Genomic DNA, 55895 nt, shown 5'->3' with positions numbered 1-55895 from the left:
CCTCGCCCTGTGGCTCGGCGCGCTCGCGATCTTCGTCGCGTTCCCGCCCGTGCCCGCGAAGCTGCTCGGGTCGACCCGGACCGCGGGGCGGCTCGCGCTCGCCGCGCTCGCGCTGCCGGCGGGGATCGCCGCCGCGACGGGCCTCGTGGTCGGCGGCGTCCTCGCCGCGGTCGAGGGAGCGAGCGTGGGCGGCTGGGTCGGCCTGCTCGCGGTCGGCGCGCTCGCGTCGGTGGTCTTCGTCGCGCTCAACCAGGCGCTCGCCGCCCTGCTCGGGAACGTGGGGCGGGCGATCAGCCTGCTCGTCGCGGTCCTGCTCGTCGCGACCGGCATCGTCGCGACCGTCCCTGCCGCGCTCACCGGGCTGCGCGACCTGCTGCCCGTGGGCTCGGCGCTCCGCCTGCTCACGTCGATCGTCGACCCGGGCGCGGCCGGGGGAGCGGGTGACGCCGTCGCGCTGGTGCTCTGGGGCCTCGCGTCCGTCGCGGTGACGACGCTCGTCGTCGCCCGCCGCCGGTCGGTCCGCGTCGAGCAGCTGCTCCGGGCCTGAGCCGGGTCTGGTGCCGAGCGCCGTGGGCGCGAGAGGATGCCTCGCATGACGCACGGGGGCACGGCAGCAGGACGACGGCGGACCGAGCGCGCGGGGCGCCTCGCGAGGGCGCTGGGGGTCGTCGCAGCGGTCGTCGGTACGGCTCTGCTCGTCGCGTGGGCGAACCGGTGGTACGTCGCGGAGATGTTCGCGCGCTCCGCGGGCGCGCCGGACGGCGCCGACTGGTGGTACGTCTACGACCGCCTGCGCCAGGCGCACGTGACCCTCGTCGCGGCGGTCGTCGCGCTCGGCGTCGCCGGGCTCCTGTGGGCCGTCGGCCGCCGGGCGAGGAGCCCGCGGCCGGGACCGGCCGTCGAGGCGCCGGGAGCCTGATCCCGCCGCGTCGCCGTCTGCGTCGGCGTGGCGCGGTGCGGGTGTGGGCGGCGGCCGTCAGACTCGCTCGGCAGGACGCGGACGGCGGGAGCCGTCCGTCGGGCGAGGGGACGGTGCACCGATGGACCAGCAGAAGGCACGGGAGATCAAGTCGCAGCTCGCGGACTACGCGCGTGAGCTCGCGGAGCGGTCGGGGCTGCCGGGCCGGTCGGGCACGGCGATCGAGGCGCGCGACGTGCCCGACGCTGCGGACGTCGTGCGCGCGCCCACTCTCGCGATCGGCCTCGCCCCGCACGACGACGGCGGGTACGCCATCGCGGTCCGGTACCGGCTGGGCGTGCCCACCGCGCGCAGCATCGCGCGCAAGGTCGCCTCGGAGGCGGGGGACACGGTCGACGTGCGACGTACGGGGCGGATCCGGCCCCTCGCCGCGGCGCCGGGTTCGGGGCGTGCGGGCGCCGACGGACCGGGCCTGCGCCCGCCGGTCGTCACGGCCTACGCGACCGGCGAGACCGGCCGGGTCCGGCCGCTGCGTCCCGGGGTCTCGATCGCCCACGTGGACGTCACCGCGGGGACGCTCGGCGCGTTCGTGCGCGTCGCCGAGCCGCCCGTGGTGGGCGCGGACGCCGCGTCGGTCTACGCGCTCTCGAACTGGCACGTGCTCGCGGGGTCGCCGTCCGCCCGGGTCGGGGACGTCGTCGTGCAGCCCGGCCCCGCCGACGGCGGCAGCGCGCCGGACGACCGCGTCGGGGCCCTCGCCGCGCTCGTCCCGCTGGAGGCGGGCGTCACGCAGACCGTCGACGCCGCCGTCGCGCTCCTCGACGACCCGACCGTGGACCCGGAGTACCCAGTCGGCCGGATCACGGAGACCGCGGTCGCGCTCGGCGGTGAGGCGGTCGGGAAGTCCGGCCGGACCACCGGCGTCACGACGGGGCGCGTCACGGCCATCGAGCTCGACGACGTCGTGGTGGGCTACGGCGACGGCCTCGGCGCGCTGCGGTTCGACGACCAGATCGAGGTCGAGTCGACGGGCGACGGGCCGTTCTCGCGCGGCGGCGACTCCGGGTCGCTCGTGTACCGCGAGGACGGGGTCGCGCTGGGGCTGTTGTTCGCGGGGTCGGAGACGGGCGGCGCGAACGGCACGGGGCTCACGTACTGCAACCCGATCGGGACCGTCCTCGAGCGGCTGGGCGCGACGCTGCTCGCGTGACGCCGCCCGGCACGGACTCCCGGCCCTGCCGCGAACGCCCCGACGGGCGCACAATGAGGTCGGGAGGTGGTTCGCCGTGGCGACCCTCGAACGAGCCCGCGAGGCCAAGGCCGCGCTCCGCGACGAGCTCGCGGGCCTCGACGGAGTGACCGGCGTCGGGATCGCCCGTGCCGACGCGTCGGGCGCGCCCGGGCGCGGCCCGCGGGCGACGGACGTCGTCGACGACTGGCTGCTGCGCGTGAACGTGACCTCGGACGACGTCGACGTCCCCGAGACCGTCGACGGCGTGGAGGTCGAGGTCCGCGTCGTCGGGGACGTCACGGCGTCGCGCGTCTGAACCCCGCGACGCCCGCGCGAGAGGGCCGGGGAGGTCGCCACCCACACCGCGGCCCGGCGTCGCCCCGTGGGCGGCACCGGGCCGGGTCGCCGGGTCACCGGTCGACGTGCTCACCGGGTCGACGTGCTCACCGGGTCACGACGCGCGGGCGTAGCGGGTGGGGTCGGCGTCGAAGAGGGGGCCGCACGACGAGCAGCACAGCCAGTAGCGGACGCCCTCGTGGTCACGGACGAGCCCGGCCGCCTCGGCGTGCGCCTTGACGGTCGTGCTGCCGGGCATGACGGGGCACTCGGCGAGGTCGTCGTCCGGCACGGAGCCGACCGAGGGTGCGGCGTGCGCGTGACAGGCGCCGGCCGGCTCGGGGCGGGCGTCGTCGTGCGGCGGGGCGTCGTCGTGGTGGTGGCACATGCGGGTCCTCCTGAGGGTCGGTACGGTCAGACGCCGGCGAGCTGCGCGGCCGGCGCGGTCGGGGTGGTGGCCGTCGGGTCCGGGCTCGTGGCCCGGCTCCGGAACGACCGCAGGCGCAGGCTGTTGCCCACGACGAAGACGCTGGAGAACGCCATCGCGGCGCCGGCGAGCATGGGGTTGAGCAGGCCGAGCGCGGCCAGCGGGATCGCGGCGACGTTGTAGGCGAACGCCCAGAAGAGGTTCACCTTGATCGTGCCGAGGGTCCGGCGTGACAGGCGGATCGCGTCGGCCGCGGAGCGCAGGTCGCCCCGCACGAGCGTGATGTCGGCGGCCTCGATCGCGACGTCCGTCCCGGTCCCCATGGCGAGGCCCAGGTCCGCCTGGGCCAGAGCGGCGGCGTCGTTCACGCCGTCGCCGACCATCGCGACGACCTTGCCCTCGCCCTGGAGGCGGCTGACGACGTCGACCTTGTCGCGCGGCATGACCTCCGCGATCACCTCGTCGATGCCCACCTCGGCCGCGATCCGGCGTGCGACGGTCGCGTTGTCCCCGGTGAGGAGCACCGGGGTGAGGCCGAGTGCGCGGAGCTGGCGGATCGCCTCGGCGCTCGTGGGCTTGACCGCGTCGGCCACCACGAGGACGCCGCGGGCGCGCCCGTCCCAGCCGACGACGACGGCGGTGCCGCCCTGCTCCTCGGCGCGGGCCTTGGCGTCGGCGAGGTCGCGCGGGAGGTGCTGCGCCCACTCGGCGAGGAGCGACTCGCGGCCGACGAGCACGGCGTGCCCGTCCACGACGCCCTGCACGCCCTTGCCCTCGACGTTGGTGAACTCCGCGGGCACGGGGAGCGGGCCCACCTCCTGGGCGGCGCCCCGGGCGATCGCCCGGGCGACCGGGTGTTCTGAGGCGTCCTCGAGCGCCCCGGCGAGGCGCAGGAGCTCGGCGCGGTCGACACCGGTGCCCGTGACGACGTCGGTCAGCGTCATGACGCCCGTCGTCACGGTCCCTGTCTTGTCGAGCACGACGGTGTCCACGGTCCGGGTGGACTCCAGCACCTCGGGTCCCTTGATGAGGACGCCCATCTGGGCTCCGCGGCCCGTCCCGACGAGCAGCGCCGTCGGGGTGGCGAGACCGAGCGCGCACGGGCACGCGATGATGAGCACCGCGACGGCGGCGGTGAACGCGGCCGAGGCCGGCGCGCCGGCGCCGAGCCACGCGCCGAGGGTGCCGACGGCGATCGCGATGGCGACGGGGACGAAGACGGCCGAGACGCGGTCGGCCAGCCGCTGGACCTGGGCCTTGCCGGACTGCGCGTCCTCGACGAGGCGGGCCATCTGCGCGAGCTGGGTGTCGCCGCCGACGCGCGTCGCGCGCACGACGAGCCGCCCGCCCGCGTTGACGGTCGCACCGGTGACGGCGTCGCCCTCGCCCACCTCGACGGGCACGGACTCGCCCGTGAGCATCGAGGCGTCGACGGCGGACGTGCCGGCCACGACCGTGCCGTCCGTCGCGATCTTCTCGCCGGGGCGCACGACGAACTCGTCGCCCACGGCGAGCTCCGAGATCGGGACGCGGGTCTCGGCGCCGTCGCGCAGCACCGCCACGTCCTTGGCCCCGAGCTCGAGCAGGGCGCGCAGCGCGGCGCCCGCCTGCCGCTTGGACCGCTTCTCGAAGTAGCGGCCCGCGAGGATGAAGGTCGTGACGCCGGCCGCGACCTCCAGGTAGATGTTCCCGGCGCCGTCGGTGGGCGCCACGGACAGCGTGAACGGGTGGGTCATGCCCGGCTCGCCCGCCGTGCCGAGGAACAGCGCGTAGAGGGACCAGAGGAACGCGGCGCTGGTCCCCACGGAGATGAGGGTGTCCATCGTCGCCGCACCGTGGCGCAGGTTGGTCCACGCGGCGCGGTGGAACGGCCAGGCCGCCCACACCACGACGGGCGCGGCGAGCACGAGGCTGGCCCACTGCCAGTACGTGAACTGGAGCGCGGGGACCATCGCCATCGCGATGACCGGGACCGAGAGCACGACGGCCCCGACGAGGCGCTGCCGCAGCGCGGTGAGCTCGGGGTCGGCGTCGTCCGCCTCGCCCGGCGTCGGGACCTCGGGGTCCTCGACGCGCGGGAGCTGGGCGGTGTACCCCGTCTTCTCGACCTCGGCGATGAGCGTGGCCGCGTCGACGCCCTCCGGGACGGTGACCTTCGCCTTCTCCGTCGCGTAGTTCACGGTCGCGGTGACGCCCTCGAGCCGGTTGAGCTTCTTCTCGATCCGCATGGCGCACGAGGCACAGGTCATCCCGCCGATCTCGAGCTCGACGAACGTCCCCGGCGGCGGGGCGGCCGATGTCGTCATGAGGTTCTCCTTCCGGCCGGGCGGCGTGCCGCCCGGTGCAGGGTCGTCAGTGGTCGTGCGGGGTGGTGTCGTGGTCGGCCGCGGGGGCGTCGCCCGTCGCGTCGGCGGCGGGAGCGGCCTCGACCGTGAAGGCGGCGGTGCGTACCTGACCCTCGACCTGGAAGTCGAGGTAGAGGAGGTACCGGCCCGCGGTGGGCGCCTCGACGCCGAACGTCACGGTCGGGCCCGACACCTCGCCCGGCACTGCCTCGGCGCCCTCGGGGTGGGCGTGCAGGTAGGCGAGGTCGCCGTCACGGAGCGCGACGAGGTGACCGAAGGCACCGAGGTACGGCTCGAGCGTCGTGACCGGCTCGCCGTCCCGCGTGACCTGGAGCGTCAGCCGCGAGACGGCCCCGGCCTCGAGGTTCCCCTCGAGCGTGACGTCGTACCCGTCGACCGATGCGGTGGTCGTCGGGGCGTCCGCCCGGACGGGCACGACGTCGCCCGCGACCTCGACGGTGCGGCTCAGGGTGAGCGGGTCGCCGCCGGTGGGGACGGCGTCGGCGTACACGCGGTAGGTGCCCGCGGCGTTCCACGTCCAGGGCACCGACCAGCGGCCTGCCTCGTCCAGCTCGGGGTGGGCGTGGCGGTAGTGCGCCCCGTCGGAGCGCACGACGACCAGGTGCAGGCGCTGCTCGTGCGCGACGGCGAAGTCGGTCACCGGAGCGCCCGCGGGGTCGGTCAGGGTGAAGGCGAGCTCGCCGGGCGTGCCCGGCGTCCGTGGCGCCTCGATCTCGCCGAGCGTGTAGCCGCCCTGCTCCAGGGACAGTCCGCCGACCATGTCCGCTCCTCTCGTGGTCTCCTGCGGGGGGTCGTCGCTCGTCGCGACGTGCTGCTCCGGCGCGTGCGCGGCGGGCGGCTCCGGCAGCGCGCCCTCGGGGACGACGGCGCCCGCGACCGCGGCCGAGGCCACGAACACGACCCCGAGCCCGGCGACGTAGAGCCCGATCCGGGCGGGGGCTCTCATCGCACCCGCTTCGCGCTGTAGCCGGCCTCGTCGACGGCGGCGAGGACCGCGACGTCGTCGAGGGGCTGGTCGGCCGTGACGACGAGCCGACCGGTGGTCGCGCTGACGTCGATCGCGGTGACGCCGGGCACCTGCCCGACCTCCTCGCGCACCGACATCTCGCAGTGGCCGCACGTCATGCCGGTCACCTGGTACTCGATCTCGACGATGCTCACGACGTTCCTCCTCGGTGCTGATACCCCCATGGGGTATGACTAGGATGGCGAATATACCCAGAGGGGGTATCGAGGTCAAGGAGGAGAGATGCGCGACGTGGACAGGCCGGCGGACGTGGTGGTGGTCGGTGGCGGAGCCGCCGGCCACGCCGCCGTGACGACGCTGCGCGGCGAGGGGTTCGACGGTCGCGTCGTTCTCGTGCACGGCGAGGAGGAGGCGCCCTACCTGCGCACCCTCGTCGACAAGGCGATCCTCCAGGGCCTGCTCACCGCGGAGCAGGCCGCCCTGCCCGTGCCGCCCGACGTCGAGCTCGTGCGGGCGCGCGCGACCGGGCTGGACCCCGCGCGGCGGGCCGTCGTCCTCGCGGACGGGCGCGAGCTCACCGCCGCCGCCGTGGTCCTCGCGACCGGCGCGGTCCCTCGACCCGGCCCGGCCGTGGACCGCATGCCGGCGCTCGCGGGCGCCGACGCCGGGGAGCCCCGCGTGGTGCACCTGCACACCGCGCGGGACGCCGTGCGGTTGCGTGCCCTGCTCGGCCCCGATCCCGCGCGGCGCACGGTCACCGTGCTCGGCGCCGGATTCGTCGGATCCGAGACCGCCGCCTGGCTCGCCGAGGCCGGCGCGACCGTCCACCTCGTCGCCCGTTCCCGGCTCCCCCTCGCCGGGGCGCTCGGGGCCGCGGTCGCGCGCGCCGTCGCCCTGCTCCACGAGGAGCACCTCGACGCCCACCTCGGCCGCCGGGTGGAGGCGGTGACGGAGCATCCGGGCGGCGTCACCGTGCGCCTCGCGGGCGGGGCGACCCTGGAGTCCGACCTCGCCGTCGTCGCGCACGGCACCGCGCCCGCCGCGCCCGGCACCGGCGGCGGCGTCGACGTCGACGACCGCCTCGCTGTTCCCGGCGCGCCCGGCCTGCTCGCCGCCGGGGCGGTCGCCGTCCACCGGGGCCGGCGCGGACGACGGTTCCGGACCGACCACTGGGACGCCGCCGCCGCGCAAGGCACCCACGCGGCGCGCGCCGTCCTGCGCCGTCTCGTCGGCGGCCCGGACCCCGGCCCGTACGTGCCCGACGCCGGGTTCACTCTCGTGCTGCACGGCACCCAGGTCGCCGGGTTCGGCGTCGCCGTGCCCGGCGCGACCCCGGAGCACCGCACGCTCGACGGCGGCGGGCTGCTCACCGAGCTCCGCGTCGGGGGCGACCTCGTCGCGGCGGTCGGTCTCGGTGCGACGCGTGAGCTCCACGCGCTGCGCTCCGAGCTGCGCCGGCCCTGAGGTGGTGGCTCCGGGGTGTCTGCCTCGGGCGTGCTCGGGCGCGAGAATGGTCGCGTGACCACCGAGCGACTTCCCCGTGTCCGCGCGTCCGAGCTCGTCGGGCGCGGCTGGCTCAACACCGGCGGCCGCGACCTGACCCTCGCCGACCTGCGCGGCAAGATCGTGCTGGTCGACTTCTGGACCTTCTGCTGCGTCAACTGCCTGCACGTCCTCGACGAGCTGCGCGAGCTCGAGGAGCGGCACCGCGACGTGCTGGTCGTCGTCGGCGTGCACTCGCCGAAGTTCGAGCACGAGGCGGACCCGGCGGCGCTCGCGGCCGCGGTCGAGCGGTACGAGGTCCACCATCCCGTGCTCGACGACCCCGAGCTCGTCACGTGGTCCGCGTACGCGGCGCGCGCCTGGCCGACGCTCGTGGTCGTCGACCCCGAGGGCTACGTCGTCGCGCAGATGGCGGGGGAGGGGCACGCGTCCGCGATCGCCGCCCTCGTCGAGGAGCTCGTCGCGGAGCACGACGCGAAGGGCACGCTGCACCGGGGCGACGGCCCGTACGTGGCGCCTGCGCCGTCGTCCGGCACGCTGCGCTTCCCCGCGAAGGCGATCGAGCTGCCCGGCGGCAACCTCCTCGTCGCGGACGCGGGGCACCACGCGCTCGCCGAGCTCCTGCCCGACGGCGAGACCCTCGTCCGGCGCATCGGGTCCGGCGAGCGCGGGCTCGCCGACGGCGGCCCCGACGACGCGCGGTTCGCCGAGCCGAACGGGCTGTGCCTCGTCCCCGAGCGGGAGCGTGCGACGTACGGGTTCGACGTCCTCGTGGCGGACACCGCGAACCATGCGCTCCGCGGGGTGCGGCTCGCCGACGGGCACGTGACGACGGCCGCGGGCACCGGCGACCAGTTCATGGTGGGCGGGGTCGAGAACGTCGTCGTCCGTGACGACGAGGGCACGCCCCGGCTCGGACCGTTCGATCCGGGCTCCACCTACGCCCCGCGCGACGTGCGGCTCTCCTCGCCGTGGGACGTCGCCTGGTCGGACGAGCTGGCCGGCTTCGTCGTGGCGATGGCGGGCCACCACACGTTGTGGGCCTTCGACGGGTGGAAGCTCGGGCTGCTGGCCGGGACGATGAACGAGGGTCTGGAGGACGGGTCGGGAGGATCAGCCTGGTTCGCGCAGCCGTCCGGGCTGGCCGTCGCATCCGACGGCGCCGTCTGGGTCGCCGACGCCGAGACCTCGGCGCTGCGCCGCGTGTCCGGGCTGGGCGGTGGCGTCGCCGTGGTGCCCGAGGGCGTCGAGGTGCGGACCGCCGTCGGGCAGGGCCTGTTCGACTTCGGCCACCGGGACGGCCCGGCCGAGCAGGCGCTGATGCAGCACCCGCTCGGGGTCGCGACGCTGCCGGACGGGAGCGTCGTCGTCGCCGACACCTACGACGGCGCGCTGCGCCGGTTCGCGCCCGCGGCCGGGGAGGCCGGGAGCGTCGGGGACGACACCTCCGGGACTCGTCTCGCCGGCGAGGTCACGACCCTGGCGACGGGCCTCGTGGAGCCGAGCGGCGTCGTCGTGCAGGTGGGCGAGGGGCCGGACGGCGAGCCGCAGGTCCACCTGCTCGTCGTGGAGTCCGCGGCGCACCGCCTGACGCGCGTCGCGCTCCCGGCGTCGCTCGCGGGCGAGGTGCTCGACGGCGGCGCGCACCGCACGCAGCGCCCCGTGACCGACATCGGGGCCGGGCCGCTGTGGCTCGACGTCCCGTTCGTCCCGGCGCCGGGGCAGAAGCTCGACGACCGGTTCGGCCCGTCGACGGAGCTGAGCGTGAGCGCGACGCCGCCCGAGCTGCTGCTGTCCGGGGACGGGACGGGCGTCGAGCTCGGGCGCGACCTCGTCATCAACCCGGAGGTCCGCGAGGGCGTGCTGCACGTGACCGCGCGGGCGGCGTCGTGCGACGTCGTCCCGCTCGGCCCGGACGGCGAGCCCGACCCGGACGTGTTCCCCGCGTGCCATCTCGCGCAGCAGGACTGGGGCGTGCCGGTCCGTGTCGTCGACCGCGGTGAGCCGGGCGACGTCCCGACCCTCACGCTGCCTCTGAGGGGGTAGGCCGGCGTCGCGGGGCCCAGCCCGGGCTGGTGCCGGACATGCCCAGGGCCAGGCTTCGAGGAAGCCTGGCCCTGGGTGCGGGTGTCGTCAGCAGACGGTCCAGGAGTGGCCGAGGATGTGGCCCGCGGTGCTGAAGACCTTGGACTGGCCGGCCAGGAGCCGGTAGGAGGCGGTGGCCTTCGCCCCTCCGCCGTTGGCGTAGGACACCACGAGGACCCTGCAGCTCCCGAACGTGTTGGTGTACGTCCGGGTCTCGGCCGCGTTCGCGACGGTGGGCGCAGCGACGGCCAGCGCCGCAGCGGTGGCGACGACGGCGACGAGCCTCTTGAACTTCATCGTTCCCCCTCCATTGGGTGGTGATGCCCGGGGCATCGTGGCACCAGGCTCGCCCCCTGTGGGCGTGGTGCCGGAGGAAGCCTTGCATATGGAAGGGGTCCGCACAATAGGTCGGTCGCGGTCTCCGATCCCGCGGAAGGATGGTCAGCCCCAGGTGAGGAGCTCCTCGCCGCGGGCGGCCCAGGCGCCCACCTCCGCGAGGGAGGTCACGTCGTCCGGGGCGGCCTCGAGCGCGACGACCGGGCACACGGCGGACCGGCCGCCGGCACGGACGGCCTTCGGGTCCCACGAGACGAGGACGGTGCCGCGCTCGACGTGGTCGCCCTGCGCGACGTGCGTGGTGAAGCCCTCGCCGCCGAGCTGGACGGTGTTGATGCCGAGGTGGACGAGGACCGCACGGCCGTCGTCGTGCTGGACGACGAACGCGTGCGGGTGCAGCTTGACGACCGTGCCCGTGATGGGCGCGACGGCCTCGCCGCCCTGCGCGTCGTCGGGCTCGACGGCGAGCCCCGGGCCGACGAGCCCGGCGGAGAAGACGGGGTCGTCGACGTCGCCGACGTCCACGACCGTGCCCGTGACGGGGACGAGCACCGTGAGCGGCGCCGCCATCAGCGCAGGTCCTCGATGTCGGAGGCGATGTTGTCGGCGTCGGGCCCGACGATGACCTGGATCGCCGCGCCCGAGCGCACGACGGCGATCGCCCCGGCGGCGGTCAGCGTGGCGTCGTCGACGAGCGCCGGGTCCTCGACCTCGACGCGCAGGCGCGTGATGCACGCCTCCAGGTCGAGGACGTTCGCGTCGCCGCCGAGGCCTCGGAGAATCTGCTCTGCCTTGCTCACGGGTGCTCCTCGTGGTCGTGTTCCGGCTGGGGCCGGGTCAGGTGTCCCGGCCGGCAGCCGTGCCGGTCGGGGTGCGCGGGGCGCGCGGGGTCGGGGCGCCGTCGCCGGGGTGGTGCGACGGCGGTGGTGCTGCGGTGGTGCCGGTCCTCACATGAGGTCGGCGAGGTCGGACGCGATCGTGTCGACCTGCGGGCCGACGACGACCTGGACGACCCGGCCGTTGACCATGACGCCGAACGCCCCGGCGCGCCGCAGGAGCGCGGCGTCGACGAGCGCGGGGTCCTTGACGAGCGATCTGAGCCGCGTGGTGCACGGGTCGATCTCGTCGATGTTGGCCACCCCGCCGAGGCCGGCGAGGATCGTCGCGGCGCGCTCTGCGTCGGACTGTGTCATCGGTCGTTCCCTTCGGTCGCCCGGGCCGGCACTGGCACGGGGTCGAGGTGGTCGGTGGTCGTCGTGCCGGGGGTGCTCGTCGGGTCGGTCGCGCCGCTGCGCGGCACGAGCGTCGGTCGCGCCTCGCGCAGCGGGACGAACACGCTGTACCGGTCGCCGCGGTAGCTCGACCGGGAGTACATGAGCGGCGCGTCGCCTGCGAACGTGCGGCGCACCGTGCGCATGACGGCTCGCGAGGCACGCAGCCCGAGGAGCTTCTGCTCCTGCACCGTGGCGTCGGACGCGGTGATGGTGTCCTCGCCCCAGGTGGGGGCCAGGCCGCGCTCGCGCAGGGCGCCGTAGAGGCTCTCGGGGACGCCGTCGTCGAGCAGGTCGGGCGCGAGGTCGACGGGGATCCACGCCTCCTCGACGCTCATGGGGGAGCCGTCGGCGGAGCGCAGGCGCACCACGTGGTGCATGGGGTCGCCCGTCGCGCGCCCGAGCGACTCGGCGACCGACGCCGGCGCGGGCGCCGTGCCGACCTCGAGCACCTCGCTGCCCGGCTCCATGCCGCGGCGTCGCGCCTCCTCGCCGAACGTCGTGAGGCGCATCTCGAAGTCCGCGCGGGGCGGGGCGACGAACGTCCCGCGACCCTGCGCGCGCTCGAGCACGCCCTCGGTGACGAGCGCGTCGATCGCCTGGCGCACGGTCATGCGCGAGACGCCGAACTTCTCGGTCAGGCTGCGCTCGGAGGGCACCGCGTCGCCGACGGAGAGCTCGCTCGCCACGAGGTCGGCGAGGTAGGCGCGCACCGTGAGGTACTTGTGCTCGCTCGCCTGCGATCGTGACCTGCTCATCGTCGTGCCGCGTCCTCGTCGTCGTCCTGGTCCTTCGTCCGCGTCCGTGCCCTGGCCGGACGGACGACCCTGCGTCGGTGCCTCGATCTCCACGGGTGCATTGTCCGTCGTGCGACCTGCGGCGACGCGGGTCCTGGACCTGTCCGTGTGTCCCGGGTCACCTCCGGGGGTTGACACATCATGAGGTCTAGACCACTCTTCCTGCAAGTGGTCCAGACAACCTGGACCGGATGTCCGGCACGACGAGCCAGGAACGACCCCAGTCGTCCTCGGCGTGCCCGGAGACCGGCAACGACGCCTGTACGACGTCGCGCCACCGCTGCCGCACGACGCACCTCGGCCTGCGCCCCAGGCCCACCCAGGAGGAGAACGACACATGACCACCGTCGCCGAACCGACGAGGACGAAGAAGGGGGTGCCCGGCTTCGCGCAGCTCCAGCGCGTCGGGCGCTCCCTCATGCTGCCCATCGCGTCCCTGCCCGCCGCCGCGCTGCTGCTGCGGCTCGGACAGGCCGACTTCCTCGGGGCGGACGGGGCTGCGGGGACGTTGCCGTGGATGCAGTACGTCGCCGACGTCTTCGCCTCGGCCGGTAACGCCCTGTTCGCGAACCTCCCGCTGCTGTTCGCCGTCGGTGTCGCCGTCGGCTACGCGAAGAAGGCGGACGGCTCGACGGGCCTCGCCGCCGTGATCGGGTACCTGGTCTTCAAGGGCGTGAGCGACGCGCTCTCGCCGGCGGTGCTCGGCGTCGCGCCGGAGGGCGAGGACCAGGAGCTCATCAACTACGGCGTACTCGGCGGGATCGTCATCGGCCTGACCGCGGCGCTGCTCTTCCAGAAGTACTACCGCATCAAGCTGCCCCCCTACCTCGCGTTCTTCGGGGGCCGCCGCTTCGTCCCCATCGTCACCGCCGGTGTCGCGGTGCTCATCGCCGTCGTCGGCGCGCTCATCTACCCGGCGTTCGACACCGGCTTCACCGCCGTGGGCGACTGGGTCACCGGCTCGACGATCCTCGGTGCCTTCGTCTACGGGACGGTGAACCGCCTCCTCCTGCCGGTCGGGCTGCACCACCTGCTCAACTCCCTCCCGTGGTTCCAGTTCGGCGAGTACACCGACGCGAACGGCGAGGTGTGGAACGGCGACATCGCCCGCTTCCTGCACGGCGACCCGACGGCCGGGACCTTCATGACCGGGTTCTTCCCGATCTTCATGTTCGCGCTGCCCGCCGCGGCGCTCGCGATCGTCCACACCGCCAAGTCGAAGAACCGCAAGGTCGTCGCGGGCATCATGGGCTCGGCCGCGCTCGTCGCGTTCGTCACCGGCGTCACCGAGCCGCTCGAGTTCGCCTTCGTCTACGTCGCCTACCCGCTCTACGCGATCCACGCCGTGCTCACGGGCACGTCGCTGGCGCTCGTCAACGCGATCGGCATCCGTGACGGCTTCGGCTTCTCCGCGGGCGCGATCGACTACCTGCTGAACTTCCGGATCGCCGAGATGCCGCTCCTGCTCATCCTCATCGGTCTCGGGTACGCGGTGATCTACTACTTCCTCTTCCGCTTCGTCATCACGCGGTGGAATCTCAGGACGCCGGGTCGCGAGGACGACGACGCCGACGGTGCGATCGCCGACACCGGCGCGGCGCAGGACGCGGACGCCCCTGCCGGTGCGTCCGAGAGGTCCGCGACCGCGGACGAGGCGAGCACGGCCGGGCGCGGAGCGTCCGCGCGCTCCGACGAGGCGCGAGGCGGGAGCTCGGCGTGACCGTCGCCGACGACGCGACGCGCGCACCCGCGCGGGTCTCCGACCCGGGGCTGACCGGCGTGCCGGTCAGCCCCGGGCGGGGGGCGGGGACGGTCGTGCGCATGCCCGACCCGGTCCCCGAGCCCGACCCGGCCCCGCTCGCCGCGGACAGCACGGACGCCGACGTGGACCTCGCGGTGACGCAGGTCCTCGCGGCGGTCACCACCGTCCAGGAGGACCTCACGGCCCGCGCCGCGCGGGCCGAGGGCACCGCGGCGGAGGTGCTCGGCGTGACCGCCGCGATGGCGGCGGACCCCGCCCTGGCGCGCGACGCCGTCGGGCGGGTGCGCGAGCAGCGCTCCACCCCGGCGCGTGCGGTGTGGGACGCGGCGGGCGTCGTCGTCGGGCAGCTCGAGGCCCTGGGCGGGCTCATGGCCGAGCGGGCGCGCGACGTGCGCGACGTGCGCGACCGGATCGTCGCGACGCTGCTCGGCCTGCCTGCCCCGGGCGTGCCCGACCCGGGGTTCGCGTTCGTGCTCGTCGCGGACGACCTCGCGCCCGCGGACACCGCGCAGCTCGACCCCGAGCGCGTGCTCGCGGTCGTGACGCGCGGCGGCGGGCCGACGTCGCACACGGCGATCCTCGCGCGCTCCCTCGGCATCCCGGCCGTCGTGGCGGTCGAGGACGCGCTGACGCTGCACGACGGCGAGACGGTGCTCGTGGACGGCGGGCTCGGCACGGTCGAGCGCGAGCCGTCCGCCGAGGACGTGGCCGCCGTCGTCGCCGCGCGGGGCGCCCGGGGCGAGCGCCGCCGGTTCGACGGCGAGGGCCGGACGGCGGACGGTCGTCGCGTCGAGCTCCTCGCCAACGTCGCGAACGGGGAGGACGCGCGGGCCGCCGCGGAGGCGGGCGCGGAGGGCGTGGGGCTCTTCCGCACCGAGGTGTGCTTCCTGGGCCGCACGGTCGAGCCGACGATCGACGAGCAGGTCGTGGCCTACCGCGAGGTGCTCGCGGCTTTCGGCGGGCGCAAGGTCGTCGTGCGCACGCTCGACGCGGGCGCGGACAAGCCGCTCCCGTTCGTCACGCCCGAGGCCGAGCCCAACCCGGCGCTCGGCGTGCGCGGGCTGCGTACCGCCCGCCGGCACCCCGAGGTGCTCGACCGCCAGCTCACGGCGATCGCGCGCGCCGCGGCGGCGGAGTCAGCCGACGTGTGGGTCATGGCGCCGATGATCGCGACGCCCGACGAGGCGGAGTCGTTCGTCGCGCTGTGCGCGGAGCACGGCCTCGGCATCGCGGGCGTGATGATCGAGGTACCGGCCGCGGCCCTCGGTGCGCGCTGGGTGCTCGCCAAGGCGTCGTTCGCGAGCATCGGCACGAACGACCTCACGCAGTACACGATGGCCGCGGACCGCGAGGTCTCCGACCTGGCGCGCCTGTCGACGGCCTGGCAGCCGACGGTCCTCGCGCTCGTCGGGGCCACGGGATCGGGGGCGGCGCTCAACGGTCGCCCGCTCGGCGTCTGCGGCGAGGCGGCCGCCGACCCGGTGCTCGCGCCGGTGCTGGTGGGGCTCGGCGTGACGTCGCTGTCCATGACGCCCCGTGCGCTCGCGGACGTCGCCGTGGTGCTGGCCGCGACGACGTCGGAGCAGTGCGAGGAGCTCGCGTTCCTCGCGCTCCAGCAGCCCACGCCCGACGCCGCCCGCGCGGCCGTGCGCGCCCACCTCCCGATCCTCGCGGAGCTGGGCCTCTAGCCCGCGCCCGGCCTCGCTGCCGAACCCGGGGTTGTTCCTCACCGACTCGTCACGGTGGGGAGCAACCCCGGGTTCGGCGCACCCGGGGGTGTTCGTGCACCGCTGCAGCACCAGGTGGGCGTCGTTTCTCCTGAGCCTCGAGGCGCTCGCGGAGACGGGCCCGACCGGCTCAGGCGACCTCGGTCTGCTCCAGGAAGGACGCGAGCGCGTCGATCGACGCGCTCGCGTCGTCGCCGTCGGCGTCGGTCGACAGCACGACCTCGTCCCCGGCGGTCACGCCGAGCGTCATGACGCTGAGGATGCTCGCGGCCTCCACGGGGTCGCCGCCCTGCTTGGCGATGCGCACGGGGGCGGGCTGGGCGGCCGCGGCCTTGACGAACAGGGCGGCGGGTCGGGCGTGAAGGCCTTCGGTGATCGCGACGACGACGGCACGGTCCATGGGTGCTCCTCCGGCAGACAAGTGGTCTGGACCAGTGCATCCTAGGGGATCGCACGCCGAAAAGGGAGGGGCTGACGTCCTTCCGTGCCCGCGAGCCTCACACGTCCCGGGCGGCCCCCGCTCCGTCGCGCCGGTCGAGCGTCGAGCGCGCGGCCGCGAGCCGCGCGATCGGGACGCGGTACGGCGAGCACGACACGTAGTCGAGCCCGATCTCGTCGAACAGCGCGACGGACGCCGGGTCGCCGCCGTGCTCGCCGCACACCCCGGCGTGCAGCCCCGGCCGGGCGCGGCGCCCGCGCTCCAGCCCGACGTGCACGAGCTCGCCGACCCCGTCCCGGTCGATCGTCGCGAACGGGTTCGTGCCCACGACCCCCGACTCCAGGTACGCGGTGAGGAACGACCCCTCCGCGTCGTCGCGCGAGATGCCGAGCGTCGTCTGCGTGAGGTCGTTCGTGCCGAACGAGAAGAACTCCGCGTGCTCGGCGACGCGGTCCGCGACGAGCGCCGCGCGGGGCAGCTCGATCATCGTCCCGACGGCGTACGGCAGCGGGGCGTCCGCGCCCGCGAGCTCCTCCGCCATCGTCGCGTCGACGACCTCGCGCATGCGCCGCAGCTCCTCCGCGAACCCGACGAGCGGCACCATGATCTCCACGCGCGGGTCGTGCCCGGCCGCGCGGACGGCGAGGGCGGCGCGCGCGATCGCCCGCACCTGCATCGCGGCGATCTGCGGGTGCAGCAGCGCGAGCCGCACGCCCCGCGTGCCGAGCATGGGATTCGTCTCGCTCAGCCTGCGCACCTGCGCGAGGAGGCGACGCGCCCGGGCGAGCCGCGCCGTCGTCTCCCCGCCGCCCGCCGCGGCGGCCCAGCCCTCGGCGACGGCGTCCGTCCCGTGCAGGGGCGCGCCGGGGTCCCCGACCTCGTCCTCGAGCCGCTGCACGACGAGGGACTGCTCGACGAGGTCGGGCAGGAACTCGTGCAGGGGCGGGTCGAGGAGCCGGATCGTCACGGGCAGCCCGGACATCGCGGCGAAGATCTCCTCGAAGTCGGCCTGCTGCATGGGCAGCAGGCGGTCGAGGGCCGCGGCGCGCGCGGCGTCGGTCTCGGCGAGGATCATCTCGCGCACCACGGGCAGCCGGTCGGGCGCCATGAACATGTGCTCGGTGCGGCACAGCCCGATGCCCTCGGCCCCGAGCTCGCGGGCCTTCGCCGCGTCCTCGCCGGTGTCGGCGTTCGCGCGCACGCCGAGGCGCCGCACGTCGTCCGCCCACCCGAGCACGGTCCGGAAGTCGTCGGTGACCTGGGGCGGCACGAGCGGCAGCGCGCCCGCGTAGACGTCGCCGGTCGTGCCGTCGAGCGTGATCGTGTCGTCCTCGGTGAGCACGTGGTCCCCGACGTGGACGCGCCGCCCCTCGACGTCGATCCGCAGCGCGCCGGCGCCCGCGACGCACGGCTTGCCCATGCCGCGTGCGACGACCGCGGCGTGCGACGTCATGCCGCCGTGCGCCGTGAGCACACCCTGGGCGGCGATGACGCCCGCGATGTCGTCCGGGTTCGTCTCCCACCGCACGAGCACGACGGCCTCGCCGGCCTTGCCCCGCTCGGCCGCGGTCTCGGCGTCGAGCACCACGCGCCCGACGGCGGCCCCCGGCGACGCGTTGAGCCCGCGCGTGAGCGGGGTCGCGCCGTGGCCGGGGTCGAGCGCCGGGTGCAGCAGCTGGTCGAGCTGCGCCGGGTCCAGGCGCCGCAGGGCGGTGTCCCGGTCGATCACGCCCTCCTCGACGAGCTCGCGTGCGACGCGCAGGGCGGCCTGCGCGGTGCGCTTCCCGGTGCGGGTCTGGAGGAGGTAGAGCGCGCCGTCGTCCACCGTGAACTCGATGTCCTGCAGGTCGCCGTAGTGCTGCTCGAGCCGGTCCATGGTCGCGCGCAGCTCGCGGAACGCGTCGGGCAGCACGGTCTCCATCTCCGCGAGGGGCCGGGGCGTGCGGATGCCGGCGACGACGTCCTCGCCCTGCGCGTCCACGAGGAACTCGCCGTAGAGCTCCTTGGCGCCCGTGGCGGGGTTGCGCGTGAAGCACACACCGGTCGCCGACGTCGCGCCCTTGTTGCCGAACACCATCTGCATGACGTTCACGGCCGTGCCGAGGTCGTCGGGGATGCCGTTCGCCTTCCGGTAGACGGCCGCGCGCGGGTTGCCCCACGACGCGAAGACCGCGTCGACCGACCGCCGGAGCTGCTCGTGCGGGTCCGTCGGCAGGTCCTCGCCCGTGTGCTGCCGCGCGACGGCGCGGAACGTCGCGACGAGCCCGCGCAGGTCGTCCGCGTCCAGGTCGGTGTCCTGCGCGACGCCGCGGCGCGCCTTGAGCGCGTCGAGCTCGTCCTCGAACGCGTGGGCGGGCACGCCCTCGACCACCTCGCCGTACATCTGCACGAACCGCCGGAAGGAGTCCCACGCGAAGCGCGCATTGCCGGACTCGGCCGCGAGCCCCTCGACCGAGTCGTCCGAGATTCCCAGGTTGAGGATCGTGTCCATCATCCCGGGCATCGAGAACACGGCTCCCGAGCGCACCGACACGAGCAGCGGGCGCTCGCGCGCGCCGAGGCGTCGCCCCGTGCGCTCCTCGAGCGCGTCGAGGTGCGCGACGACCTCGTCCCACAGGCCGTCCGGCCACGACCCGCCGCGCGCCATGGCCGCGACGCACGCCGCCGTCGTCACGGTGAAGCCGTCCGGCACGGGCACGCCGATGCGCCGCATCTCCGCGACGCCCGCGCCCTTGCCGCCCAGCAGAGCCCGCATGTCTGCGCGGCCCTCCGCGAGGTCGTAGACGTACCGGTCGCTCATGGCTGCTCCTCGTGGTCGGCGGCGGTGGCCGCGCTGTCTCCTGCCCGACGGCGGTCCGCCGGCCGGGCCTGGGGGGTCGCCCGGGCGAGGTCGTCGCCCGGGGGCCGTGCCGCGTCGTCGGGCGCGAGGGCACGACGGCGCGCGGCGACGAGCTCGACGACGCGCCCCGCCGCCTCCTCGAGCGCGAGCGTCGTCGTGTCGAGCACGGGGCAGCCGAGGCGCCGCTGCAGCCGGGCGACCTCGTCGAGCTCGTCGTGGATGCGCGCGAGGTCGGCGTACCCGCCGAGGGCTGTGCCGCCCGGGCCACCGCGGCCCGCGACGCCCATGGCGTGCACGCGGCGCTGCCGGATCTCGAGCAGGCGCCCGGGGTCGATCGTCAGGCCCACGACCTTCCAGCGCTCGGCCTCGAACAGCTCGCGCGGGGGCGCGACGCCCGGGACGAGCGGGATGTTGGCGGTCGGGTAGCCGAGATAGCCGAGGTACATCGAGAGCGGGGTCTTGCCGGTGCGCGACGCCCCGACGAGCACGACCTGCGCCTCGTCGAGCCCGTCGGTGAGGTGGCCGTCGTCGTTCGCGACCGCGAACTCCATCGCGTGGATGCGGTCGAAGTAGTCCGCGGCGAGCCCGACCGGCTGCACGACCCGTGCCGGCTGCGCGCCCGTGCGCGCGGTGAACGCGTCGAGCGCGGGGGCCAGCAGGTCGGCGCACGGGACGTCGAGCGCCGCGCACGCCTCCAGCACGCGCGTGCGCAGCGCGTCGTCGACGACGGTGCAGAACACCACGGCCGCGGCGGGGTCGGCGCGGAGCTGGGCCACGACGTCGTCCACGCCTCGCGCGCTGTGCAGCCGCGGGTGCCGCACGACCCGGACCTGCTGCCCGGGGAACTGCGCCTGCGTGGCGCGCGCGACGCGGGTCCCGGTGTCTCCCGTCGAGTCCGCGACCACGTGGATGTCGATGACGCGCGCCGTCGCCGCCATGACCTCAGGCTAGGTCGGGGCGCGGGTTCTCCCCAGCGGAAGGCCTGCTGGGTGTGGGGCACAGCCGACGGGTCTAGGGTGACCGGCATGTCCGACGCGACGACGCCGCGCGCGGCGTCCCCCGAGGCGTCCCCGGTCCCCGGGGAGGCGCAGCGCATCCACGTCACGCTCTCGACGGCCAGCGTCTACCCGCGCAAGGCTCCGTACGCCTTCGAGGTGGCGGCCGACCTCGGGTACGACGGCGTCGAGGTCATGGTGTGGTCCGACGAGACGACCCAGGACGCCGCGACGCTCCGACGGCTCGCCGCCGAGCACGACGTCCCCATCCGCAGCATCCACGCGCCCACGCTCCTCGTGAGCCAGCGCGTGTGGGGGCGCTCGCCCGGACCCAAGCTCCGGCGCAGCGTCCGGCTCGCGCAGGAGGTCGGCGCGAGCACCGTCGTCGTGCACCCGCCGTTCCGCTGGCAGTACCGGTACGCCCGCGAGTTCGAGGACCTCGTCGGCGAGCTCGACGAGACCGACGGGGTGACCATCGCGGTCGAGAACATGTACCCCTGGCGCAGCCGCAAGCGCGAGATGCAGGCCTACCTCCCGGGCTGGGACCCGTCCGAGCACGGCTACGAGCACGTGACGCTCGACCTGTCGCACGCCGCCGTCGCGCAGCAGGACGCGCTCGCGCTGCTCGACGTGTTCGACGGCCGCCTCGCGCACGTCCACCTCGCCGACGGGTCGTCGTCGATCACGGACGAGCACCTCGTCCCCGGCCGCGGCGACCAGCCGTGCGACCGGGTCCTCGCCGAGCTCGTGCGGCGAGGGTGGGCGGGGGACGTCGTCGTCGAGATCTCGACCCGTCGAGCCCGGACCGCGGCCGAGCGCCGCGAGGACCTCGCCGCGTCGCTGTTCTTCGCGCGCACCTACCTCACGCCCGGGCCGCACCCGGGCTACGAGCCGCCGCCCGGGCACCCGCACCGCCACGCCGACGCCTGGGGCGAGGCCGACGCGCGCGAGGGCGCGGCGGACAGCACCCCGGACGACACGGGGACGGCCTGACGCCCGACAGGACCCTCACGAGCCGAGGGACCCGCGCGGGGTCTCCGAGCCGCCTCGCCCGACGGACACGGGCGCGGCAGCGCTGACGTAGGCTCGGCGATCGTGGCTCGCGTCAACGGTCTCCTCGCCGACACGACGCCGCTGCGCACCTCCCCGCCGTTCCGTCGCCTCTGGTGGGGCCTCGGCGTCTCGAACCTCGGCTCGCAGCTCACGGTCGTCGCCGTCGGCCTCCAGGTCTACGCGCTCACGGGGTCGTCGCTCGCGGTCGGCGTGCTCGGCATCTGTGCCCTCGTGCCCCTCGTCGTGCTCGGCCTGTACGGCGGCGCGCTCGTCGACGCGTACGACCGTCGCAAGGTCGCGCTCGCGGCGTCGACCGCGCTCTGGGTCATCACCGCGCTCATCGCGGTCCAGGCGTGGCTGCACCTCGACTCCGTCGGCGTGCTCTACGGCCTCGTCGCCGCGCAGTCCGCGGCGTTCGCCATCAACAACCCGGCGCGCTCGGCGATCATCCCGCGGCTCATCGAGCCACGGCTCCTGCCGGCCGCGAACGCGCTCCAGACGATCGCCTGGAACGTCGCGCTCACCGTCGGCCCGCTGGGCGGTGCGTTCCTCGTCGCGCTGTGGGGCTACCAGGTCGCGTACACGATCGACGCCGTCCTCTTCACCGCGGCCCTGTGGGCGGTGTGGCGGCTCCCCGACATCCCGCCCCTGACCGGCGACGACGCCCCGCGGCCCGCGGAGGCGGGGCGGCGACGTCGGGTCGCGGGGTGGCGGTCCGTCGTCGACGGCCTGCGGTACCTGGCGACGCAGCCCAACGTCCGCACGACCTTCCTCGTCGACCTCGCGGCGATGGTGCTCGCGTCGCCGCGCGTGCTCCTGCCCGCGGCCGGGGTCGTGTTCCTCGGCGGGGGCGAGGCGACGACGGGCGTCCTCACCGCGGCGTTCGCGGTCGGGGCCGTGCTCGCGGGGGTGTTCTCCGGCGGGCTCTCGCGCGTGCGCTGGCAGGGTCGCGTGATCGTCTGGGCGGTCACGGCGTACGGGGTGTCGATCGTGCTGTTCGGGCTCGTGCTCGTCGGGGTCGGGGCGACCACCCCGACGGCCGTCCTCGTCGGCGGCGTCGTCGCGGCGAGCGTCGCGCTGGCGCTCGCCGGCGCGTCCGACGCCGTGAGCTCGGTCTTCCGGCAGACCATCCTCCAGACCGCGACGCCCGACGACATGCGAGGGCGCCTCCAGGGCGTGTTCATCGTCGTCGTCGCGGGCGGGCCGCGGCTCGGCGAGCTCGTGCTCGGCGCCCAGGCGACGTGGGTGGGCGAGGCCTGGGCCGCCGTCGCCGGGGGAGTGGCGTGCGTCGTCGTGCTGTGGCTCGTCGTGCGGTCGCAACGGAAGTTCTGGCGCTACGACGCCCTGCACCCCGAGCCCTGAGGCGGGCTCAGCCGACGCGCTCACGGCAGCGCGTCGGTGGGGCGCCCTAGGCTCGGGGCGTGCCTCCGAAGAAGCCGACGACCGAGCCGCCCGTGATCGATCCCGTCGTGCTGGACGACCTCCAGCGCGGCGACGCCTACGACCTCGAGGCGGAGGCCGACCTCGAGGGGTTCGAGCTGGTCGACCTCCGCCTCGACCGGCTCGACCTGCACGGCGCGAGCGTGTTCTCGACGCGGCTCGACCAGGTGCGCGCCGACGAGGCGGACCTCGGGGCGGTGACGCTCACGGAGGTGGTGCTCGACCGGCTCGACGTGCCCGTGCTGCGCGGCACGCGCGGCCGGTGGCGTGAGGTCGAGGTGCGCGGCGCGCGTCTCGGGTCGGCCGAGCTCTACGAGTCGTCGTGGGCGGGGGTCCGGTTCGTCGGCTGCAAGCTCGGCTTCGTCAACCTGCGCGGCGCGACGCTGCGCGACGTGATGTTCACCGACTGCACGGTCGACGAGCTCGACCTCGTCGCCGCGGACGCGCTGCGCGTGGCGTTCGAGGGGACGCGCGTCCGCCGCCTCGACGTGCAGGCCTCGACGCTGGCGCACGTGGACCTGCGCGGTGCGGAGATCGACGAGCTGAGCGGGATCGAGTCCCTGCGCGGCTCGACGATCGACTCCGCGCAGCTCGGGCGCCTCGCCGCGACGTTCGCGCACAGCCTGGGCATCACGGTCACCGACTGACCGGGGGATAGGGTGCGCGACGTGACCGACGCGACACACCCGTCCACCGCCCTGCCCGACCCTGCTGGGGCCGAAGTCCTCGTCGCCGGGCCGGCGTCGTGGAACCTCGTCGTGCAGCTCGACGAGCTGCCTGCCCCCACGCCCCACACGGTGTTCGCCCGCTCCCACCGCGACACCGTGGGCGGGACGTCGGCGGGCAAGGCGCTCAACCTCGCGCGCCTCGGCCGGTCGGTGCTGCTGCGCACCGTGCTCGGCGCGGACGACGAGGCCGCGCGCGTCCGGTCCGTGCTCGAGGGTGCGGGTGTCCGCGTGCTCGCCGAGCCGTCGCCGGACGGGCGTACCGAGAGCCACCTCAACCTCATGGACGACGACGGCGGGCGCGTCTCGGTCTACCTGCGCGCCCCCGGCGAGGTCCCGGCCCGGGGCTCGTCGTGGGACGTCGCCGTCGCGGCGCTCGACGCGGCGCGGGCCGTCGTCGTCGACCTCGCGCTCCCCGCGCTGCCCGTGCTCGACCTCGCCGTGTCGCGCGGACGCGACGTCTGGGTCGACCTGCACGACTACGACGGCGAGTCCGCGTTCCACCGGCCGTGGGTCGAGGCGGGGACGCACGTGTTCCTCAGCGGGGACCGGCTGGCGGACTGGCGCGGCTTCATGGCCGCGCGGATCGAGGCAGGTGCGCGGCTCGTGGTGTGCACGCACGGGTCGCGCGGCGCCGTCGCGCTCACGCCCGACGGTGGTTTCGTCGAGGTGCCCGCGGAGCAGGTGCCGCAGGTCGTCGACACGAACGGCGCGGGCGACGGCTTCTTCGCGGGCTTCCTCGACGCCCACCTGCGCGGGGCAGGTGTCGAGGAGGCGATGACGGCGGGCGCCCGGCACGCCGCGCGCGTCGTCCAGAGCCCGGACCTCGTGCCGGCCTGACCGACCGGGCGGGCGGCGACCGCGCGCCCGGTCGGCGGGCGACCGGTCAGTGCGCGGCGCCGACCGGGTCGGCCGCGGGCGCGACGTCGTCGGCCTCGCGCAGGGCGGCGACGGTCGCCGCGCCCCGGTCGCGGAAGTGGCCGACGAGCGAGAGCAGCAGCCCGAGCACGGCCCACCCGGTGAGCACGAGCCAGGGGAAGGTCGAGTCGGCGGCGGGGAAGTACGACAGGTCGCGCAGGAGCGTCGCGGACGCGCCCGGCGGGAACCACTGCCCGACGGCGCCCCACGGGCTGAGGAGGAACTCGACCGGCATCGCGGACGCGGAGAGCGGGTTCGCCACGAGCAGGAACAGGACCGGCCCCACGGCGATGCCGGGGCGCCCGAGCACCGCGACGGCGCCGACGATCGTGCCCCCGATGCCGAGCAGTGTCAGCCCCACCGCGAGCGAGTCGGCGAGGTACGCCCCGTGCAGCCCGCCGAGGCCGTGCAGGATCCCCGCGATCGCGAGCCCGCCGACCACCGCGTAGACACCCAGCGCGGCGACGCGTCGCCAGACCCCGACGACGGCGAGCGAGATCGCGATGCCGCCGACCATGCCGCCGAGCACGAGCGGTAACGACGCCGCGGCGAGCGTGGATCCGCGCGCGTCGTCGGCCGAGAGCGGGACGACGTCGGTCACCGCCACGGTCGGGACCGCCTCGGCGGGCACACCCTGCGCGGCCGCTGCGGCGGAGACCTGGGCCTGGAGCGCGGGCTGGAGCCCGGCGAGGAGCTGCGCGACGGCGGGGCTCGCCGCCGAGGCCGTGAGCACCTCCGGCTGCTCGCCGAGGACGAGCGCGCCGTACGCGTCGCGCGACTCGACGAGGTCGACGGCCGCGTCGCGGTCGGTCACCGGGACGAGCTCGATCGCGCCCTCGGCGTTCTGGTCGAGCCCGGCCTGCACCTGGGCGACGACGGCGGGGTCGCCCACCGCCGCGACGGGCAGGTCCTTCGGGTCGGCGGTGACGGACGGCCAGAGGAACGCGAGCACGACGACCGCGACGACGGCGACGAGCCCGACGGCGGTCGTGACGACGCGCGGCCAGTGCGTGTGCGGGGCGGCGGAGCTCATGGGGAGACCTCTCCTAAAACGAATGTTCGTTCTCTATAGGGTCGACCTGCCCGCTGCCTCCTGTCAAGAACGATCGTTCGGTTTAGGGTGGGCGGGTGCCCCGGGTGAGTGACGAGTACCGAGCGCAGCGGCGCGACGACATCGCCGCCGCGGCCCTGCGCGTGTTCCGCCGCAAGGGTTTCGCCGCCACGTCGATGGCGGAGATCATCGCCGAGTCCGGGCTGTCCGCCGGGGCGATCTACGGCTACTACGACTCCAAGATGGCGATCGTGCACGACGTCGCGGGCCGGATCGTCGGCGGGCGCATCGCGGATGTCGAACGGCTCGCCGAGCGCGACCCGCTCCCTCCGCCGTCCGACCTGGTCGCCGTCCTCATGCACGGGGTGGTGCGCGAGCTCCGCAGCACCGCCATCCTGCTCCAGGTGTGGGGCGAGGCCGTGACCGACCCCCGCATCCTCGAGTTCGCCTCGGCGGTCCTCGCCCGGCTGCGCGCGGTCTTCGCCGACTACGTCGCCGCCTGGCACGAGCGCACCCACGGCCTCGACCCCGCACGCGCGGCAGAGCTCGGCGCCGAGCAGGCGCCGCTGTTCGTCGCCGCGTGCCAGGGCTTCATCATCCAGAGCGCGCTCATGGACGACTTCGACCCCGACGCCTACCTCGACCGCACGACCCGCCACCTCCCGCGCTGACGCCGCGACCGGTCAGGCGAGGCCGGTGTCGCGGGCGACGATGGCGGCCTGCATGCGGGTCGCGACCCCGAGCTTGGCGAGGACGCGCGAGACGTGGGTCTTGGCCGTGGCCTCGGTGATGTAGAGGTCCGTGGCGATGCCCTGGTTGGAGAGGCCGCGCCCGAGCGCCGCGAGCACGTCCACCTCGCGGGGCGTGAGGTCGGCGAGCCGTGCGTCCCGGTCCGGGCCCATCGCGGGGTCGTTCCGCCCGGCGGCGGGCGCCGGGCGGCCACCGGCCGTGCCCGACGTCGGCCCTTCGGCCGAGGGACCCGGCTCGCCCGGGTGGGCGGACGGTCGCGGGCGCGGGGCGTCGTCGGGGGCCGGGCCGCGGGCGAACGCCGCGAGGAGGCGGCGCGTGACCTCGGGTGCGAGGACGCCGTCGCCGTCGGCGACGCGGCGCACGGCGTCGAGCAGCGCGGCGGGCTCCGCGGACTTGAGGAGGAAGCCCGCGGCGCCCGCGCGGAGCGCGCCGTCGACGTACTCGTCCAGGTCGAAGGTCGTGAGGACGAGGACGTCGGCGAGCCCTTCGCCCGTGATGACGCGCGTGGCCTCGATGCCGTCGACACCGGGCATGCGCAGGTCCATGAGCACGACGTCGGGCCGCAGCGCCCGGGCGTTGGTGATCGCCGCGGTGCCGTCCGACGCCTCGCCGACGACCTCGACATCGTCGGCGGCGTCGAGCAGGAGGCGCAGGCCCGCGCGGATCGCGGCGTGGTCGTCGGCCAGCAGGACCCGGACCGGTCGTGGCGTCACGCGTACTCCTTCTCGCTCGGACCTCCGGCGACCGGGACGGCCGCGCGCACGACCCACCCGCCGGCCGTCGTCGGCCCGGCGTCGAACGTCCCGCCGAGGCCGTCCGCCCGCTCCCGCATGGTCAGCAGCCCGGTGCCCGCGCTCAGCGGTGCCTCGACCGGCGCCGCCGAGCCCGGCGCGCCGTCGTCGCGCACCTCGAGCACGACGGCCGACCCGTCGCGGACGACCCGCACCGCCACGGGCGAGCCCGGCGCGTGCTTGAGCGCGTTGGTCACGGCCTCCTGCGCGATCCGGAACAGCGCCTGGTCCGCCGCGGCGGGCAGTGCCGACTCGACGACGCGGTCGGGGTCGTCGAGCGTGACCGTGGTGGTCGCGCGCGCGGCGTCGAGCAGGGCGTCGAGGCCCGCGAGCCGGCCGGGCGCTGCCACGGCGTCGGGGACGTCGTCGCGCCGCCCCTCCGTGCGGAGCAGCAGGATCATCGACCGCATCTCGTCCAGGGACGCGACGGCGCTGGAGCGCACCTGCTCGAGCGCGGCCCGGTCCTTCGCGGCGTCGGGCGGGAGCGCGAGCGCGGCACCGGAGTGGATCGCGATGGTCGACAGGTGCGACGCGATGACGTCGTGCAGGTCGCGCGCCATCGCGGCGCGCTCCGCCTGCACCGCCTCGTGCCGGTCGAGCTCGGCGATCCGCTCGAGGTCGCTCGCGCGCTGCCGCTCCAGGTCGGCCGTGCGCGCCGCGGCCTCGGCCTCGCGCGCCGCGAGGTCGGCGCGCTCGCCCGCGAGCTCGGCGAGCTCGCTCTTGGTGCGCACGTTGGTCGCCCACCACATCGGCACGAGGAGCACGGCACCGAGCTGGAGACCCATGTAGACGAACTGCCGCACGTCGCGCGCGGCCTCGCCCGCCGCGACGGAGCCCAGGACGGCGACGGTCACGGCAACCCCCCAGAGCCACGCGCGTGCCCGCGGCCCCGACCACAGCGCGGCGGCGTAGAGCAGGTCCCACAGGACGAGCGTGATCGCGAGGCTGCCGCCCCACCGCACGTCGACGGCGGTGACGGCGACGCCGCCGAGGAGCGCCAGGACGGGGTGGGCGCGCTTGACGAGGATGAGGAGGCAGCCGACCCCGAGCAGGGCGACCCGCCACCACGGCTCCGCCGGCTCGACGACGAAGGGCGCCCGGACGAGCCCGACCAGACCCACCTCGAGGAGGACCCACCCGAGGACGAACGTCGTGATGGCGGAGAAGAGGTCGTTCCGGCGGTCCTCGATGCGCCACACCTGGGGGATCGACCGGCTCGCGGCCCGCCACCCGCTGCGTCCGGGCGCGACGCGCCGCGCGTCGTCCGCGTCGCCCGCCTCCGTCCTCACGCACCCATCCCAGCACAGCGCGCCGTTCCGCGGATCGGTCGAACGGTGTACGACGACGGCGTCACCGTCCCCGCGGGCGGCGCGCCGAGGGCGCGGGGTCGGTCGTTCGCCCGACGACGGGACGGCGCCCCGGAGGCGAGGCTCGACGCCATGGACATCCCTCTCGACCTCGACGCCGTCGGTGGGCCCGGCCTGGGGCTCGCCGCGATGGCGGGCGTGCTCGTCGTGCTGGCCCTCATCGACTCCACGAGCTTCGGCACGCTGCTGATCCCCATCTGGCTGCTGCTCGCCCCGGGTCGCCTGCGCGCCGGGCGCGTGCTCGTCTACCTCGGCACGGTCGCGGCGTTCTACCTGGCCGTCGGGATCGTCGTGCTGCTCGGCGCGGGCGCGTTCCTCGACCGGTTCGGCGACGCCCTGGACACGCGTGCCGCCGCGATCGTGCAGCTCCTCCTCGGCATCGGGCTGTTCGCGCTGAGCTTCCGCTTCGACAGCAAGCGCGCGGCCCGGCGGGACGCCCGGGCGTCCGCCGCGGCGCCGGCGACGGTCGGCGCCCTGCCCGCCGGCCGGGGCGACGCGACAGGCGTGACGCGGGGGACGACGTCGGCCCCGCGTCCCGGGCGGCTGTCCCGCTGGCGCGAGCGCGCGCTGGGCATCGAGGCGGACGCGGCCGGTGCCGGTGCGGAGCAGGCCCGCCCCTCCGTGCTCCCGCTCATGGGGCTCGCGCTCGGCGCCGTCGCGCTCGAGGTCGGGACGATGCTGCCGTACCTCGCGGCGATCGGGCTGCTCACGACGTCGGACGTCGGCTGGCCCGCGACCGGCGGCATCCTCGCGGCCTACTGCGTCGTGATGATCGCGCCCGGGCTCCTGCTGCTGCTCGGGCGCCTCGTCGCGGCGCGCGCGGTAGACCCGCTGCTGCGCCGGCTCGACGCGTGGCTGACGAGGAACGCGACCGACATGACCGGCTGGGTGCTGGGGATCCTCGGCGTCCTGCTCGCGCTGAACGCGTTCGGCCGCCTCGGCTGGACCTGAGCGGGCCGCGCGGGTACCGCGCCCCGCACGGCGACGGCCCGCCGGGTGATCCCCGGCGGGCCGTCGTCGTACCACCGGCGTGGCCGGTCAGCCGGTCAGTGCGAGGTGCCGTTCGACGCCTTCTCGCCCGGGCCCGTGAGCTGCGTCCCCGCGAGGTTGGCGATGAGCTGGTTGATGTCGACGCCGGTGAGCTGCTTGATGACGCCCTGCCCCTCGCCGAGGACGGACGCGACGTTCTTGGTGACCGCGGACGCGCCGTCGGTCGAGACGACGGTCATGCCCTGGATGTTGCCGATGGGCTCGGCCGCGGCCCGCACGATCTCCGGCAGGCGCTCGATGAGCTCCTGGACGAGCGCCGCCTCGCCGTACTTCTGGAGCGCGTCGGCCTTGGCGTCGGTCGCCGCCGCCTCGGCGCGACCCTCGGCCTCGATCGCCGCGGCGCGGGCCTCACCCTCGGCCTTGATACCGGCCGCGAGAGCGACCTGGCGGTCGCGCTCGGCCTCACCGGCGCGACGCACGGCCTGCGCCGACGCCTCGGCGTCCTGGATCGCGGCCGTCTTGTTCGCCTCGGCGATGACGGTGCGCTTGTACGCGTCGGCCTCGGTCGCGGCGTTCGCGGCGTCACGGCGCGCGTTCGCCTCCTGGACCTCGGCGTACGCCTTGGCCTCGGCGGGCTTGCGGATCTCGATGTCGAGGCGCTCCTGCGTCACGCGGGCCTGCTCGGCGAGCGCCTCGCGCTCCTGCTGCGCGACGAGACGGTCCTGCTCGGCGCGGGCTAGCTGGCCCGCGGCCTCGGCCTCGGCGTTCGCGCGGTCGGTGTCGGCCTTGATCGCGGCGCGCTTGAGGTCGAGCGCCTTCTGGCGCTCGGCGATCTGCTCGGCCGCCTCGATGACGGCGAACTCGGACGCGCGCTGCGCCTCGGCCTCGGAGACCTCGGCGACCTGGCGGGCGCGGGCCGACTCGGCGCGGCCGAGGTTGGCGAGGTAGTCCGAGCCCGGCGTCGAGATGTCGGAGATGTTGAGCAGGTCGACCTGGAGGCCCTGCTCCGAGAGGTCGGCCTTGGTGGACTCGACGACGCGGTCGGACAGGCCCTTGCGGTCGGAGATGATCTGCTCGATCGTCATGTCGCCCACGATGGAGCGCAGCGAGCCCTCGAGGGACTCCTTGATGATCTCCGTCAGCGTGCCCTGCTGGGAGAGGAACCGCTGGGCCGCGCGACGCACGCCCTCCTCGTCGCCGCGGACCTTGAAGTTGATCGACGCCTTGATGGCGATCTTGATGCGGTTCTTGTCCACGCCCTCGACCGTGATGCCGATCTGGCGCTGCTCGAGCGAGATGGAGAAGCCCTGCTGGAGGATCGGCCAGACGAACGTGCGGCCGCCGACGACGACCTTCTGCCCGCTGCCCGCGGCCTCCTTGCGGCCCGCGCCGCGGCCGACGATGACCAGGGCCTCGTTCGGCGGGACGCGGCGGATGCGCTTGCTGATGAAGATGACCACCGCGAAGAACGCGATGACCAGGGCGACGATCGCCAGGGTCGTGATGAGGTTCGTGTCGTCGAACATGGTCCGCGCCGGGGCGCGTCTCCTTCCGTGGGTGCGTGCAGGTCGGGGCGTGCGGCAGTGCTCGGTGGACGGTCCGGGCGGTGCCCGGCCGGCCCGTCGGTGGTGCGTGCGGGTGCGCGGCACCCACGGGTCGACGCGCGGGGCGTCGCGGTCGGTCCTCGGAGGACCTCAGTCGTTGGGGTAGTGGCGCTGGACGCGCACGCGGCTCCCGGACTGCTCGAGCACGACGACGCGCGCGCCCTCCGGGATGGGCTCGTCCGCCCAGGCGAGGCGGCGCTCGAGCTCGTGCGCGGCGTCCAGCGAGACCTCGCCGCGGGACGGGTCGATCGCGGTCGTCGCGGTGCCCTGCACGCCCACCAGGGAGGTGGGCACACCGTCCTCCGACTCCCGCAGGTGCTTCACCAGGGCTTGGACGAGCACCATCACGATCAGCGCCACGACGAGCGACCCCACGTACGCGAGCCACGTCGGCAGGTCGTTGGACGCCACGATCACGCCGACGGCGCCGAAGACCACGCCACCCACGCCGAGCGTCGTCCCGGACACCGCGCCGTCACCCAGGTCGACGATCTCGCCGACGAGCAGCGAGAGGAGCAGGAGGGCGAGTCCGGCGATGCCGATGACGATGAACGCGATCATGCGAGGTCCCCTTGCTGCGGCGGGCGGCCGTGCGTCTGGCTGTGCCGTGGTGGCGGTCGTGTGGACTTGTCGTTCCCGACGTGGCGTGTGGAGTTGTCGTGAACGTACGCACACCTTACCGTGACCCGACCATGCCGTGGGGCGATCCGGGCGTTCGTCACATGGGGAGCACTCCCCGTCCTCAGGCGCCTCTCGCGGCGCCCGTCAGGCCGCGGCGAACCGGGCGCGCACGACGAGCCCGCCCCCGTCGCGCGGCACGGCCTGCACGGTGCCGTCGTGGGCGGAAGCGACCGACCGGACGATGGAGAGCCCGAGCCCGACACCGCCCCGGACGAAGCCCGCGCTGCGGTCCGCCGCGGCGCCGTCGCGGCCGAGCCGCCGGAAGGGCTCGAACAGCGACTCGACCGCGGAGGACGGGACCACCGGCCCGGAGTTCTCGACCCGCACCTCGACCGTCCCGTCGACGCGGCGCGCGGACACCTCGACGAACCCGCCGGGATCGTTGTGGCGGACGGCGTTGTCGACCAGGTTCTGCACGAGGCGCTCGAGCAGGACCGGGTCGCCGGACGTCGTGGCGCCGCCGCCGTCGGGCACGGTCCCGGCGCCGCCGTCCGGGACGACCCGCAGCTCGACGCCCGCGTCCCGCGCCGTCGCGGCCGAGGCGCGCCGGACCTGGTCCACGACCTCGGCGAGGTCGACGGGAGAACGCTCGCCCGGTGTCTGGTCCGCGGCAGCGAGCGTCAGCAGCCCTTCGATGAGCCGTTCGTGCCGCGCGTTGACGGCGAGCAGGGTGTTCCCCAGGTGGCGGGTCGGAGCGGGCACGTCCGGGTCCTGGAGCGCGACCTCCAGCACGGTCCGGTTGATGGTCAGGGGCGTGCGGAGCTCGTGCGACGCGTTCGCGACGAAGCGCCGCTGCCCGTCGAACGAGCGGTCGAGGCGGTCGAGCATCTCGTCGAAGGTGTCCGCGAGGTCCTTCATCTCGTCCTCCGGACCGTCGAGCGCGATGCGCTCGTGGAGGTTGTTCTCGGCCACCCGGCGCGCCGTCGCCGTGACCCGGTGCAGCGGAGCCAGGACCCGCGTGGCCATGACCCAGCCGAACGCCACCGCGAGCACGCCGATCACCGCGAGCGCGACGACGGACCACAGGAGCACCGAGCCGAGGGTCGCGTCACGGGCCTCGCGGTTCTGGGCCACGACGAGATCGCGGACGTCCTGGAGCGTCTCGGCGTCGGTCGCCTGCACGGCGGCCCACGAGTCGATCGGCGAGTCGAGGATCGCCTCGGCAGGTGCGGTCGTCCCGGTCGTCGTGCGTGCCGGGGCGCCGCTCAGCGGTGCGGCCGTGGCGAGGGGTGCCGTCGTCCCGTACGTGACCTCGTAGGCGGCGATCCCCACGGTGTCGAGCGGCTGGCGGTCGATCGCCGCGGCGACGAGGACGTACATGACCGTCACCAGCACGGCCCCGGCCAGTGCGAACGCGCCGCCGTAGACGAGGGTGAGCCGGGCGCGGAGCGTGAGGCGCGCCCTCACGGGACCCGGTACCCGACGCCGGTCACGGTCTCGACGAGCCCGGGATCGCCCAGCTTCTTGCGCAGCTGCATCATCGTGAACCGCACGACGCCCGTGAACGGGTCGATGTTCTCGTCCCACACCTTCTCCAGGAGCTGCTCGGCGGACACGACCCCGCCGTCGGCGCGCAAGAGCTCCTCGAGGACGCCGAACTCCTTGCGGGCGAGCGGCACGTACCGTCCGTCCCGATAGACCTCGCGCCGCGTCGTGTCGAGCCGGAGCCCGGCCCGCTCCAGGACCGGGGGCGCGGCCGGGCGGGCTCGCCGCCCGAGCGCGCGGACCCGAGCGAGCAGCTCGACGAACGCGAAGGGCTTCGCGAGGTAGTCGTCCGCGCCCAGGTCGAGCCCGTCGACGCGGTCGCGGACGTCCGCGGCCGCGGTGAGCATGAGGACCCGCGCGTCGAGGCCCGAGGTGACGATCGCGCGGCAGACGTCGTCGCCGTGGACGCCGGGCAGGTCGCGGTCGAGCACGACCACGTCGTAGTCGTGCACGCCCACGCGGTCCATCGCGGCGCGCCCGTCGAGCGCGACGTCGACGGCGATCGCCTCGCGGCGCAGGCCCGTCGCGACGGCGTCCGCGATGAGCTCCTCGTCCTCCACCACCAGTACCCGCATGGCGACGATGGTGGGCCGCACCCCTGTGAGGTCTCTGTGAGGTGCCGCGCTCACGGCTGCCTCACGGCGATCCGGATGTCCTGGGACGCGTCACCCAGACCTCCCAGGACAGGAGCCACCATGACTGCACGCACCCGACGACCGGCCGGAGCGGCACGCGCCCTGCTCGCGCTGGTTCCCCTGCTCGCCCTCGTGGCGTGCGGACCCGTCGACGACGGCCCCGACGTCGCGAGCGTCGACGGCTCCGGGACGTCCGAGGACTCGGGGACGACCGGGGCCCCGGGCGGGGGCGACGACGCGGCGGCGGACCTCGACGACGACGAGCTCGCGCTCGAGTTCGCCGCGTGCATGCGGGACAACGGCGTCGACATGCCCGACCCGGACACCGAGGGCGGCGGGATGGCCGTCACGCTCGGCGGCGACGGCACCGACCCCGCCGACGTCGATGCCGCGTTCGAGGCGTGCAAGGAGTTCCTCCCGAACGGCGGCGAGCCGGTGGAGATGAGCCCCGAGGACCTCGAGGCGATGCGTGAGTACGCGCAGTGCATGCGCGACCACGGCGTCGACATGCCCGACCCGGACCCCGAGGGCGGTGCCGTCGCGATGCCGGCGATGCCCGCGGGCGACGAGGAGTTCCAGGCCGCGATCGAGGCGTGCGACGAGGCGGCGCCGATGCTCGGGGCCGACGAGTGAGGCGGCCGGGCGGACGGGCACGCCGCACCGTCGTGGCGGGGAGCGCGACCGCCGTGGCGCTGCTCGCGGCGTCGGCCTTCGCGCTCTGGGGGCCCGGGCGCGACTCCGGGCCCGACGACCCCGGCGCGACGGCCGCGCGCGAGACCGCGACCGTCACGCGCGAGACCCTCGTCGAGCGGACGAGCGAGAAGGGCACGCTCGGCTACGGCGAGACCGCCGTGCACGGCACCCAGGGCGGTGGGACGGTCACGTGGCTCCCCGACGTGGGCACCGTCGTCGGGCGGGGCGAGCCGCTCTTCCGCGTCGACGAGCGGCCCGTCGTCCTGCTGGTGGGCGACCTGCCGATGTACCGCGACCTCGGGCCGGGGGCGCGCGGGGAGGACGTGCGCCAGCTCGAGGCGAACCTCGCCGCCCTCGGCTACGGGGGGTTCACCCAGGACGACCGCTTCACGGACCGGACGAGCGCGGCGGTCCGGCAGTGGCAGAAGGACCTGGGGGTCGAGCGGACGGGCCGGCTCGGGCCGGACCTGGTCCTCGTCCAGCCAGGGCCGCTCCGGGTCGCGGAGCACGCGGTGCCGCTCGGCGCGCCGGCCGGCCCCGAGCTCGTGGCCACGACCGGGACGGAGCGGTCCGTCGTCGTCGACCTGGACCTCGACCAGCGGCAGCTCGCGGTCGAGGGCGCGACGGTCTCGGTCCGGCTCCCCGACGGGACGACGGTGGACGGCACGGTCACCGCGGTGGGTCCGCCCGAGACGAGCGAGGACCCGAGCGGGGTCCCGGGCTCGGAGTCGACGACGGTCCCGGTCACCGTGGTGCTCGTCGACGGCGCGGACGCCGCCGAGGACGGCCCGGTGAAGGTCGAGCTCGTGTCGGCGGAGCGCGCCGACGTGCTGACGGTCCCGGTGGCGGCGTTGCTCGCGCTCGCCGAGGGCGGCTATGGCGTCGAGGTCGTGGACGACGGCGCGTCGGGACCGGGCCGGATCGTGGCGGTCGGGACGGGCATGTTCGCGGACGGCCGCGTCGAGGTCACGGGCGAGCTGGCCGAGGGCGACACCGTCGTGGTGCCGTCATGAGGGACGACTCGCCCGTCGTCACGCTCCACGACGTCTCCCGGACCTATCCCGGCGGGGTCACCGCGCTGCACGACGTGCACCTCGACGTCGCGCGCGGCGAGCTCGCCGCCATCGTGGGCCCGTCGGGGTCGGGGAAGTCGACGATGCTCAACGTCATCGGCACCCTCGACCGCCCGACGTCGGGCCGCGTGCTGGTCGACGGCTTCCTCGTCGCCGACCTCACGGACCGGGAGCTGTCGGCGCTGCGCGCGAGCCGGATCGGCTTCGTGTTCCAGCAGTTCCACCTCGCGGCGGGCGTCTCGGCGCTCGACAACGTCGCCGACGGGCTCCTGTACCGCGGGGTCGGGCGGCGCGAACGCCGTCGGCGCGCGGCCGAGGCGCTGGAGCGGGTCGGCCTCGCGCACCGCCTCGACCACCGCCCCCACGAGCTGTCGGGCGGGGAGAAGCAGCGCGTCGCCATCGCGCGCGCGGTCGTCGGGGAGCCGCCGCTGCTGCTCGCGGACGAGCCGACCGGCGCGCTCGACACGGCGTCGGGGCGGGGTGTGATGGACGTGCTGCGCGGCCTGCACCGCGACGGCACGACGGTCCTCGTCATCACGCACGACCGGGAGCTCGCCGCGTCGCTGCCCCGGCAGGTGGTGATGCGCGACGGCGGCGTGGTGGACGACGCCGGACCTGGAAGCCCCGTGCCGCTCGCCGCCGCCTCGGCGAATGCGGAGGAGGCGTGCTGAGGCCGGCGCGGCTGCGGCCCGTGGACCTCCTGCGCGTGGGCGCCACGGGGCTGCGCACGCGGCCCCTGCGCGCGGTGCTGTCGGCGCTGGGCATCGCGATCGGGATCGCCGCGATGGTCGCGGTCGTCGGGATCTCCACGTCGTCGCGCGCCGAGCTGGACCGGACCCTGGAGGCGCTGGGCACGAACCTGCTCACCGTCGCCCCGGGCCAGACCCTGTTCGGCGAGGACGCCACGCTGCCCGAGGAGTCCGTCGACATGGTGCGGCGCATCGGACCGGTGCTCTCCGCGACGTCCGTGGGGCGGCTCGACGCGCACGCGTACCGGAGCGACCTCGTCCCCGAGGAGGAGTCCGGGGGCATCGGCGTGTACGCCGCCGACCTCGACCTCCTCGACACCGTCGGGGGCCGCGTGCGCGACGGCTCCTGGCTGACGGAGGCCACGGGACGGTTCCCTGCCGTCGTCCTCGGCCACAAGACCGCGGAGCGGCTGGGCATCACCGAGCCGCGGCCCGACGTCCAGGTGTGGGTCGGAGACCGCTGGTTCACGGTCGTCGGAATCCTCGACCCGGTGCCGCTCGCCCCCGAGATGGACCTCGCCGTCCTCGTCGGGCGCGACGCGGCCGCCACGTACCTCGACTGGGACGGGAAGCCGACGCGCATCTACACCCGGACCCACGAGGCCGCGGTCGAGCAGGTGCGGGCCGTGCTCGGGCAGACGGCCAACCCGGCGGCGCCCAACGAGGTGGACGTCTCGCGCCCGTCGGACGCGCTCGCCGCCCAGGAGGCGACCGACCGGACGTTCACGGGGCTGCTGCTCGGGCTCGGCGCCGTGGCGCTGCTGGTCGGCGGGATCGGCGTCGCCAACACGATGGTGATCTCGGTGCTCGAGCGCCGGGCGGAGATCGGGCTGCGGCGTGCGCTGGGGGCCACACGAGGGCAGGTCCGGGGCCAGTTCCTCGTGGAGTCGCTCGTGCTCTCGGCGCTCGGCGGCGCGGCGGGCGTCGCGATCGGGTACGCCATCACGGCCGGCTACGCCGGCTCGCAGGGCTGGCCCGTCGCGGTGCCGCTCGTCGTCGCGCTCGGGGGCGTGGGCGCGACGGTCGTGATCGGTGCCGCGGCGGGCCTCTACCCGGCCGTCCGTGCCGCGCGCCTCGCCCCGACGGAGGCGCTCGCGACGCCGTGACCGGCGTGTCCCGTCGTGCGCGTCGTCGTCCCCGGGCGGCGGCGCGCACGAGGGGCCCTGGGGTCAGGACCCCAGGGCGTCCAGCATCCGACCGAGGTTCGCCCGCGCGGTCGCGGCGTACCCCTCGACCCAGTCGCCCTCGTAGGCGCGCGGCACGACCTCGACGACGAGCAGGCACGCGAGGTACGCCCGGTACAGCCGCAGCCGCGTCCACGCGTCGGCGTCGCCCGACCCCGGGGTGCCGTCGCCCAGGCCGAGGTCGCCGCCCGCGGCGGCGTAGCCCGCGAGGAGGTCGGGGTCGACCGGTCCGGTCCCGAGCTGGTCCGCACCCGCGAGCTCGAACAGCGGGTCGCCCCACAGCGACCGCTCGGCGTCGAGCACGCCGACGATCGTGGGTCCCGCGTCGACGTCGGCGACGGCCGCGCCGTCGTCGGCGCGGCCGAGCAGCACGTTCCCCGGCCACAGGTCCGCGTGCACGAGCCGGGGGACCGTCACCCGGGCGAGCAGGTCGCGGTGGCGCGCGACGGCGTCGAGCACCCGGGCCTCGGGGAGCTCCACGCCCCACCGGCGCGCGTCGTCGAGCACAGCCCCGACCATGCGCGCGAACGCGTCGGCCCACGTCGCCGCGGCCAGGTCCGACGCCGGGGCCGGGTACCCGAACCGGTCGCCCGTGATGCCGTGCAGCCGGGCCATGAACGACCCGAGCCCGCGGCGCACGACCGCGGTGGCCGCGGCGTCGAGCTCGCGCCCGCTCCACAGGGCGCCGTCGAGGAACGTGACGACGAGCGCGTCGCCGTCGACGTGCTCGCGCGTGAGGTCGGCGTGCAGGACGCGCGGGACGGGCAGCCCGGCCGCGTGCGCGGCCCGGTACGCGGCGTCCTCCGTGGTGAGGATCCCGTGCTCGTAGCGCAGCAGGCGCGACGTGTCCGCCCCGGTGACCTTGACGACGACGCGCACGGGCGCGCCGTCGGGCGCGTCCCCGCCGGGGCGCGGGGCGAGGTCTACGGCGAAGACGCTCGCGAACATCCCCCCGCTCAGCGCCTCGCTCCGCACGGCCTCGCCGAGCGGGGCCACGATCGCGGCGAGCTGGTCGTGCGTGACCGACGTCTTGGTGAGCACCGCGCGAGCCTAGCGGCGCGCCGACGGGCGGGGCGACGGCCGTCCGGCGTTCGCCCCGCCGGGACGCGTCCGGCTACGGGCGCGGCACGTTGCGCAGGTTCGCGCGCGCCATCGACACGACCTCGCCCATGCCGCCGCCGAGGATCTCCTTGCTCATCGCGACCGCGAACCCGCGCACCTGGCCCGCGGTGATGTTCGGCGGGATCGAGAGCGCGCGGGGGTCGGTCACGACGTCGACGAGCGCCGGCCCGGGGCGGTGCAGCGCGTCCTGGAGCGCGCGGCGCAGGTCCTTGGGCTTCTCCACGCGCACCGCGGGGATGCCGATCGCGTTCGCGACCGCGGCGTAGTCCACGTGCGGCGACTCGGTGCCGAACATCGGCAGCCCGTCGACGAGCATCTCGAGGCGCACCATGCCGAGGCTCGCGTTGTCGAACAGGACGACCTTGACCGGCAGGTCGTAGTGCTTGAGCGTCACGAGCTCGCCGAGCAGCATCGAGAGGCCGCCGTCCCCGGCCATGGCGACGACCTGCCGGCCGGGCTGCGAAGCGGCGGCGCCGATGGCGTGGGGGAGCGCGTTGGCCATCGACCCGTGGATGAACGACCCGATGACGCGGCGCTTCCCGTTGGGCGTGATGTACCGCGCCGCCCACACGTTGCACATGCCCGTGTCGACGGTGAACACCGCGTCGTCGGCGGCCACCTGGTCGAGCGTGTCGGCGACGAACTCGGGGTGGATCGGCGTCGTGCGCTCGACCTTCTTGGTGTACGCCCCGACGACGCCCGTCATCGCCTTCTCGTGCTTGGCGACCATCGCGTCGAGGAACTTGCGCGACCGCGCCTTCTTCACGAGCGGCAGGAGCGCGCGCACCGTCTCGCCGACGTCGCCCACGACGGCGAGGTCGAGGCGCGTGCGCCGCCCGAGGTGCGTCGGGTCGACGTCGACCTGGGCCGTGCGGACCGATTCCGGGAGGAACTGGTCGTACGGGAAGTCGGTGCCGAGCAGCACGAGGAGGTCGCAGTCGTGCATGGCGTCGAACGCGGCGCCGTAGCCGAGGAGGCCGGACATGCCGACGTCGAACGGGTTGTCGTACTGGATGAACTCCTTGCCGCGCAGCGAGTGGCCCACGGGCGCGGCGATCTTGTCGGCGAGCGCGATCACGTCGTCGTGCGCGCCGCGCACACCCGCGCCCGCGAAGATCGTGACCTTCTTCGCGGCGTCGATCGCGTCCGCGAGCTGCTGGACGGCGGTCGCGTCGGGGACGACGCGCGGGGGAGCGGGCCGGCACGCGACGTCGGGCACGGCGGCCGGGGCGTCGAGGTCGGCGACGTCGCCCGGGAGCGTGAGGACGGAGACGCCGCGGGCGCCGTACGCGTGGTGGATCGCGGAGTTGATGACGCGCGGCGCCTGGTCGGCGCTCGAGATCATCTCCGAATAGACGGAGCACTCGGTGAACAGACGGTCGGGGTGCGTCTCCTGGAAGAACCCGGTGCCGATCTGCTTGCTCGGGATGTGGCTCGCGATGGCGAGCACGGGCACGCGTGACCGGTTGGCGTCGTACAGGCCGTTGATGAGGTGGAGGTTCCCCGGCCCGCACGACCCCGCGCACACCGCGAGGCTGCCCGTGACCTCGGCCTCCGCGGCCGCCGCGAACGCCGCCGCCTCCTCGTGGCGCACGTGGATCCACTCGATCCCCTTGCCCGCGTTCTCGCCCGCGTTGGACCGGTGCACCGCGTCGACCACGGGGTTGAGGCTGTCACCGACGATGCCGTAGATCCGCCGCACCCCCGCCTCGATGAGCTGCGCGACGAGCAGGTCCGCGACCGTCCGGTTGCGCTTGTCGACGGGGGAGCGACCGATTCCGAACGGCATGACGTACCTCCACGGCTTGGGCTGGGGTTCGTCCTCCATCGTGCGCCGGGCCTGCGCGCGCCGCAGCGCGAGCCGACGTCTCGTGCGTCACGCCCGCCGCGCACCCCACGGTGCCGAACCCGGGGTTGTTCCCGGGTTCGGCACGATCCTGGGGAACAACCCCGGGTTCGGCGGGTTGATCGTGGGGGGCTCAGACCGCGGGCTCGGCGTGCGCCGCGAACGGGGTGCGGCGGCGCGCCACGGCCAGCGCCGCGTCGGCCTGGGCGAGCTCGCCGTGGATCCCCGCGCCCGCCATGACGCCGGCCGCCGCCGACGCGCCCACCTGGGCCATGAGGTCGCTCGAGTTGCCGGCCGCCCAGACGCCTGGGACGGCGGTCATGCCCCGCGGGTCGGCGGGCACGAACCGGCCGGCCGGGTGGTCCTCGAGCGACCCGCCGAGCTGCTCGAACAGCTCGCCGCGCGCGACGAACCGGGGCCCGACGACGACCGCGTCCACCGCGAACGACGTCCCGTCCGCGAGGACGACCGACCGCACGGCCCGACCCTCGACGTCGAGGCGCGCGACCTCGCCCTCGACCACGCGCACGCCGAGCGCCGAGAGCTGCTCCCACGTGGCGTCGTCGGGCTCGGGGGCGGTGTGCTGGAAGAGCGTGACGTGCGGCGTGAGCTGGCGGAACAGCAGCACCTGGTGCGCCGCCGCCGGGCCGGTCGCGAGGACCGCGATCCGCTGCCCGCGCACCTCCCACCCGTGGCAGAACGGGCAGTGCAGCACGGTCGCGCCCCAGCCCTCCCGCACGCCCGGGACGTCGGGCAGCTCGTCGACGAGGCCGGTCGCGAGCAGCACGCGGCGCGCGCGGACCGTCCCGCCGTCGTCGAGCGTGAGCGTGAAGCCGGACTCGACGTCGCCGCTCGCGTGGGCGACGCGCGCGGCGCGGACCTCGGCGCCGTAGCCCTCGGCCTCGGCGCGACCCGCGGCGAGCAGCTCGCGCGGGGGGACGCCCTCGCGCCCGAGCAGGTTGTGCGCGCCCTCCGCGGGCGCGTTGCGCGGCTCGCCGGCGTCGAGCACGACGACGGAGCGCAGCGACCGCGCGAGCGTCACCGCGGCGCTCAGCCCGGCGGGCCCGCCGCCGACGATCGCGACGTCGTAGGTGTGGTGGTCAGGGGTGGAGGTGGTGGCGGTCATGGCTCTCCTCAGCAGTGACGGGGGCTTCGCCGAGTGCGTGAACGAGTCGCGGGGATCGGCCCGGACGGCGACTGTGTCACGCGCTCAGCGGGGTCGGCGGGCGGCCCAGACGATGCGGCCGCCGCGCGCTCCGACGGTGTGCGTCGAGGGGTCGTCGGTCGCCGCGAGCACCGCGTCGAGCGCGGCGAGGTCGGCGGGGTCGAGGTGCTCCGCGAGGTGCTCGCGCCGGCGCGCGGCGGTGGCGTGCGCCCAGCGGGACGCGTCCGGTCCCGCCGGCACGACGGCGGTCGGCGCGCGCCGGTCGACGACCTCCAGCCCGGCGTCGGTCAGGTAGGGCGTCCAGTCGGGGTAGCGGTTCCAGCCGGCGTGGGCCATCGCGCTCTCGAGGTGCGCGGCCAGGTCGGCGTGCGCCGCGTCGTCGGGCAGGACGGGCGACGTCGCCGTCATCTCGATGACGACGAGCAGGCCCCCGGGAGCGAGCGCGTCGTGGGCGTCGCGCAGAACGCGCGCCGGGTCCGCGACGTGGTGCAGCGACGCGGACGCCCACACGACGTCGGCGGCGCCGACGTCGGGCCACCCGGCGTCGAGGTCGGCCTCGACGGTGCGCACGCGTGCCTCGAGCCCGGGACCGGCGAGCCCGTCTCGCAGCCGTTCGAGCATCGCGGGGTCCGCGTCCACGGAGACGACCTCCGCGTCGGGGAACGCGCGGGCGAGGGCGCGCGTCCCGGTGCCGGTCCCGGCACCGAGGTCGACGACGACGCGCGTGGGGGCCGGTGCGTGCTCGACCGCGACCGCGACGGCCTGGTCGAGCAGCCCGCCGAACACGGACGCGTCGAGCTCGAGCAGCTCGGCCATCCCGTGGCCGTCGTGCTCGTGGCCGTCGTGCGCGTGGCCCGCGGCATGCCCGTGCCCGGTGGCATGCCCGAGCCCGACAGCGTGGTCGTGGCCGTGGTGGTGCGCGCCGTGGTTCGCGGGGGAGTCCATGTCTCCACGGTAGGACGGTTCTGCGCCGGAGGCATAGGATCTTGCTCATGACGCAAGAAGTCGATCTGGACGCCGTCGTCCGCCAGCGCATCCGCGGGCTGCGCCTCGTGCGCGGCTGGACCCTGGACGCGCTCGCGGCGCGGTGCTTCCTCAGCCCGTCGACGCTCAGCCGCCTCGAGACCGGGCACCGACGGATCGCGCTCGACCAGCTCGTGCCGATCGCCCGCGCGCTCGGCACGACGCTCGACCAGCTCGTCGAGCCGGTCGACGACGAGGACGTGGTCATCCGGCCCGAGCCGCAGCGCCGCCCGGGGGAGACGACGTGGCTGCTGTCCCGCGACCGTCCCGGGACGATGGTCGCGAAGATGCGCCTGACGCCCGAGCGCGCCGTCGGCCCGGAGCACCAGCGCGTCCACCCGGGTCACGAGTGGTTCACGGTCCTGTCCGGGACGGCCGTCGTCTACCTCGCCGACCGCCGGATCCTCGTGCAGGAGGGCCAGGCGGCCGAGTTCTCGACGATGGTGCCGCACTCGTTCGGCGCGCACGAGGGCCCGGTCGAGATCCTCACGATCTTCGACCAGGAGGGCGAGCGCGCCCACCTCTCGGGTACCGACCCGGCCTGACGGATGGCGCGACCAGCGGCGTCGTGGACCCCGCCGATCGGAGTGCTCGTCGACCCGAGGGGGCGACGCTGAGAGGACGTGCGGGCGTCAGTCGAGCCGGGCCGTGTCTGACAAATGTGGGACAGAAGGCGTAGTGTCGTGATCATGGCGATGAGAACCCGAAGCACCGCGCACGAGAGAACGACCCCCCGAGGCTCGACCTCGCGGGGCGGGAAGAACGTGCCTGCCGGGGGGACCCCGCGGGCCGGGAAGGGCGAGGGCGCCTCGGCGAAGCGCGACTCCGTCACCTTCCGACCCACCCCCGAGGAGCGCCGGATCCTCGACCGCCTCCGCGACGAAGGCGTCACCGCCAGCGACGCCGTCCGCCGTGGCCTGCACCTGGTCGCGCACGAGAAGTGGGTCGACCAGGCCCGCGTCGATGCGGAGAATCTCGCCCACGAGAACCTCGACGACGAGCCGGACGCCTGGTGATCCGCGGCGCCGTCTACCGCGTCGACCTCGGTGACCCCCGGGGCCACGAGCAGGGCGGTCGGCGGTACGGGGTGGTCCTGTCCCCGACGAACATGCCGTGGTCCGTCGCGACGATCGTGCCGACCTCGACGAACGCGCAGCGTGCGATCTTCCGGCCCGTCCTCGAGATCGCCGGCCAGGAGACCGTGCTCCTCGTCGACCAGCTCCGTGCGATCGACACCGACTACGTCGTCGGGGAGCCGGTCGACTTCCTTCTTCGAGACGACCTGGACGCGCTCGAGCGGACCGTGCAGAGCTACCTCGGCATCATCTGAGGCCGGGCCGTCCCGTCCGTCGTCCTCGGGGGCCTCGACGTCGATCGTCTCGCGGTACCCCGCGTCAGTGGGCGGGCGTGCCGTCCGTGACGTCCTCGCGGTCGGCGCTGCGGCGCAGCGACCGGAGCGCGGCGAGCACGAGCACGACGGCGAGCGCCGCGGCCGCGACGACGACCTCGAACCCGGCGTGCGCGCCGCCCGCGTCGATGCGCGACCCCGCGACGGACGACCCGATCGACACGCCCACGCCGAGCGACGTGCCGACCCAGGCGAGGCCCTCGGTGAGCTGGTTCGGCGCGACGAGGTTCTGGACGAGGTTGTTGCCGTTGATGAGCGTGGGCGCGATGGCGAACCCGGTCACGAACATCACCGCGGCGAGGACCGGGATCGAGGTGACGAAGAAGAACAGCGAGACACCCGCGGCGAGCGCGACGATCCCGATGACGAACCGGCGCCACAGCGGCGACACCCAGTGCCGCGCGCCGTACACGAGGCCGGAGATGAGCGAGCCCATGGCGAAGACGGCGAGGATCAGCCCGGCCGCGCCCTTCTGCCCCTGCTCCTCGGCGAACGCGATGGTCGACACGTCGGTCGCGCCGAACACGATGCCCATCGCCACGAAGATCACGGCGAGCACGATCATCCCGGCCGACCGCATCGCGGAGCGCTGCTTCACGCCGGGCTCCGGGACCACGACCGGCGGCTCGGTCGCGCGCTGCGACAGGAACCAGAGCCCGCCGACGACCGCCGCGACGAGCGGCACGAGAAGCCCCGCGGACGGCGACACGCTCGTCGCGAGCACGGTCGCGAGCACCGGGCCGACGACGAACACGAGCTCGTCGAGCGCCGACTCGAGCGAGTAGGCGGTGTGCAGGCGACGCGCGTCGGGCACCGTGTGGGTCCAGCGCGCGCGGACCATCGACCCGTACGACCCCTGCGTCGCGCCGGCGAGCGCCGCGAACGCGTAGAGCGTCCACTCGGGCGCGCGCAGCACCGCGCACAGGATGAGCCCGCCCAGGCCGACCGTCGCGGACGCCAGCATCGGCAGCATGACGACGCGCTGGCCGGTCCGGTCCACCAGCCGCGCGATCTGCGGCGACACGATCGCCTGCGCGACGACGAGCGCCGCCGCGACCCGGCCCGCGAGCGCGTACTCGCCGTAGATGCCCTGGATCATGAGGATCGTGCCGATGCCGACCATCGACATCGGCAGGCGCGCCACGAGCGCCGCGGCGGAGAACCGCCACGCGCCGGGCAGCGCGAGCACGGCGCGGTAGGGGTTCCGGGACGTCGTCCCGGCCTCCGCGGGGGTGCCCGACGTCGTCCCGTCGGTCGTCAGGTCGTCCCGCCGGTGCTCGGGGTGCTCGGGGTCGTCAGCGCGCGACGGAGAATCCTGGACCACCGTCTCAGTGTCGCACCCGGAAGCCGCCCGCCCGGTAGCGAATTCGCGGCGCGCGGCCGGACGTGACGACCGTCTCGCCACGTGGCCCGCCTGGTCCGCGCCGGTTGTCCGACGGCCGTGCGGCGGCGACGATGGGCGCCATGACCGACATCCCCGCACCCCGCGCCACGACCGTCACCGTCACCGACGAGGGCGACCGCTTCGAGGCCCGCACCGACGACGGCGTCGTCGCCGGGTTCGCCGCCTACGTCCGCGAGCCGGGGAAGGTGATCTTCACGCACACCGAGGTCGACCCCGCGTTCGAGGGCCAGGGCGTCGGCTCCGCGCTCGCCGTCGGTGCGCTCGACCAGGTCCGGGCGTCGGGGGAGCGCGTCGTCCCGCTGTGCCCGTTCATCCGCGCGTACATCGAGCGCCACCCGGACTACGCGGACCTCACGCGGCGGTGAGGCGACACCCGGCGGCGGTGCGACGCTCGCCGGTGGGACGACGGAGCGCCCCGGTCCCGAGGGACCAGGGCGCTCGCGCGCGGCAGCGAACCGGCGAGGGTTCGCCAGGGGTCAGGAGATGGTGCCGGTCCCCTCGCCCTCCATGCGCTCGTCGTGCAGCAGCTCGCCCTCGGCGTCGACCGGGACGATCGTGCCGTCGAACGTGATGGGCGAGCCCGGCTGGTAGCGGAAGTTCGTCGCGTACGAGTAGGACTGGCCGGTGCCGAACGTGTAGACGGTCGGCTCGCGGTACGCGCCCGGCGCCATGCCGTCGTCGTTCACGCCCTGCGCCTCGTACAGCTCGTCGTCGACGATGGTGTCCATGCCCTGCATGTAGGGCCAGTCGTCGTAGCGCTCGTCGATGCTCACGAGGCTCGAGCCGAGGTCGATCGGCGCGCCCTCGTTCGTGATGACGTAGTTGACGAAGACGATGTCGTCGCCCTCGGCGATGATCGGCAGGTTGTTCTCCGGGTCGACGAACAGGCCGTCCTTCGTCGCCTGCGTGACGCCCACCTGGTAGACGTCGATGCGCACGTCGCCCACGTTGAAGGTCGAGATCTGCTCGCCCGGGTTCGTGACGGGGTTCGCCCAGTCGGGCAGCTCGCCGCTCGAGCCGGTCTCCTCCGCCGCGGCGTCGTCGACCTCCTCCGCGTCGTCGACCGGCGCGGTCTCCTCGGCGGACGTCTCGTCCGGCGTCGGCGTCTCGGGCGTGTCGCCGCCGACGTTGATGGTGCACGCGGTGAGGCCGAGCGCGAGCGCGGCGGCGACGGTCAGACGTGCGGCGGAACGGACGGGACGCATGGTGAGCTCCGGGTGTCGGGGAGAGGTGCCGGACGGACCTTACCCACAGACGAGCGCGCGCTTCGATGGGGAGCGGTGCCCATGAGACGGCCCGGGACCTTCGCCTGTTGCGCCGCGGCCGGGGCGCGAGGACCCTTCCCCTATGCCTCGCCGCTCCTTCTCCCCGACCCCTCTCGCGTGCGCGGACCTGCGCTTTCGCCCCGCGACCTCCGCACCGTGGGGGTGCGCGTGAGTGCCCTGCGGGTCGAGCGCGCCGACGTCGTCGTCGTGGGTGGCGGTGGCGCAGGTCTCAGTGCCGCGCTCGCGATCGCGGAGGCCGCGGGCCAGGACGACCGCCGCTCGCCCGTCGTCGCGCTCGTCTCGAAGGTCTACCCGATGCGCTCGCACACCGTCGCCGCGGAGGGCGGGGCCGCGGGCGTCGTGGGCGACGACGACTCGCTCGAGCAGCACGTCGCCGACACCCTCGCCGGCGGCGCGGGGCTGTGCGAGGAGGAGTCCGTCCGGTTCGTCGTCGAGCGCGCGGCGGGCGAGCTGTACCGCCTGGAGCGCTGGGGCCTGCCGTGGTCGCGCACGGACGACGGCGACGTGGCCGTCCGCCGGTTCGGCGGCATGAGCCGGGCGCGCACCTGGTTCGCGGCCGACAAGACCGGCTTCCACCTGCTCCACACCCTGTTCCAGACGTCGCTGCGCTACTCGGGCGCGGACGGCCCGGTCCGACGGTACGACGAGCACCACGTGCTCGACCTCGTGGTCGACGCCCCGGGCGGGCCGGACACGCGGGTGCGTGGCGTCGTCGTGCACGACCAGCACCGCGGCGAGCCGCTGCTCCTGGAAGCGCCCGCGGTGGTCCTCGCGACGGGCGGCTCGGCGCGTGCGTGGGGGACCAGCACGAACGCGGGCATCTGCACGGGCGACGGCACCGCGATGGCGCTGCGGGCGGGCGTGCCGCTGCGCGACATGGAGTTCCTCCAGTTCCACCCGACCGGCCTGCCGGGCAGCGGCATCCTGCTCACGGAGGCCGCCCGCGGCGAGGGCGGCGTGCTGCTCGACGCCGACGGCCGCCGCTACCTCGCCGACTACGGGCTCGGCCCGGAGACGCCCGTCGGGGCGCCGGTGGCGCGCACCATGGAGCTCGGGCCGCGCGACCGGCTCTCGCAGGCGTTCTGGCACGCCGACCGCGACGGCCGCACCATCCCGACGCCCGACGGCGGCGTCGTCCTGCTCGACCTGCGCCACCTGGGCAAGGAACGCCTCGCCGAGCGGCTGCCGCTCGTGACCGGCCTCGCCCGACAGTTCGCGGGCGTCGACCCGGCGACCGAGCCCGTCCCCGTCCGCCCGACGGCGCACTACACGATGGGCGGCATCCGCACCGACGCGCGCGGCACGACCGCCGTCGCCGGGCTGTTCGCCGCGGGGGAGTGCGCGTCCACGGGTCTGCACGGCGCCAACCGGCTCGGGTCCAACTCGCTCGTCGAGACCCTCGTCGTCGGGCGCGCGGCGGGCGAGGCGGCGCTCGCGTGGGCGCGGTCGGTCGGGCACCCGGGGGCCGACGGCGGCGCGGCGGGTGCCGGGGCCGGCGTCGGTCCGGCGTCGGCGGACGGGGCGGTGGTCGACCGCGCCGCCGAGATCGCCGACGGCTACCTCGCGATGCGGGGCCGCGGGACCGAGCCGCCCGCCGCGATCCGGGCCGAGCTCGGGCGCGTCCTCGACGCCGACGCCGGGATCTACCGTGACGCCGACGGGCTGCGGCGGGCGCTCGCGGCGGTCGAGGACCTCCGCGCCCGGTACGCCGACGTGCGCGTCGCCGACACGAGCGCCGTGCTCAACACCGACTGGGCGACGACCGTCGAGCTCGGCGCGACCCTGCTCGTCGCGCACGCGACCGTCGCTGCCGCGCTCGCGCGCGAGGAGTCCCGCGGCGCGCACCAGCGCCTGGACTTCCCGGAGCGCGAGCCGGTGGCGCACCACTCGGAGACCCGGCTGGGCGTGGACGGTGCCTTGGAGGTAGAGCACGTCCCCGTGGCTGCGGTCGCCGCGCCCCACCCCGTGGGCGCCGAACACGACCTGAGGGTCGGAAAGAGCCCGAGAACGACCCCCATGTCGTTCTCGGCGGACGAGGGGGCGGGGTCGTGAGCGAGGCAGAGTCGCCGGTCGAGGGGCGCAGGGTGCGGCTGGAGGTCGCGCGGACGTCGCCCGACGGCGCGGGCACCGGGCGGCGGGACGTGTTCGACGTGCCCTACGACGACCGCACCTCCGTGCTCGACGCGCTCCAGTGGGTCAAGGACCACGCCGACCCCACGCTGACGTTCCGGTGGTCGTGCAAGATGGCGGTCTGCGGGAGCTGCGGCGTCATGGTCAACGGCCGCCCGGTGCTCGGGTGCGAGACGTTCGTGCGCGGCTACCGCACGTCCGGCCTCGTCGTCGAGCCGCTCGCGCACGCCGAGGTGCTCCGCGACCTCGTCGTCGACACCGACACCTTCCTCGGCAAGCTCGCCGCCGTCCAGCCCTGGCTCGTGCCCGACGGCGCCACGCGCCTCCCGCTCGTCGACCCGCCCTCGGTCGGAGCCGAGGCCGGGGCCGGCCCCGGGGTCGAGGTCGGCGAGGACGTCGACGGCTCGCGGACGCCGGACGGCGGCGACGTGCTGCGTGCGGTCGGGCCGGCGTCGGGCCACCGGCAGACGCCGGGCGAGCTCGCCGCGTTCAAGGGCTTCGCCGAGTGCATCGACTGCATGCTCTGCTACGCCGCGTGCCCGCAGCTCGACGTCGCGCCCGACTTCCTCGGCCCGGCCGTCGTCGCGACGGCGCGCCGCTGGGACGAGGACTCGCGCGACGCGGGCGAGCTCGACCGCGCCGACGTCCTCGACACCGAGTTCGGCGCCTGGCCGTGCATCCAGGTCGGCGCGTGCACGCAGGTCTGCCCCAAGGGCGTAGACCCCGCCCGCGCGCTCCGCGACGCCCAGCGCGTCGCGACCGACACGTGGGACGCCCGCGAACGCCGTCAGACGTCCTGAGCCGCCGTCGGTTCCACCGGAACCGACGGCGGCGCGCTCCGGCGCGGTCCGTATCGAGGCCGGCGTCAGCGGGTCAGCGCGTCCAGCCCGTCCTCGTCCACGTAGAGCTCCACCCGGCCGGTGGCACGGTCGACGCGGGCGAGGAGCGGGGCCCGCTTGCCGGCGTTGACCGTCTTCCCGTCGGCGAGCTCGACCCGCATCGTCCCCATCGCCCAGACCTCGATGCCGTCCAGCACGGCGTCCGCATCCGTCATCTCGTCATCCCCCTGTCGTCGCGAGCGACCCGATCATGCCAGGTCACGGCACGATGCTCGATGCGTCGGACCGTTCCGGTCGTGCCCGGACTCTGGCCCGGTCGGGCCGTCAGCTCCCGAGAGCCGCGGAGACGACGTCCTTCGCCTCGGCCTGGACCTGGGTCAGGTGCTCGGCGGAGACGAACGACTCGGCGTAGATCTTGTAGACGTTCTCCGTGCCCGACGGCCGGGCCGCGAACCACGCGTTCTCGGTCGTCACCTTGAGCCCGCCGATCGGGGCGTCGTTGCCGGGCGCGTTCGTGAGCTTGGCGGTGATCGGCTCGCCCGCGAGCTCGGTCGCGGTGACCTGCTCGGGCGAGAGCTTGCCGAGCGTGGCCTTCTCCTCGAGCGTGGCGGGCGCGTCGACGCGCGCGTACCAGGACTCGCCGTAGCGCTCGACGAGGTCGCGGTGGTGCTCGGACGGCGTGCGACCCGTCGTCGCGATGATCTCCGACGCGAGCAGCGCGAGGAGGAGGCCGTCCTTGTCGGTCGACCAGACGCGGCCGTCCTTGCGCAGGAACGACGCCCCGGCCGACTCCTCGCCGCCGAACCCGACGGTCCCGTCGAGCAGGCCGGGCACGAACCACTTGAACCCGACCGGCACCTCGACGAGGCGCCGCCCGAGGCCGCCCGCGACCCGGTCGATCAGCGCGGACGACACGAGCGTCTTGCCGATCGCGGCGTCGTCGCGCCAGCCCTCGCGCGCGCCGCCGTAGAGGTACTGGATCGCGACGGCGAGGTAGTGGTTGGGGTTCATGAGCCCGGCGTCGGGCGTGACGATCCCGTGGCGGTCGGAGTCGGCGTCGTTCCCGGTCGCGCCGTCGAACGGCGCGCCGCCCTCGGCGTCGCCGGAGTCGCCGGTCATTCCCGCGACGAGCGACGCCATGGCGTACGGCGAGGAGCAGTCCATGCGGATCTTGCCGTCCCAGTCGAGCGTCATGAACGCCCACCGCGGGTCAACCTGCGGGTTGACGACCGTGAGGTCGAGCCCGTATCGCTCGCCGATCTCGCCCCAGTACTCGACCGACGCGCCGCCCAGCGGGTCGGCGCCGATCCGCACGCCGGAGTCGCGGATCGCGTCGAGGTCGAGGACGTTCGCGAGGTCGTCGACGTAGGTGGTGAGGAAGTCGTGCTTGTGCACGTGCTCGGACGTGAGCGCCTGGGTGAGCGGTACGCGCCGGACGCTCGCGACGCCGTCGCGCAGGATCTCGTTGGCGCGGTCCGCGATCCAGCCGGTCGCCTCCGAGCCGGCGGGGCCGCCGTGCGGCGGGTTGTACTTGAAGCCGCCGTCGCGCGGGGGGTTGTGCGACGGCGTCACGACGATCCCGTCCGCCAGCCCGGGCCCGGTGGTGCGGACGCCGTCGACCGTCGTCGCCTCGTTGTGCAGGAGGATCGACTGCGAGACGGCGGGAGTCGGGGTGAACGAGTCGCGCGCGTCGACGTACGTCTGCACGCCCGCGGCGACGAGGACCTCGAGCGCGGTCTGCCACGCCGGGAGCGACAGCGCGTGCGTGTCGCGCCCGATGAACAGGGGGCCGTCCGTGCCCTGCGAGCGGCGGTACTCGACGATCGCCGCGGTGATCGCGACGATGTGCGCCTCGTTGAACGCGTGGTCGAGGCTCGACCCGCGGTGGCCCGACGTGCCGAACACGACCTTCTGGGCCGGGTCGTCCACGTCGGGGGTGAGGTCGTAGTAGGCGCCGACCACGGCGTCGACGTCGATGAGGTCGCTGGGCTGGGCGGGCGTGCCGGCGCGGGGGTCCATGGGTCGATCCTGCCAGGGGTGGCGCCCGCGCGTCAGCCGCTACCGCGGTGCGACCAGACCTCTACCTCGGCCGACCAGGGCTCTACGTCGGCGGACCGGGGCTCTACCTCGGCCGACCAGGGCTCTACCTCGGCCGACCAGGGCTCTACCTCGGCTCGGGGGTGTTCGCGCGGTCGATCGCCATCTCGACGGCGTCGAGGAGGCGGTCGAGGCTCGCGTCGAACGGGCCTTGCGGGGCGTCGAACCCGCCCGCGACGTAGACGCGGGTCATGACGGGGTAGCGCTCGACGTCGAACCAGTCCTCCCAGAAGCTGCCGAGGGTCGTCCAGTACTCGTCGTTGCCGACGCCGGTCGCGTCGCGCTCGGTCCGCTCGGCGATCGTGGCGCGCGCGAGGCCCTGGACGTAGTTGTCGACGAGGCCGAGCGTGTCGACGACCTGGAGCTCGGAGAGGCCGGTGTCGACGATCGTGCGCAGCCCTGCCTCCTGGGCGTCGAGGACGTGCGGCGCGAGCGGGGCGCGCCACATGTTGGTCTGCAGGATCCAGGGGTGGCGCAGGTACAGGTTCCACAGCTCGTGCGCGTACTGCGCCAGCGCGGGCCGCCACGGGGCTCCCGCCGCCGGCAGGTCGAGCTCGGCGTACGCGCGGTCGATCATGAGGTCGACGAGCTCGGTGCGGCCGGGCACGTAGGTGTACAGCGACATCGCCCCGACGCCGAGCTCGGTCGCGACGCGTCGCATCGACAGCGCGTCGAGCCCGCCCTCCTGCGCGACGGCGGTCCCGGCCTTCACGACGTCGTCGAGGGTGAGGCGCGGCTTGCGCCCGCGCGTCGCGGGCGCGGGCGGGTCCCACAGGAGCGCGAGGCGGCGCGTGATCTCGGGCGTCCGGACGACCTCGGTGAACTGGGCCCGTGCGTGCTCCGCGGCCTGCACAGCGGAGGCGACCCCGGCGTCCGCGGCCGCGACGACGCCGCGCGGTCGCTCCGGCTCCTCCGGCTCCGGGGGTGCGGGCGAGGTCTGCGGGGTGCCCGACGGCGCGAGGTCGCCGTCGCGCTCGTCGGTGCGGTCGGTCGTCACGTGCGTATCCTCCCCGACTTCGGTCGCGTCACGCCCGGAGGAACCCGGCGGGACAAAGGCTTGCCTGTTCCCGTACACCGTATGCTAACGTGGATCCTCAATTTCGGTACGGCGTACGAAAGGGTGGCTCCGGTGATCCGAGCCCGTGGCCTGACCAAGACCTTCCATCGCAAGAAAGAGACCGTCGAAGCCGTCAAGGGCATCGACGTCGACGTCCGGGAGGGCGAGCTCGTCGCCTTCCTCGGTCCCAACGGGGCCGGCAAGTCCACGACCCTGAGGATGCTGACGAGCCTCCTCGAACCGACCGCCGGGACCGCCGAGGTCGCCGGCTACGACGTCGCCCGCGACCCGGCCCGGGTCCGCTCCCGCATCGGCTTCATCGGCCAGGGCAACGGCGGCGGCTACTCCTACCGCGTGCTCGACGAGCTGCACAACCAGGGCCGGTTCTACGGTCTGCCGCCCGCCGAGTACGCGCGGCGCGCCGCCGACCTGCTCGCCGCGCTCGACCTCGGCGGGCTCGAGAAGCGCACGGTCCAGTCGCTCTCCGGCGGGCAGCGGCGTCGGCTCGACGTCGCGCTCGGGCTCATGAACCACCCGCCGCTGCTGTTCCTCGACGAGCCGACGACGGGCCTCGACCCCCACGCCCGCGCCAACCTGTGGGAGCACATCGCCGCGATGCGCGAGCGGTACGGCATGACGATCGTCCTCACCACGCACTACCTCGACGAGGCCGACAGCATGGCCGAGCGCGTCGTCGTCATCGACCACGGCGAGATCATCGCCGACGCCACGCCGGACGCGCTCAAGCACAGCCACGCCGACGACGTCATCACGCTCGCGGTGGTCCCCGCGGCGGGCGGGAGCAGCGTCCCCGGCGAAGGGCCGGTCGCGGTGCCCGACGTCGTCGGCCGCGTCCGCGCGTCCCTCGCCGAGGACGTGGGCCAGGTCGAGACCACGAGCGGCGCCGACGGCGTCGTGTCCGTCCGGATCTCCACGACCCACGGCGCCGACCGGCTGCCCGAGGCCATCGAGGCGCTGCGCGTCGGCGGCCTGGCCGTGCGCTCGGCCGAGCTCAAGCAGGCGAGCCTCGACGACGTGTTCCTCAACCTCACCGGGCGCAGCCTGCGAGAGGAGGCCGCATGAGCACGCGCACCGATCTGTCGTCCCCGGCGAGCCGGACGACGCCCGGCACCGACGCGGTGATGCGGACCGGGGCCGCGAAGTTCCTCGCCGACACCTGGGCCGTCTTCACGCGCGAGATCCTGCTCGTCCTGCGCGACCCGTTCACGCTGATCTTCTCGCTGCTGCAGCCGCTGATCTTCCTCGGCCTGTTCGGCCCGCTCCTCACGGGCGCGGTCGGCGGGTTCGGCGGCGGCGCGCCCGGGGGCGGCGGGTCGACGGCGGAGACGCTGCAGTGGTTCGTTCCGGGCGTGATCGTCATGATCTCGCTGTTCGGCACGTCCATGAGCGGGTCGAACCTGCTGTACGAGATGATGACCGGCTCCTACGAGCGCGTCCTCGCGACGCCGCTCGATCGGTCCGCGATCCTCGTCGGCCGCTCGCTCAAGGAGTTCGCGCCGCTCGTCGTGCAGGGCCTGCTCATCGCGCTCGTCTGCGTCCCGTTCGGGTTCACGCTCTACCCGCTGCACCTGCTCGTCGGGCTGCTGCTGCTCGGGCTGTTCGGCATCGGCGTGGGCGCGCTGTCGATCGCGCTCGCGCTCGCCGCGAAGAACCGCGAGTGGCTGTTCTGGGGCGTCCAGCAGTCGTTGCTCTTCCCGCTGCTCATCCTCTCCGGGATGATGCTGCCGCTCGAGGCCGGCCCGGCGTGGATGCGCACGGCGGCGCTGTTCAACCCGCTGACGTACATCGTCGACGCGGAGCGCGCGCTGCTCGCCGGGAGGTTCGCGGACCCCGACGTGCTGTGGGGCTTCGTCGCCGCGGCGGTGACGTGCGTCGTCGGCCTCTGGATCGGCATCCGCCGCACCCGCAAGACGGTCTGACCCTCGCGGCGAACCCGGGACCGCTCCCCACCGCGACACCGTCGTGGGGAGCGACCCCGGGTTCGACCGAGGACGTTCGTCCCGGGTCGGGCGGACGTCGTGCCCGTCCTCGCGGTGTTCGCCGCGAGGCGCTACTCGGGCGGTCGTACGCTCGCAGGGGCCCGGCCGATCCGGGCGGACGGCGCGACAGGAGGCCACAGGTGAGCGACACCCGGACGGCGCAGGGGACGCGGGACCGCGCGGGGAGGGTGGTCGTGCGGCGGCACGCCGAGGTCGTCGCGGCGGCGCAGGACCCCGTCCTCTTCTCCAGCGCGGCGTCGGCCCACCTGCAGGTGCCCAACGGGCTCGACGGCGCGGAGCACGCGCGGGCGCGCCGGCTCCTCGACCCGTTCTTCGCCCCGGACGAGCTCGCGTGGCTCGCCCCGGTGCTCGACGACCTCGCCGCCGGGCTGGTCGACGACGTCGCGGGCGGCCCGTTCGACGCCGTCGAGCTCGGCGCCCGCTACGCCGTGCGCGCCCAGTCGGCGTGGCTCGGCTGGCCCGCCGACCTCGAGGCCGAGCTGCTCGACTGGGTCGCGGAGAACCGTGCCGCGACCCGCTCCGGCGACCGCGCCTGGACGGGTCGTGTCGCCGCGCGCTTCGACCGCATCGTCCGCGGCCTGCTCGACGCGCGCCGCGCCGGCGCGACGGCCGGACCGGCACCGACCGGCCCGGAGCGCGACCCCGCGACCGGTCCCGACGTCACCGCCCGGCTGCTCGCCCAGCACGACGACGGCCGCCCGGCCTGGACGGACGAGGAGCTCGTCTCGATCCTGCGCAACTGGACCGGGGGAGACCTGTCCTCGCTCGCCCTGTGCGCGGGCGTCGTCGTGCACTGGCTGACCGAGCACCCCGAGCACCAGCGCCACCTGCGCGACGCCCCGGACGCCGCGCTCGACGCGGCGGTCGAAGAGATCCTGCGCCTCGACGACCCGTTCGTGTCCAATCGGCGCGTCGCGACGCGCGACACCGTCGTGGCCGGGTGCCCCGTCGCCGCGGGCGAGCAGGTCGTGCTCGACTGGCGCGCGGCCAACCGCGACCCGGAGGCGTTCGACGACCCGGCCGCGTACGACCCGGAGGGCCACGCCGACCGCAACCTCGTCTACGGGACGGGTCCGCACGTGTGCCCGGGCCGCCTGCTCGCGACGCTCGAGCTGCGCGTCCTCGTCCGCCGCCTCCTGCGCGCGGGCACGGTCGTGCACGACGACGCGCGGCCGGCCGAGCGCGAGACCGCGCCCGTCGCGGGCTTCCGCACCGTCCCGGTGCGCGTCGTCACCGCTCCCTGACCCGCCCAGCCCCGACGGCGCCCGAGCCCCGACGAGACGGGAGAAGTGGCCCCTCCGACTGGC

At 75.1% G+C, this 55895-nt stretch carries 55 protein-coding genes (1 of these 55 running past the window's edge); 27 read left to right on the top strand and 28 right to left on the bottom strand.

Features of this window, described 5'->3' with window-relative positions; genetic code table 11:
• The 4 genes from ABWU78_RS12175 to ABWU78_RS12160 form a co-directional block, all read left to right on the top strand.
• Positions 1-547, top strand: the end of a protein-coding gene (locus ABWU78_RS12175; RefSeq protein WP_439158536.1) for a hypothetical protein. 1778 nt of this gene lie to the left of the window's left edge; the window shows 547 of its 2325 coding nt (coding positions 1779-2325); its start codon lies off the left edge, out of view; the stop codon is at positions 545-547.
• Positions 548-592: 45 nt separating this feature from the next.
• Positions 593-919 (top strand): hypothetical protein, encoded by a 327-nt coding sequence (locus ABWU78_RS12170; protein WP_253052180.1) that lies wholly within the window; start codon positions 593-595, stop codon positions 917-919.
• Positions 920-1040: 121 nt separating this feature from the next.
• Positions 1041-2129 carry a hypothetical protein gene (locus ABWU78_RS12165; protein ID WP_439158535.1) on the top strand — a complete coding sequence of 363 codons (1089 nt, stop codon included), beginning with the start codon at positions 1041-1043 and terminating at the stop codon, positions 2127-2129.
• Between the two features lie 76 nt (positions 2130-2205).
• Positions 2206-2466, top strand: coding sequence for a hypothetical protein (locus tag ABWU78_RS12160; protein WP_353707235.1), 261 nt, complete (start codon positions 2206-2208; stop codon positions 2464-2466).
• 135 nt (positions 2467-2601) lie between these two features.
• Here ABWU78_RS12160 and ABWU78_RS12155 read toward each other — a convergent pair whose 3' ends face one another.
• Genes ABWU78_RS12155 through ABWU78_RS12140 form a run of 4 tightly spaced genes read right to left on the bottom strand, consistent with a single transcriptional unit; the run spans position 2602 to position 6434 of the window.
• Positions 2602-2874 (bottom strand): hypothetical protein, encoded by a 273-nt coding sequence (locus ABWU78_RS12155; protein ID WP_253052186.1) that lies wholly within the window; start codon positions 2872-2874, stop codon positions 2602-2604.
• A 26-nt stretch (positions 2875-2900) separates the two neighbouring features.
• A complete protein-coding gene (locus ABWU78_RS12150; protein WP_439158534.1) occupies positions 2901-5219 on the bottom strand; it encodes a heavy metal translocating P-type ATPase in 2319 nt (772 codons plus the stop codon).
• A gap of 46 nt (positions 5220-5265) precedes the next feature.
• Entirely contained in the window at positions 5266-6225 is a 960-nt protein-coding gene (locus ABWU78_RS12145; RefSeq protein WP_439158533.1) for a heavy-metal-associated domain-containing protein, read from the bottom strand.
• Positions 6222-6434, bottom strand: a complete 213-nt coding sequence (locus ABWU78_RS12140; RefSeq protein WP_439158544.1) for a heavy-metal-associated domain-containing protein — start codon at positions 6432-6434, stop codon at positions 6222-6224. The genes ABWU78_RS12145 and ABWU78_RS12140 overlap by 4 nt, the downstream gene beginning before the upstream one ends.
• Before the next feature lie 94 nt (positions 6435-6528).
• Here ABWU78_RS12140 and ABWU78_RS12135 point away from each other — a divergent pair, with 94 nt between their 5' ends.
• Together ABWU78_RS12135 and ABWU78_RS12130 are read left to right on the top strand one after the other, a co-directional pair.
• Positions 6529-7710 (top strand): FAD-dependent oxidoreductase, encoded by a 1182-nt coding sequence (locus tag ABWU78_RS12135; RefSeq protein ID WP_439158532.1) that lies wholly within the window; start codon positions 6529-6531, stop codon positions 7708-7710.
• Positions 7711-7764: 54 nt separating this feature from the next.
• Entirely contained in the window at positions 7765-9795 is a 2031-nt protein-coding gene (locus ABWU78_RS12130; protein WP_439158531.1) for an NHL domain-containing thioredoxin family protein, read from the top strand.
• An 87-nt stretch (positions 9796-9882) separates the two neighbouring features.
• Here the strand turns inward: ABWU78_RS12130 and ABWU78_RS12125 are convergent, their stop codons facing one another.
• From ABWU78_RS12125 to ABWU78_RS12105, 5 genes are all read right to left on the bottom strand, one after another.
• Positions 9883-10131, bottom strand: coding sequence for a hypothetical protein (locus tag ABWU78_RS12125; RefSeq protein ID WP_087470798.1), 249 nt, complete (start codon positions 10129-10131; stop codon positions 9883-9885).
• A gap of 144 nt (positions 10132-10275) precedes the next feature.
• Entirely contained in the window at positions 10276-10740 is a 465-nt protein-coding gene (locus tag ABWU78_RS12120) for a PTS sugar transporter subunit IIA (RefSeq protein ID WP_253052196.1), read from the bottom strand.
• Entirely contained in the window at positions 10740-10970 is a 231-nt protein-coding gene (locus ABWU78_RS12115; RefSeq protein WP_087470800.1) for a PTS transporter subunit EIIB, read from the bottom strand. Before ABWU78_RS12115 ends, ABWU78_RS12120 begins: the two co-directional genes overlap by 1 nt.
• A gap of 147 nt (positions 10971-11117) precedes the next feature.
• Positions 11118-11363 carry a PTS transporter subunit EIIB gene (locus ABWU78_RS12110; protein ID WP_024839826.1) on the bottom strand — a complete coding sequence of 82 codons (246 nt, stop codon included), beginning with the start codon at positions 11361-11363 and terminating at the stop codon, positions 11118-11120.
• Positions 11360-12199 (bottom strand): GntR family transcriptional regulator, encoded by an 840-nt coding sequence (locus tag ABWU78_RS12105; RefSeq protein WP_439158530.1) that lies wholly within the window; start codon positions 12197-12199, stop codon positions 11360-11362. Before ABWU78_RS12105 ends, ABWU78_RS12110 begins: the two co-directional genes overlap by 4 nt.
• A 376-nt stretch (positions 12200-12575) precedes the next feature.
• On the opposite strand from ABWU78_RS12105, the gene ABWU78_RS12100 reads away from it, so the two are divergent.
• Positions 12576-13958, top strand: a complete 1383-nt coding sequence (locus tag ABWU78_RS12100; protein ID WP_253052200.1) for a PTS transporter subunit EIIC — start codon at positions 12576-12578, stop codon at positions 13956-13958.
• Positions 13955-15688 (top strand): phosphoenolpyruvate--protein phosphotransferase, encoded by a 1734-nt coding sequence (gene ptsP, locus ABWU78_RS12095; RefSeq protein ID WP_439158529.1) that lies wholly within the window; start codon positions 13955-13957, stop codon positions 15686-15688. The genes ABWU78_RS12100 and ptsP overlap by 4 nt, the downstream gene beginning before the upstream one ends.
• A gap of 169 nt (positions 15689-15857) precedes the next feature.
• Here the strand turns inward: ptsP and ABWU78_RS12090 are convergent, their stop codons facing one another.
• The 3 genes from ABWU78_RS12090 to ABWU78_RS12080 form a co-directional block, all read right to left on the bottom strand.
• A complete protein-coding gene (locus ABWU78_RS12090) occupies positions 15858-16127 on the bottom strand; it encodes an HPr family phosphocarrier protein (protein WP_253052202.1) in 270 nt (89 codons plus the stop codon).
• A gap of 97 nt (positions 16128-16224) precedes the next feature.
• Positions 16225-18966: a pyruvate, phosphate dikinase gene (ppdK, locus tag ABWU78_RS12085; protein WP_439158528.1), complete on the bottom strand. Its 2742-nt coding sequence runs from the start codon at positions 18964-18966 to the stop codon at positions 16225-16227.
• Positions 18963-19943: a pyruvate, water dikinase regulatory protein gene (locus ABWU78_RS12080; RefSeq protein WP_439158527.1), complete on the bottom strand. Its 981-nt coding sequence runs from the start codon at positions 19941-19943 to the stop codon at positions 18963-18965. The genes ppdK and ABWU78_RS12080 overlap by 4 nt, the downstream gene beginning before the upstream one ends.
• A gap of 87 nt (positions 19944-20030) precedes the next feature.
• On the opposite strand from ABWU78_RS12080, the gene ABWU78_RS12075 reads away from it, so the two are divergent.
• The 4 genes from ABWU78_RS12075 (at position 20031) to ABWU78_RS12060 (ending at position 24058) form a co-directional block, all read left to right on the top strand.
• Positions 20031-20993, top strand: coding sequence for a sugar phosphate isomerase/epimerase family protein (locus tag ABWU78_RS12075; protein ID WP_253052208.1), 963 nt, complete (start codon positions 20031-20033; stop codon positions 20991-20993).
• A gap of 102 nt (positions 20994-21095) precedes the next feature.
• On the top strand, positions 21096-22415 hold the full coding sequence (locus tag ABWU78_RS12070) for an MFS transporter (protein ID WP_439158526.1): 1320 nt from the start codon (positions 21096-21098) through the stop codon (positions 22413-22415).
• A 59-nt stretch (positions 22416-22474) separates the two neighbouring features.
• Positions 22475-23140 (top strand): pentapeptide repeat-containing protein, encoded by a 666-nt coding sequence (locus ABWU78_RS12065; protein ID WP_439158525.1) that lies wholly within the window; start codon positions 22475-22477, stop codon positions 23138-23140.
• Positions 23141-23161: 21 nt separating this feature from the next.
• Positions 23162-24058, top strand: coding sequence for a carbohydrate kinase family protein (locus ABWU78_RS12060; protein ID WP_439158524.1), 897 nt, complete (start codon positions 23162-23164; stop codon positions 24056-24058).
• 46 nt (positions 24059-24104) lie between these two features.
• On the opposite strand, the gene ABWU78_RS12055 is transcribed toward ABWU78_RS12060, so the two are convergent.
• Complete coding sequence (locus ABWU78_RS12055; RefSeq protein WP_439158523.1) at positions 24105-25169, bottom strand: ABC transporter permease; 1065 nt, start codon at positions 25167-25169, stop codon at positions 24105-24107.
• A gap of 104 nt (positions 25170-25273) precedes the next feature.
• Here ABWU78_RS12055 and ABWU78_RS12050 point away from each other — a divergent pair, with 104 nt between their 5' ends.
• Positions 25274-25858 carry a TetR/AcrR family transcriptional regulator gene (locus tag ABWU78_RS12050; RefSeq protein WP_439158522.1) on the top strand — a complete coding sequence of 195 codons (585 nt, stop codon included), beginning with the start codon at positions 25274-25276 and terminating at the stop codon, positions 25856-25858.
• 12 nt (positions 25859-25870) lie between these two features.
• On the opposite strand, the gene ABWU78_RS12045 is transcribed toward ABWU78_RS12050, so the two are convergent.
• Both ABWU78_RS12045 and ABWU78_RS12040 read right to left on the bottom strand, forming a co-directional pair.
• On the bottom strand, positions 25871-26650 hold the full coding sequence (locus ABWU78_RS12045) for a response regulator (protein WP_439158521.1): 780 nt from the start codon (positions 26648-26650) through the stop codon (positions 25871-25873).
• A complete protein-coding gene (locus ABWU78_RS12040; RefSeq protein ID WP_439158520.1) occupies positions 26647-28017 on the bottom strand; it encodes a sensor histidine kinase in 1371 nt (456 codons plus the stop codon). The genes ABWU78_RS12045 and ABWU78_RS12040 overlap by 4 nt, the downstream gene beginning before the upstream one ends.
• Positions 28018-28167: 150 nt before the next feature.
• On the opposite strand from ABWU78_RS12040, the gene ABWU78_RS12035 reads away from it, so the two are divergent.
• Positions 28168-29046 (top strand): GAP family protein, encoded by an 879-nt coding sequence (locus ABWU78_RS12035; protein WP_439158519.1) that lies wholly within the window; start codon positions 28168-28170, stop codon positions 29044-29046.
• Positions 29047-29141: 95 nt separating this feature from the next.
• Here ABWU78_RS12035 and ABWU78_RS12030 read toward each other — a convergent pair whose 3' ends face one another.
• The 4 genes from ABWU78_RS12030 to ABWU78_RS12015 all read right to left on the bottom strand — a co-directional run bounded on the left by ABWU78_RS12030 (position 29142) and on the right by ABWU78_RS12015 (position 33430).
• On the bottom strand, positions 29142-30611 hold the full coding sequence (locus tag ABWU78_RS12030) for a flotillin family protein (protein WP_253052226.1): 1470 nt from the start codon (positions 30609-30611) through the stop codon (positions 29142-29144).
• Between the two features lie 168 nt (positions 30612-30779).
• A complete protein-coding gene (locus tag ABWU78_RS12025; RefSeq protein WP_253052228.1) occupies positions 30780-31250 on the bottom strand; it encodes an NfeD family protein in 471 nt (156 codons plus the stop codon).
• Between the two features lie 204 nt (positions 31251-31454).
• Positions 31455-32777 carry an ATP-binding protein gene (locus ABWU78_RS12020; RefSeq protein ID WP_439158518.1) on the bottom strand — a complete coding sequence of 441 codons (1323 nt, stop codon included), beginning with the start codon at positions 32775-32777 and terminating at the stop codon, positions 31455-31457.
• Positions 32774-33430: a response regulator transcription factor gene (locus tag ABWU78_RS12015; RefSeq protein WP_439158517.1), complete on the bottom strand. Its 657-nt coding sequence runs from the start codon at positions 33428-33430 to the stop codon at positions 32774-32776. The genes ABWU78_RS12020 and ABWU78_RS12015 overlap by 4 nt, the downstream gene beginning before the upstream one ends.
• Positions 33431-33550: 120 nt before the next feature.
• On the opposite strand from ABWU78_RS12015, the gene ABWU78_RS12010 reads away from it, so the two are divergent.
• The 4 genes from ABWU78_RS12010 to ABWU78_RS11995 are packed head-to-tail and all read left to right on the top strand — an operon-like array spanning position 33551 to position 37111.
• A complete protein-coding gene (locus ABWU78_RS12010; RefSeq protein WP_439158516.1) occupies positions 33551-34123 on the top strand; it encodes a hypothetical protein in 573 nt (190 codons plus the stop codon).
• A gap of 32 nt (positions 34124-34155) precedes the next feature.
• Entirely contained in the window at positions 34156-35196 is a 1041-nt protein-coding gene (locus ABWU78_RS12005) for a peptidoglycan-binding protein (RefSeq protein WP_439158515.1), read from the top strand.
• Positions 35193-35927 (top strand): ABC transporter ATP-binding protein, encoded by a 735-nt coding sequence (locus ABWU78_RS12000; protein WP_439158514.1) that lies wholly within the window; start codon positions 35193-35195, stop codon positions 35925-35927. The genes ABWU78_RS12005 and ABWU78_RS12000 overlap by 4 nt, the downstream gene beginning before the upstream one ends.
• Positions 35921-37111, top strand: coding sequence for an ABC transporter permease (locus ABWU78_RS11995; protein WP_439158513.1), 1191 nt, complete (start codon positions 35921-35923; stop codon positions 37109-37111). Before ABWU78_RS12000 ends, ABWU78_RS11995 begins: the two co-directional genes overlap by 7 nt.
• 63 nt (positions 37112-37174) lie before the next feature.
• Here the strand turns inward: ABWU78_RS11995 and ABWU78_RS11990 are convergent, their stop codons facing one another.
• The 4 genes from ABWU78_RS11990 to ABWU78_RS11975 all read right to left on the bottom strand — a co-directional run bounded on the left by ABWU78_RS11990 (position 37175) and on the right by ABWU78_RS11975 (position 42267).
• Positions 37175-38230 (bottom strand): phosphotransferase family protein, encoded by a 1056-nt coding sequence (locus ABWU78_RS11990; protein WP_439158512.1) that lies wholly within the window; start codon positions 38228-38230, stop codon positions 37175-37177.
• Between the two features lie 73 nt (positions 38231-38303).
• Positions 38304-40100, bottom strand: a complete 1797-nt coding sequence (locus tag ABWU78_RS11985) for a pyruvate dehydrogenase (protein WP_439158511.1) — start codon at positions 40098-40100, stop codon at positions 38304-38306.
• Positions 40101-40290: 190 nt separating this feature from the next.
• Positions 40291-41283 (bottom strand): NAD(P)/FAD-dependent oxidoreductase, encoded by a 993-nt coding sequence (locus ABWU78_RS11980; RefSeq protein WP_439158510.1) that lies wholly within the window; start codon positions 41281-41283, stop codon positions 40291-40293.
• Positions 41284-41367: 84 nt separating this feature from the next.
• The gene (locus ABWU78_RS11975) at positions 41368-42267 is read right to left on the bottom strand and encodes a class I SAM-dependent methyltransferase (protein WP_439158509.1); all 900 of its coding nucleotides are present in this window, start codon (positions 42265-42267) and stop codon (positions 41368-41370) included.
• A 47-nt stretch (positions 42268-42314) separates the two neighbouring features.
• On the opposite strand from ABWU78_RS11975, the gene ABWU78_RS11970 reads away from it, so the two are divergent.
• The 3 genes from ABWU78_RS11970 (at position 42315) to ABWU78_RS11960 (ending at position 43675) form a co-directional block, all read left to right on the top strand.
• A complete protein-coding gene (locus tag ABWU78_RS11970) occupies positions 42315-42890 on the top strand; it encodes a helix-turn-helix domain-containing protein (protein ID WP_439158508.1) in 576 nt (191 codons plus the stop codon).
• Between the two features lie 219 nt (positions 42891-43109).
• Positions 43110-43361, top strand: coding sequence for a hypothetical protein (locus ABWU78_RS11965; RefSeq protein ID WP_141389897.1), 252 nt, complete (start codon positions 43110-43112; stop codon positions 43359-43361).
• A complete protein-coding gene (locus ABWU78_RS11960; protein WP_439158507.1) occupies positions 43358-43675 on the top strand; it encodes a type II toxin-antitoxin system PemK/MazF family toxin in 318 nt (105 codons plus the stop codon). Before ABWU78_RS11965 ends, ABWU78_RS11960 begins: the two co-directional genes overlap by 4 nt.
• Before the next feature lie 64 nt (positions 43676-43739).
• On the opposite strand, the gene ABWU78_RS11955 is transcribed toward ABWU78_RS11960, so the two are convergent.
• A complete protein-coding gene (locus ABWU78_RS11955; protein ID WP_439158543.1) occupies positions 43740-45014 on the bottom strand; it encodes an MFS transporter in 1275 nt (424 codons plus the stop codon).
• Between the two features lie 203 nt (positions 45015-45217).
• Between ABWU78_RS11955 and ABWU78_RS11950 the strand changes: the two genes are divergently transcribed.
• Positions 45218-45523: a GNAT family N-acetyltransferase gene (locus ABWU78_RS11950; RefSeq protein WP_439158506.1), complete on the top strand. Its 306-nt coding sequence runs from the start codon at positions 45218-45220 to the stop codon at positions 45521-45523.
• A 111-nt stretch (positions 45524-45634) separates the two neighbouring features.
• On the opposite strand, the gene ABWU78_RS11945 is transcribed toward ABWU78_RS11950, so the two are convergent.
• Positions 45635-46363 (bottom strand): hypothetical protein, encoded by a 729-nt coding sequence (locus ABWU78_RS11945; protein ID WP_439158505.1) that lies wholly within the window; start codon positions 46361-46363, stop codon positions 45635-45637.
• A gap of 228 nt (positions 46364-46591) precedes the next feature.
• Between ABWU78_RS11945 and ABWU78_RS11940 the strand changes: the two genes are divergently transcribed.
• A complete protein-coding gene (locus ABWU78_RS11940; RefSeq protein WP_439158504.1) occupies positions 46592-48496 on the top strand; it encodes an FAD-binding protein in 1905 nt (634 codons plus the stop codon).
• On the top strand, positions 48493-49374 hold the full coding sequence (locus ABWU78_RS11935; RefSeq protein ID WP_439158503.1) for a 2Fe-2S iron-sulfur cluster-binding protein: 882 nt from the start codon (positions 48493-48495) through the stop codon (positions 49372-49374). The genes ABWU78_RS11940 and ABWU78_RS11935 overlap by 4 nt, the downstream gene beginning before the upstream one ends.
• 65 nt (positions 49375-49439) lie before the next feature.
• Here the strand turns inward: ABWU78_RS11935 and ABWU78_RS11930 are convergent, their stop codons facing one another.
• The 3 genes from ABWU78_RS11930 to ABWU78_RS11920 all read right to left on the bottom strand — a co-directional run bounded on the left by ABWU78_RS11930 (position 49440) and on the right by ABWU78_RS11920 (position 52507).
• Positions 49440-49628 carry a hypothetical protein gene (locus ABWU78_RS11930; RefSeq protein ID WP_439158502.1) on the bottom strand — a complete coding sequence of 63 codons (189 nt, stop codon included), beginning with the start codon at positions 49626-49628 and terminating at the stop codon, positions 49440-49442.
• Between the two features lie 109 nt (positions 49629-49737).
• Positions 49738-51432, bottom strand: a complete 1695-nt coding sequence (pgm, locus tag ABWU78_RS11925) for a phosphoglucomutase (alpha-D-glucose-1,6-bisphosphate-dependent) (RefSeq protein WP_439158501.1) — start codon at positions 51430-51432, stop codon at positions 49738-49740.
• A gap of 145 nt (positions 51433-51577) precedes the next feature.
• Positions 51578-52507 carry a TetR/AcrR family transcriptional regulator gene (locus ABWU78_RS11920; RefSeq protein ID WP_439158500.1) on the bottom strand — a complete coding sequence of 310 codons (930 nt, stop codon included), beginning with the start codon at positions 52505-52507 and terminating at the stop codon, positions 51578-51580.
• A gap of 132 nt (positions 52508-52639) precedes the next feature.
• Between ABWU78_RS11920 and ABWU78_RS11915 the strand changes: the two genes are divergently transcribed.
• The 3 genes from ABWU78_RS11915 (at position 52640) to ABWU78_RS11905 (ending at position 55832) form a co-directional block, all read left to right on the top strand.
• Entirely contained in the window at positions 52640-53650 is a 1011-nt protein-coding gene (locus ABWU78_RS11915) for an ABC transporter ATP-binding protein (protein WP_439158499.1), read from the top strand.
• Positions 53647-54507 carry an ABC transporter permease gene (locus tag ABWU78_RS11910; protein ID WP_374614844.1) on the top strand — a complete coding sequence of 287 codons (861 nt, stop codon included), beginning with the start codon at positions 53647-53649 and terminating at the stop codon, positions 54505-54507. Before ABWU78_RS11915 ends, ABWU78_RS11910 begins: the two co-directional genes overlap by 4 nt.
• Positions 54508-54707: 200 nt before the next feature.
• The gene (locus ABWU78_RS11905; protein WP_439158498.1) at positions 54708-55832 is read left to right on the top strand and encodes a cytochrome P450; all 1125 of its coding nucleotides are present in this window, start codon (positions 54708-54710) and stop codon (positions 55830-55832) included.
• Positions 55833-55895 lie beyond the last annotated feature (63 nt).

The organism is Cellulosimicrobium sp. CpK407 (assembly GCF_051844275.1).
Classification (GTDB): domain Bacteria; phylum Actinomycetota; class Actinomycetes; order Actinomycetales; family Cellulomonadaceae; genus Cellulosimicrobium; species Cellulosimicrobium cellulans_G.
Note: the sequence above shows the minus strand (reverse complement) of the source record. Positions and strands in the feature narration are given on the sequence as shown.

What these genes read in the sequence shown, in the direction of transcription:
- ABWU78_RS12170 (WP_253052180.1), top strand. Translation starts at nt 593, where the DNA reads ATGACGCACGGGGGCACGGCAGCAGGACGACGGCGGACCGAGCGCGCG.
- ABWU78_RS12165 (WP_439158535.1), top strand. Translation starts at nt 1,041, where the DNA reads ATGGACCAGCAGAAGGCACGGGAGATCAAGTCGCAGCTCGCGGACTAC.
- ABWU78_RS12155 (WP_253052186.1), bottom strand. Translation starts at nt 2,874, where the DNA reads ATGTGCCACCACCACGACGACGCCCCGCCGCACGACGACGCCCGCCCC.
- ABWU78_RS12150 (WP_439158534.1), bottom strand. Translation starts at nt 5,219, where the DNA reads ATGACGACATCGGCCGCCCCGCCGCCGGGGACGTTCGTCGAGCTCGAG.
- ABWU78_RS12145 (WP_439158533.1), bottom strand. Translation starts at nt 6,225, where the DNA reads ATGAGAGCCCCCGCCCGGATCGGGCTCTACGTCGCCGGGCTCGGGGTC.
- ABWU78_RS12135 (WP_439158532.1), top strand. Translation starts at nt 6,529, where the DNA reads ATGCGCGACGTGGACAGGCCGGCGGACGTGGTGGTGGTCGGTGGCGGA.
- ABWU78_RS12125 (WP_087470798.1), bottom strand. Translation starts at nt 10,131, where the DNA reads ATGAAGTTCAAGAGGCTCGTCGCCGTCGTCGCCACCGCTGCGGCGCTG.
- ABWU78_RS12120 (WP_253052196.1), bottom strand. Translation starts at nt 10,740, where the DNA reads ATGGCGGCGCCGCTCACGGTGCTCGTCCCCGTCACGGGCACGGTCGTG.
- ABWU78_RS12110 (WP_024839826.1), bottom strand. Translation starts at nt 11,363, where the DNA reads ATGACACAGTCCGACGCAGAGCGCGCCGCGACGATCCTCGCCGGCCTC.
- ABWU78_RS12105 (WP_439158530.1), bottom strand. Translation starts at nt 12,199, where the DNA reads ATGAGCAGGTCACGATCGCAGGCGAGCGAGCACAAGTACCTCACGGTG.
- ABWU78_RS12100 (WP_253052200.1), top strand. Translation starts at nt 12,576, where the DNA reads ATGACCACCGTCGCCGAACCGACGAGGACGAAGAAGGGGGTGCCCGGC.
- ABWU78_RS12090 (WP_253052202.1), bottom strand. Translation starts at nt 16,127, where the DNA reads ATGGACCGTGCCGTCGTCGTCGCGATCACCGAAGGCCTTCACGCCCGA.
- ppdK (WP_439158528.1), bottom strand. Translation starts at nt 18,966, where the DNA reads ATGAGCGACCGGTACGTCTACGACCTCGCGGAGGGCCGCGCAGACATG.
- ABWU78_RS12080 (WP_439158527.1), bottom strand. Translation starts at nt 19,943, where the DNA reads ATGGCGGCGACGGCGCGCGTCATCGACATCCACGTGGTCGCGGACTCG.
- ABWU78_RS12075 (WP_253052208.1), top strand. Translation starts at nt 20,031, where the DNA reads ATGTCCGACGCGACGACGCCGCGCGCGGCGTCCCCCGAGGCGTCCCCG.
- ABWU78_RS12055 (WP_439158523.1), bottom strand. Translation starts at nt 25,169, where the DNA reads ATGAGCTCCGCCGCCCCGCACACGCACTGGCCGCGCGTCGTCACGACC.
- ABWU78_RS12035 (WP_439158519.1), top strand. Translation starts at nt 28,168, where the DNA reads ATGGACATCCCTCTCGACCTCGACGCCGTCGGTGGGCCCGGCCTGGGG.
- ABWU78_RS12030 (WP_253052226.1), bottom strand. Translation starts at nt 30,611, where the DNA reads ATGTTCGACGACACGAACCTCATCACGACCCTGGCGATCGTCGCCCTG.
- ABWU78_RS12025 (WP_253052228.1), bottom strand. Translation starts at nt 31,250, where the DNA reads ATGATCGCGTTCATCGTCATCGGCATCGCCGGACTCGCCCTCCTGCTC.
- ABWU78_RS12015 (WP_439158517.1), bottom strand. Translation starts at nt 33,430, where the DNA reads ATGCGGGTACTGGTGGTGGAGGACGAGGAGCTCATCGCGGACGCCGTC.
- ABWU78_RS12010 (WP_439158516.1), top strand. Translation starts at nt 33,551, where the DNA reads ATGACTGCACGCACCCGACGACCGGCCGGAGCGGCACGCGCCCTGCTC.
- ABWU78_RS12000 (WP_439158514.1), top strand. Translation starts at nt 35,193, where the DNA reads ATGAGGGACGACTCGCCCGTCGTCACGCTCCACGACGTCTCCCGGACC.
- ABWU78_RS11985 (WP_439158511.1), bottom strand. Translation starts at nt 40,100, where the DNA reads ATGCCGTTCGGAATCGGTCGCTCCCCCGTCGACAAGCGCAACCGGACG.
- ABWU78_RS11980 (WP_439158510.1), bottom strand. Translation starts at nt 41,283, where the DNA reads ATGACCGCCACCACCTCCACCCCTGACCACCACACCTACGACGTCGCG.
- ABWU78_RS11975 (WP_439158509.1), bottom strand. Translation starts at nt 42,267, where the DNA reads ATGGACTCCCCCGCGAACCACGGCGCGCACCACCACGGCCACGACCAC.
- ABWU78_RS11970 (WP_439158508.1), top strand. Translation starts at nt 42,315, where the DNA reads ATGACGCAAGAAGTCGATCTGGACGCCGTCGTCCGCCAGCGCATCCGC.
- ABWU78_RS11950 (WP_439158506.1), top strand. Translation starts at nt 45,218, where the DNA reads ATGACCGACATCCCCGCACCCCGCGCCACGACCGTCACCGTCACCGAC.
- ABWU78_RS11945 (WP_439158505.1), bottom strand. Translation starts at nt 46,363, where the DNA reads ATGCGTCCCGTCCGTTCCGCCGCACGTCTGACCGTCGCCGCCGCGCTC.
- ABWU78_RS11930 (WP_439158502.1), bottom strand. Translation starts at nt 49,628, where the DNA reads ATGACGGATGCGGACGCCGTGCTGGACGGCATCGAGGTCTGGGCGATG.
- pgm (WP_439158501.1), bottom strand. Translation starts at nt 51,432, where the DNA reads ATGGACCCCCGCGCCGGCACGCCCGCCCAGCCCAGCGACCTCATCGAC.
- ABWU78_RS11910 (WP_374614844.1), top strand. Translation starts at nt 53,647, where the DNA reads ATGAGCACGCGCACCGATCTGTCGTCCCCGGCGAGCCGGACGACGCCC.